The organism is Microcella sp. (genome assembly GCF_046296455.1).
In the GTDB taxonomy this organism is placed as follows: domain Bacteria; phylum Actinomycetota; class Actinomycetes; order Actinomycetales; family Microbacteriaceae; genus Microcella.
The window spans coordinates 54,250-101,405 of the sequence record NZ_JBKBLF010000009.1; the positions used below are offsets into that span (position 1 = coordinate 54,250).

General features: G+C 71.3%; 47 protein-coding genes, 2 tRNA genes and 1 riboswitch (1 of these 50 running past the window's edge). Of the genes, 21 read left to right on the top strand and 28 right to left on the bottom strand.

The window, feature by feature from the left end; translation table 11 throughout:
* A protein-coding gene (locus ACK4HH_RS06495) for a GAF domain-containing protein (RefSeq protein WP_409649754.1) crosses the window boundary here: on the bottom strand, window positions 1–482 show its 5' end (the start). It extends 973 nt beyond the left edge of the window; 482 of the gene's 1,455 nt are visible here — the first part of the coding sequence; it begins with the start codon at window positions 480–482; the stop codon falls past the left edge of the window.
* Window positions 479–1,333 (bottom strand): TerC family protein, encoded by an 855-nt coding sequence (locus tag ACK4HH_RS06500; protein ID WP_409649757.1) that lies wholly within the window; start codon window positions 1,331–1,333, stop codon window positions 479–481. The genes ACK4HH_RS06495 and ACK4HH_RS06500 overlap by 4 nt, the downstream gene beginning before the upstream one ends.
* A gap of 31 nt (window positions 1,334–1,364) precedes the next feature.
* Window positions 1,365–1,475: riboswitch (TPP riboswitch) on the top strand.
* A gap of 59 nt (window positions 1,476–1,534) precedes the next feature.
* Between ACK4HH_RS06500 and ACK4HH_RS06505 the strand changes: the two genes are divergently transcribed.
* From ACK4HH_RS06505 to ACK4HH_RS06515, 3 genes are read left to right on the top strand one after another with little or no spacing between them, the layout of a single operon-like run.
* The gene (locus tag ACK4HH_RS06505; RefSeq protein WP_409649759.1) at window positions 1,535–2,194 is read left to right on the top strand and encodes an ECF transporter S component; all 660 of its coding nucleotides are present in this window, start codon (window positions 1,535–1,537) and stop codon (window positions 2,192–2,194) included.
* Window positions 2,191–4,473 (top strand): ATP-binding cassette domain-containing protein, encoded by a 2,283-nt coding sequence (locus ACK4HH_RS06510; RefSeq protein WP_409649762.1) that lies wholly within the window; start codon window positions 2,191–2,193, stop codon window positions 4,471–4,473. Before ACK4HH_RS06505 ends, ACK4HH_RS06510 begins: the two co-directional genes overlap by 4 nt.
* Window positions 4,460–4,984 (top strand): ATP-binding protein, encoded by a 525-nt coding sequence (locus ACK4HH_RS06515; RefSeq protein WP_409649765.1) that lies wholly within the window; start codon window positions 4,460–4,462, stop codon window positions 4,982–4,984. The genes ACK4HH_RS06510 and ACK4HH_RS06515 overlap by 14 nt, the downstream gene beginning before the upstream one ends.
* On the opposite strand, the gene ACK4HH_RS06520 is transcribed toward ACK4HH_RS06515, so the two are convergent.
* The 7 genes from ACK4HH_RS06520 to orn all read right to left on the bottom strand — a co-directional run bounded on the left by ACK4HH_RS06520 (window position 4,962) and on the right by orn (window position 8,693).
* Window positions 4,962–6,176: a hypothetical protein gene (locus ACK4HH_RS06520; RefSeq protein ID WP_409649768.1), complete on the bottom strand. Its 1,215-nt coding sequence runs from the start codon at window positions 6,174–6,176 to the stop codon at window positions 4,962–4,964. The two genes, ACK4HH_RS06515 and ACK4HH_RS06520, sit on opposite strands and share 23 nt — an antisense overlap.
* A complete protein-coding gene (locus ACK4HH_RS06525; RefSeq protein WP_409649770.1) occupies window positions 6,173–6,550 on the bottom strand; it encodes a metallopeptidase family protein in 378 nt (125 codons plus the stop codon). The genes ACK4HH_RS06520 and ACK4HH_RS06525 overlap by 4 nt, the downstream gene beginning before the upstream one ends.
* On the bottom strand, window positions 6,547–7,071 hold the full coding sequence (locus ACK4HH_RS06530) for a DUF2017 family protein (RefSeq protein ID WP_409649772.1): 525 nt from the start codon (window positions 7,069–7,071) through the stop codon (window positions 6,547–6,549). The genes ACK4HH_RS06525 and ACK4HH_RS06530 overlap by 4 nt, the downstream gene beginning before the upstream one ends.
* An 8-nt stretch (window positions 7,072–7,079) precedes the next feature.
* Window positions 7,080–7,400 carry an ATP-dependent Clp protease adapter ClpS gene (clpS, locus tag ACK4HH_RS06535; RefSeq protein ID WP_409649774.1) on the bottom strand — a complete coding sequence of 107 codons (321 nt, stop codon included), beginning with the start codon at window positions 7,398–7,400 and terminating at the stop codon, window positions 7,080–7,082.
* A gap of 59 nt (window positions 7,401–7,459) precedes the next feature.
* Window positions 7,460–7,870, bottom strand: coding sequence for a hypothetical protein (locus tag ACK4HH_RS06540; protein ID WP_409649777.1), 411 nt, complete (start codon window positions 7,868–7,870; stop codon window positions 7,460–7,462).
* Window positions 7,871–7,958: 88 nt separating this feature from the next.
* Window positions 7,959–8,034, bottom strand: a tRNA-His gene (locus ACK4HH_RS06545).
* A 38-nt stretch (window positions 8,035–8,072) separates the two neighbouring features.
* On the bottom strand, window positions 8,073–8,693 hold the full coding sequence (orn, locus tag ACK4HH_RS06550; protein ID WP_409649779.1) for an oligoribonuclease: 621 nt from the start codon (window positions 8,691–8,693) through the stop codon (window positions 8,073–8,075).
* 57 nt (window positions 8,694–8,750) lie between these two features.
* Here orn and ACK4HH_RS06555 point away from each other — a divergent pair, with 57 nt between their 5' ends.
* A complete protein-coding gene (locus tag ACK4HH_RS06555) occupies window positions 8,751–9,014 on the top strand; it encodes a glutaredoxin family protein (protein WP_409649781.1) in 264 nt (87 codons plus the stop codon).
* On the opposite strand, the gene ACK4HH_RS06560 is transcribed toward ACK4HH_RS06555, so the two are convergent.
* Window positions 9,011–10,450, bottom strand: coding sequence for a rhodanese-like domain-containing protein (locus ACK4HH_RS06560; RefSeq protein ID WP_409649783.1), 1,440 nt, complete (start codon window positions 10,448–10,450; stop codon window positions 9,011–9,013). The genes ACK4HH_RS06555 and ACK4HH_RS06560 overlap by 4 nt on opposite strands.
* 41 nt (window positions 10,451–10,491) lie before the next feature.
* Window positions 10,492–11,706 (bottom strand): PLP-dependent transferase, encoded by a 1,215-nt coding sequence (locus tag ACK4HH_RS06565; RefSeq protein ID WP_409649785.1) that lies wholly within the window; start codon window positions 11,704–11,706, stop codon window positions 10,492–10,494.
* Window positions 11,707–11,757: 51 nt separating this feature from the next.
* Between ACK4HH_RS06565 and ACK4HH_RS06570 the strand changes: the two genes are divergently transcribed.
* From ACK4HH_RS06570 to ACK4HH_RS06580, 3 genes are all read left to right on the top strand, one after another.
* Window positions 11,758–11,830: transfer RNA gene (locus tag ACK4HH_RS06570), tRNA-Arg, on the top strand.
* A 184-nt stretch (window positions 11,831–12,014) separates the two neighbouring features.
* Window positions 12,015–12,512 carry a YqhA family protein gene (locus ACK4HH_RS06575; protein ID WP_409649787.1) on the top strand — a complete coding sequence of 166 codons (498 nt, stop codon included), beginning with the start codon at window positions 12,015–12,017 and terminating at the stop codon, window positions 12,510–12,512.
* A 35-nt stretch (window positions 12,513–12,547) separates the two neighbouring features.
* Window positions 12,548–13,942, top strand: a complete 1,395-nt coding sequence (locus ACK4HH_RS06580) for a pyridoxal phosphate-dependent decarboxylase family protein (protein WP_409649789.1) — start codon at window positions 12,548–12,550, stop codon at window positions 13,940–13,942.
* A gap of 7 nt (window positions 13,943–13,949) precedes the next feature.
* Here ACK4HH_RS06580 and ACK4HH_RS06585 read toward each other — a convergent pair whose 3' ends face one another.
* From ACK4HH_RS06585 to ACK4HH_RS06600, 4 genes are all read right to left on the bottom strand, one after another.
* Window positions 13,950–14,657 (bottom strand): hypothetical protein, encoded by a 708-nt coding sequence (locus ACK4HH_RS06585; RefSeq protein ID WP_409649791.1) that lies wholly within the window; start codon window positions 14,655–14,657, stop codon window positions 13,950–13,952.
* Between the two features lie 33 nt (window positions 14,658–14,690).
* Entirely contained in the window at window positions 14,691–15,665 is a 975-nt protein-coding gene (locus ACK4HH_RS06590) for an EamA family transporter (protein WP_409649794.1), read from the bottom strand.
* Between the two features lie 8 nt (window positions 15,666–15,673).
* Window positions 15,674–16,696, bottom strand: coding sequence for an aldo/keto reductase (locus ACK4HH_RS06595; RefSeq protein ID WP_409649797.1), 1,023 nt, complete (start codon window positions 16,694–16,696; stop codon window positions 15,674–15,676).
* A 102-nt stretch (window positions 16,697–16,798) separates the two neighbouring features.
* Window positions 16,799–17,461 carry a DUF4386 domain-containing protein gene (locus tag ACK4HH_RS06600; protein WP_409649799.1) on the bottom strand — a complete coding sequence of 221 codons (663 nt, stop codon included), beginning with the start codon at window positions 17,459–17,461 and terminating at the stop codon, window positions 16,799–16,801.
* Between the two features lie 82 nt (window positions 17,462–17,543).
* Between ACK4HH_RS06600 and ACK4HH_RS06605 the strand changes: the two genes are divergently transcribed.
* Window positions 17,544–18,293 carry a TetR/AcrR family transcriptional regulator gene (locus ACK4HH_RS06605; RefSeq protein WP_409649801.1) on the top strand — a complete coding sequence of 250 codons (750 nt, stop codon included), beginning with the start codon at window positions 17,544–17,546 and terminating at the stop codon, window positions 18,291–18,293.
* A 186-nt stretch (window positions 18,294–18,479) separates the two neighbouring features.
* On the top strand, window positions 18,480–18,989 hold the full coding sequence (locus tag ACK4HH_RS06610) for a single-stranded DNA-binding protein (RefSeq protein WP_409649804.1): 510 nt from the start codon (window positions 18,480–18,482) through the stop codon (window positions 18,987–18,989).
* A gap of 28 nt (window positions 18,990–19,017) precedes the next feature.
* Here ACK4HH_RS06610 and ACK4HH_RS06615 read toward each other — a convergent pair whose 3' ends face one another.
* The 4 genes from ACK4HH_RS06615 to ACK4HH_RS06630 form a co-directional block, all read right to left on the bottom strand.
* A complete protein-coding gene (locus tag ACK4HH_RS06615) occupies window positions 19,018–19,677 on the bottom strand; it encodes a response regulator (RefSeq protein WP_409649807.1) in 660 nt (219 codons plus the stop codon).
* A complete protein-coding gene (locus ACK4HH_RS06620; RefSeq protein ID WP_409649809.1) occupies window positions 19,674–22,355 on the bottom strand; it encodes a PAS domain S-box protein in 2,682 nt (893 codons plus the stop codon). Before ACK4HH_RS06620 ends, ACK4HH_RS06615 begins: the two co-directional genes overlap by 4 nt.
* Window positions 22,352–22,738 (bottom strand): response regulator transcription factor, encoded by a 387-nt coding sequence (locus ACK4HH_RS06625; RefSeq protein WP_409649811.1) that lies wholly within the window; start codon window positions 22,736–22,738, stop codon window positions 22,352–22,354. Before ACK4HH_RS06625 ends, ACK4HH_RS06620 begins: the two co-directional genes overlap by 4 nt.
* A 63-nt stretch (window positions 22,739–22,801) precedes the next feature.
* Window positions 22,802–24,181 (bottom strand): hypothetical protein, encoded by a 1,380-nt coding sequence (locus ACK4HH_RS06630; RefSeq protein WP_409649814.1) that lies wholly within the window; start codon window positions 24,179–24,181, stop codon window positions 22,802–22,804.
* A gap of 367 nt (window positions 24,182–24,548) precedes the next feature.
* Here ACK4HH_RS06630 and ACK4HH_RS06635 point away from each other — a divergent pair, with 367 nt between their 5' ends.
* The 3 genes from ACK4HH_RS06635 to ACK4HH_RS06645 are packed head-to-tail and all read left to right on the top strand — an operon-like array spanning window position 24,549 to window position 27,207.
* Window positions 24,549–25,034, top strand: coding sequence for a DUF6993 domain-containing protein (locus tag ACK4HH_RS06635; protein ID WP_409649816.1), 486 nt, complete (start codon window positions 24,549–24,551; stop codon window positions 25,032–25,034).
* Window positions 25,035–25,039: 5 nt separating this feature from the next.
* Window positions 25,040–26,722, top strand: coding sequence for an energy-dependent translational throttle protein EttA (gene ettA, locus ACK4HH_RS06640; protein WP_409649819.1), 1,683 nt, complete (start codon window positions 25,040–25,042; stop codon window positions 26,720–26,722).
* 20 nt (window positions 26,723–26,742) lie between these two features.
* On the top strand, window positions 26,743–27,207 hold the full coding sequence (locus ACK4HH_RS06645) for an acyl-CoA thioesterase (RefSeq protein WP_409649822.1): 465 nt from the start codon (window positions 26,743–26,745) through the stop codon (window positions 27,205–27,207).
* Window positions 27,208–27,216: 9 nt separating this feature from the next.
* Here ACK4HH_RS06645 and ACK4HH_RS06650 read toward each other — a convergent pair whose 3' ends face one another.
* On the bottom strand, window positions 27,217–28,089 hold the full coding sequence (locus ACK4HH_RS06650; RefSeq protein WP_409649871.1) for an acyl-CoA thioesterase: 873 nt from the start codon (window positions 28,087–28,089) through the stop codon (window positions 27,217–27,219).
* Between the two features lie 58 nt (window positions 28,090–28,147).
* On the opposite strand from ACK4HH_RS06650, the gene ACK4HH_RS06655 reads away from it, so the two are divergent.
* Complete coding sequence (locus tag ACK4HH_RS06655; protein WP_409649825.1) at window positions 28,148–28,831, top strand: hypothetical protein; 684 nt, start codon at window positions 28,148–28,150, stop codon at window positions 28,829–28,831.
* Here the strand turns inward: ACK4HH_RS06655 and ACK4HH_RS06660 are convergent.
* The 5 genes from ACK4HH_RS06660 to pepN are packed head-to-tail and all read right to left on the bottom strand — an operon-like array spanning window position 28,828 to window position 34,977.
* A complete protein-coding gene (locus ACK4HH_RS06660; RefSeq protein WP_409649827.1) occupies window positions 28,828–30,483 on the bottom strand; it encodes an FAD-binding dehydrogenase in 1,656 nt (551 codons plus the stop codon). The two genes, ACK4HH_RS06655 and ACK4HH_RS06660, sit on opposite strands and share 4 nt — an antisense overlap.
* A gap of 11 nt (window positions 30,484–30,494) precedes the next feature.
* On the bottom strand, window positions 30,495–31,040 hold the full coding sequence (locus ACK4HH_RS06665; protein ID WP_409649830.1) for a hypothetical protein: 546 nt from the start codon (window positions 31,038–31,040) through the stop codon (window positions 30,495–30,497).
* Window positions 31,037–31,429, bottom strand: a complete 393-nt coding sequence (locus ACK4HH_RS06670) for a globin (protein WP_409649833.1) — start codon at window positions 31,427–31,429, stop codon at window positions 31,037–31,039. The genes ACK4HH_RS06665 and ACK4HH_RS06670 overlap by 4 nt, the downstream gene beginning before the upstream one ends.
* Window positions 31,426–32,427: a mechanosensitive ion channel family protein gene (locus ACK4HH_RS06675; RefSeq protein WP_409649836.1), complete on the bottom strand. Its 1,002-nt coding sequence runs from the start codon at window positions 32,425–32,427 to the stop codon at window positions 31,426–31,428. Before ACK4HH_RS06675 ends, ACK4HH_RS06670 begins: the two co-directional genes overlap by 4 nt.
* Window positions 32,428–32,433: 6 nt before the next feature.
* On the bottom strand, window positions 32,434–34,977 hold the full coding sequence (pepN, locus tag ACK4HH_RS06680) for an aminopeptidase N (protein WP_409649838.1): 2,544 nt from the start codon (window positions 34,975–34,977) through the stop codon (window positions 32,434–32,436).
* 137 nt (window positions 34,978–35,114) lie between these two features.
* On the opposite strand from pepN, the gene ACK4HH_RS06685 reads away from it, so the two are divergent.
* Entirely contained in the window at window positions 35,115–35,360 is a 246-nt protein-coding gene (locus ACK4HH_RS06685; protein ID WP_409649840.1) for a hypothetical protein, read from the top strand.
* A gap of 5 nt (window positions 35,361–35,365) precedes the next feature.
* A complete protein-coding gene (locus ACK4HH_RS06690) occupies window positions 35,366–35,638 on the top strand; it encodes a hypothetical protein (RefSeq protein WP_409649874.1) in 273 nt (90 codons plus the stop codon).
* Window positions 35,639–35,792: 154 nt separating this feature from the next.
* On the opposite strand, the gene ACK4HH_RS06695 is transcribed toward ACK4HH_RS06690, so the two are convergent.
* The gene (locus tag ACK4HH_RS06695; protein ID WP_409649877.1) at window positions 35,793–37,682 is read right to left on the bottom strand and encodes an alpha-amylase family protein; all 1,890 of its coding nucleotides are present in this window, start codon (window positions 37,680–37,682) and stop codon (window positions 35,793–35,795) included.
* A gap of 112 nt (window positions 37,683–37,794) precedes the next feature.
* Between ACK4HH_RS06695 and ACK4HH_RS06700 the strand changes: the two genes are divergently transcribed.
* The 6 genes from ACK4HH_RS06700 to ACK4HH_RS06725 are packed head-to-tail and all read left to right on the top strand — an operon-like array spanning window position 37,795 to window position 43,221.
* Complete coding sequence (locus ACK4HH_RS06700; RefSeq protein ID WP_409649843.1) at window positions 37,795–39,216, top strand: NAD(P)/FAD-dependent oxidoreductase; 1,422 nt, start codon at window positions 37,795–37,797, stop codon at window positions 39,214–39,216.
* Window positions 39,213–39,557, top strand: a complete 345-nt coding sequence (locus tag ACK4HH_RS06705) for a cupin domain-containing protein (protein ID WP_409649846.1) — start codon at window positions 39,213–39,215, stop codon at window positions 39,555–39,557. The genes ACK4HH_RS06700 and ACK4HH_RS06705 overlap by 4 nt, the downstream gene beginning before the upstream one ends.
* 47 nt (window positions 39,558–39,604) lie before the next feature.
* Window positions 39,605–40,090 (top strand): ribose-5-phosphate isomerase, encoded by a 486-nt coding sequence (locus tag ACK4HH_RS06710; protein WP_409649848.1) that lies wholly within the window; start codon window positions 39,605–39,607, stop codon window positions 40,088–40,090.
* A 2-nt stretch (window positions 40,091–40,092) separates the two neighbouring features.
* The gene (locus ACK4HH_RS06715) at window positions 40,093–41,115 is read left to right on the top strand and encodes an Fpg/Nei family DNA glycosylase (RefSeq protein ID WP_409649851.1); all 1,023 of its coding nucleotides are present in this window, start codon (window positions 40,093–40,095) and stop codon (window positions 41,113–41,115) included.
* The gene (locus ACK4HH_RS06720; RefSeq protein ID WP_409649853.1) at window positions 41,115–41,750 is read left to right on the top strand and encodes an FMN-binding negative transcriptional regulator; all 636 of its coding nucleotides are present in this window, start codon (window positions 41,115–41,117) and stop codon (window positions 41,748–41,750) included. The genes ACK4HH_RS06715 and ACK4HH_RS06720 overlap by 1 nt, the downstream gene beginning before the upstream one ends.
* Window positions 41,731–43,221 carry an amidohydrolase gene (locus tag ACK4HH_RS06725; RefSeq protein ID WP_409649856.1) on the top strand — a complete coding sequence of 497 codons (1,491 nt, stop codon included), beginning with the start codon at window positions 41,731–41,733 and terminating at the stop codon, window positions 43,219–43,221. Before ACK4HH_RS06720 ends, ACK4HH_RS06725 begins: the two co-directional genes overlap by 20 nt.
* A 56-nt stretch (window positions 43,222–43,277) precedes the next feature.
* Here ACK4HH_RS06725 and ACK4HH_RS06730 read toward each other — a convergent pair whose 3' ends face one another.
* Window positions 43,278–43,763 (bottom strand): Dps family protein, encoded by a 486-nt coding sequence (locus ACK4HH_RS06730; RefSeq protein WP_409649859.1) that lies wholly within the window; start codon window positions 43,761–43,763, stop codon window positions 43,278–43,280.
* An 81-nt stretch (window positions 43,764–43,844) separates the two neighbouring features.
* Window positions 43,845–47,156: SCO7613 C-terminal domain-containing membrane protein (locus ACK4HH_RS06735; protein WP_409649862.1), on the bottom strand; the 3,312-nt coding region annotated here is incomplete at its 5' end.

Consider the following 47,156-nt stretch of genomic DNA (forward strand, 5'->3'; position numbering starts at 1 on the left):
AACGGCCCCTCGCTGTGCTCGGTCAGGTAGAGGTTGCCGAACACGGTGCCATCGACGTGGATCGGCACGCCGAGGAAGGAGTCCATGGGCGGGTGGTGCGCTGGGAAGCCCACCGAGCGCGGATCGTGCGAGAGGTGCTCGAGCCGGATGCTGCGGCCCTCGGTGATGACGGCCCCGAGAATGCCGCGGCCGCTCGGCGGGGGACCGAGCCGCTGCACCTGCTCGTCGGTGAACCCCGCGTGCAGAAACCGCTCGAGCCCGCCGTCGGGCGAGAGCACGCCGAGCGCGCCGTACCGGGCGCCCACGAGCTCGCGCGCCACGCCCACGATGCGCTGCAGGCGCGTCGTGAGGTCGAGGCTCTCGGTCACCGCTTCGGCGGCCGAGATCAGCAGCCCGACGCGCCGGTAGCCCTCATCGAGTCCGGCGGCGCGCTGCATGATGCGCTCGACGAGCGCGTCGACCGACCCGCCGCCGGGGGTCACGGAGCGCCGTCGGGCTGATTCTGGCCGTCGGGTGCCGGGCGGCGGGTGCCACCCAGGTGCACGGGCGTGACATCCTCCGGCGCCTCGTCTTTGACGAGGAAGGGCCGCAGCTCGACGGGCTCGACGCTCTCGTTGCGGCGCTTCGCCTGACGACCGCGGTACACGAGGTTGAGCACCTCGACGATGATCGCGAAGGCGATGGGGCCGTAGATGAGGGCCTTGTCGATCTTGACGTCGAAGCCCTCGGCGATGAGCGTCGTGCCGATGAGCACGAGGAACGCGAGGGCGAGCATCTTGACCGTGGGGTGGCGGTTGACGAAGTCGCTGATGGCCTTGGCCGTGAAGAGCATGAGGGTGATGGCGATGACGACGGCGGCGATCATGATCCACAGCTCGTCGACCATGCCGACGGCGGTGATGACCGAGTCGAGCGAGAAGACGATGTCGATGAGCAGGATCTGCACGATGATGCCCGCGAACGTCACGGACTTGCCCGTGGACTGCTGGTGGCCCTCGGCGCCCTCGAGCTTCTCGTGGATCTCGACGACGGCCTTGTAGACGAGGAAGAGCCCGCCGAGGATGAGGATGAGGTCGCGCCCCGAGAAGCCCATGCCGAAGAGCTCGAACAGGTCGTTGGTGAGGCTGATGATCCAGCTGGCCGCGAACAGCAGCAGGATGCGCATGATCATCGCGAGCGAGAGGCCCAGCACCCGCGCCTTGTTCTGCTGCTCGGGCGGGAGCTTCGCCGCGAGGATCGAGATGAAGATGACGTTGTCGATGCCGAGGATGATCTCGAGCACGAGCAGCGTTGCGAAGGCGATCAGCAGCTCGGGAGAGAAGGCGAATTCCATGCCGCGATCCTAGGTGAACCGGCATACACTTTCCCTCGTACACGGGAGTCCGGTGAACCGGGCTGAGAGGAAGCGCACTCACGCTTCGACCGTCGAACCTGATCCGGATCATGCCGGCGCAGGGAGGACTTCTCGCACCCGTGCCAACCCGATCTGCGGGCACGACGGTCGTGCCCGCGCAGAGCGAAAGGCACGATTCTCATGGTCACGACCGCAGCATCCCCCACCCGCCCCCGTTTCTCGCCGCAGTGGCGCGTCGTCGATATCGTCGTCGCGAGCGTGCTCGGCGTCGCCGGCGGCCTCGTCATGACGCTCTGGAACCTCGTCTACTCGCCCGTCACCGCGCCGCTCGAGGTCGCGCTGCCGGGCCTGCAGGCACTGCTGTACGCCGTCTGGCTGTTTCCCGCGGTGCTCGTGGGCCTCGTCGTGCGCAAGCCCGGCGCTGCGCTCTACGGCGAGCTCGTCGCAGCCTCGGTCTCGGCCCTGCTCGGCGGCGTGTGGGGCTGGACCGCGATCGCCTGGGGCCTCGTGCAGGGCCTCGGCGCCGAGCTCGTCTTCGCCGTGCTGCTGTACCGCGCCTGGGGGCTGCTGCCCGCCATCCTCGCGGGCATGGGGGCCGGGGTGGGCATGTCGATCATGGATCTGACGTTCTACTACGCCGGAACGCGCCCCGAGTTCATGCTCGTCTACGCGGCGAGCGCGATCGTCTCGGGCGCCGTCATCGCGGGCTTCGGCAGCTGGGTGCTCGTGCGCGGGCTCGCGCGCACGGGAGCCCTCTCGCGCTTCGCCGCCGGTCGGGAGGGTGCGACTCCGGTTCCGGCGGCGCCGGTCGCGACCGAGGAGGCACGATCCGAGGCGTGACGACCGCGACGGCGGCGGCGCTCGGAGCGCACGGCTGGAGCTGGACCCCGGCCGGGCGCACCGACCCCGTGCTGGCCGACCTCGAGCTGTCGATCGCACCGGGCGAGCGCGTGCTGCTGCTCGGCGCCTCGGGCAGCGGCAAGTCGACCCTGCTGCAGGCGTGGGCCGGCGTGCTCGGTGGGGCCGACGAGGGCGAGCGGCAGGGGCAGCTGACGGTCGACGACGGTGAGGCCGGTGCGCGACGCGGACGGGTCGGCCTGCTGCTGCAGGATCCGGATGCCCAGCTCGTGCTCGCGCGCGCCCGCGACGACGTCGCCTTCGGGCCCGAGAACCTCGGCGAGCCCGTCGACGAGATCCTGGCCGGGGTGCCGCGCGCCCTCGAGGCCGTCGGCCTCGCGGCGCTCGCCGACGCCGACACCCGACGGCTCTCGGGCGGGCAGCAGCAGCGCCTCGCGCTCGCGGGCGTGCTCGCCATGCGGCCCGCCGCGCTGCTGCTCGACGAACCCACGGCGCAGCTCGACCCGGAGGGCGTGCGCGAGGCCGCCGCGGCCGTCGCCGCGCTCGTCGACGAGCACGGTCTCACGCTCGTCGTCGTCGAGCACCGCGTCGACGTGTGGGCGCCCCTCGTCGACCGCGTCGTCGTTCTCGAGGCCGGGCGGGTCGTGGCCGACGGACCCGTCGCCGACGTGCTCGGCGAGCAGGGGTCGCGGCTCGCGCAGGGGGGCGTGTGGGTTCCCGGGCGCGGGCCCGAGCATCCGGCAGCCCCGACCGCAGCACCGGGCGACGAGCTGCTGCGCGCGACGGGCCTCGCCGTGCGGCCGGCCGGCGGCGAGCCGATCGTCCTGGGCCTCGATCTGGTCGTGCGAGCGGGAGAGGTCGTGGCGCTCACGGGCCCCAACGGCGCCGGCAAGAGCACGCTGCTGCTGACGCTCGCGGGGCTGCTGCACCCCGCGGCCGGCACGATCGACGCGCTCGGGGCGGGCGCGCCCCGCGAGTGGAGCTCGCGCGAGCTGGCCGCGCGGTTCGGCGTCGTGTTCCAGAACCCCGAGCACCAGTTCGTGACCGCGACCGTGCGCGACGAGCTCGCGCTCGGCGGGGTCGACGATGCTCGCGTCGACAGTGCGCGCGTCGACGCGCTGCTCGATCGGCTGCGCCTGCGGCACCTCGCGAGCGCGAGCCCCTTCGCCCTGAGCGGGGGCGAGCAGCGCCGGCTCTCGGTCGCGACCGCGCTCGCCTCGGCGCCCGCCGTGCTGCTGCTCGACGAGCCGAGCTTCGGGCAAGACGCCCGCACGTGGGCCGAGCTCGCCGCTCTGCTCGCGGCGCACCGCGATGCCGGAGGAGCCGTCGTCATGGCCACGCACGATCGCGAGCTCGTGGCGGCGCTCGGCGCGCGCGAGGTCGCGCTCCCTGCTGCGACACCGATCGAGCGACCCGCCGACCGGGCCGACGACGGCGACACGCCCGTTGAGCGACCCGACACGCCCGGTTCCACACCGGTGAGCCCGCATGAGCGAACCGGCCGGGCGCCGCTCGGTGAGCGGATCAACCCGGTCGCGGCCATTGCGGCATCGCTCGTGCCGGCCCTGCTGCTCGTCACGACGCTCGACGTCGTCTCGGCCGCGATCGCCCTCACGCTGCAGTTGCTGCTCCTGCCGCTGCTGGGCATCCCGCTCGGCACCCTGCTGCGCCGCACCGCCCCCGTGCTCATCGCGGCCCCCCTGGCCGCCGCCACGGTCGTGCTCTACGGCCGAGAGTCGGGCACCGTCTACGCCGAGTTCCTGCTCGTGCGCATCAGCGACGGCTCGCTCGAGCTCGCCCTCGCGACGCTGCTGCGCATCCTCGCCATCGGCATCCCCGCGATCGCCCTGTTCGCCCGGCCCGATGCGACGCGGCTGGGGGATGCCCTCGGCCAGAACCTCCGCCTGCCCAGTCGCTTCGTGCTGGGCGGCGTCGCCGCGCTGCGCCTGCTGACCGTGCTGCGCGACGACGCGCGGCTGCTCGAACGGGCGCGACGCGCTCGGGGCATCGGAGACCGCGGCCGGGTGCGGCGCGCACTGGGCCTCGTGTTCGCGCTGCTCGTGCTGTCGATCCGGCGCGGCTCGGCGCTCGCGATCGGCATGGAGGCGCGCGGCGTCGGCGCCCCCGGCCCGCGCACGTGGGTTCGACCGTCGCCGTGGCGCGCATCCGACACCGCGGTCGTCGTCATCGGCATCGCGATCTCGGTCGTCGCCGTGGCGGCGGCGGTGCTGACGGGGGAGTTCACGAGTGTCATCGGCTGAGGCGGCGGCGCCGCGCATCACCCTCATCGACGGACGGTCGGGTGCGGGCAAGACGACCTACGCGGCGGCGCTGGCGGCGCGCACGGGGGCACAGCTGCTGAGCCTCGACGATGTCTACCCGGGGTGGGACGGCCTCGAGGCCGGCGAGGCCCACGTGCTCGAGCACGTGCTGCGCGCGCTCGCCGAGGGCCGCCCGCCGCGCTGGCGGTCGTACAACTGGGTCGACGACCGCCCCGGCTCGTGGCACGAGCTCGACCCCGCGTGCGACTTGATCATCGAGGGATGCGGTGCCATCAGCCCCGCCGCCCGCGCGCTCGCCCACCACGCAGTGTGGGTCGAGCTGGCCGACGACGCCGAGCGGCGCCGTCGCGCGATCGCGCGCGACGGCGAGTCTTTCGCCCGCAACTGGGATCGCTGGGCGGTGCAGGAGCAGGTGCATGCCGCGCGGCACGCGCCCCGTGAGACGGCCGACGAGATCGTCGAGCCGCTCAGCCCGCCCAGCGGCCGATGACCGTGATCGGGTCGGCGAAGCGCCAGGCGATGCCGGGTTCGGTGATGGCGCTCGTCGACTCGAGGCGCACGACCTGCTCGACGCCGCCCGCCTCGACGACGAGGCTGCCCGCATCGGCGCCGCGCACGATGGTCGATCGCGAGGCGGCCTCGAGGCGCACGCCCAGCCCGTCGAGCTCGGTTGAGCTCACCGTGACGGCCTCGGTCGCAACGAGCTCGGTCTCTTGCCCCCAGGCCGAGCGGGCGATCGCGACGACCTCTCCGGCGGCGACGACCTCGACGGGCTGCACGCTCGCCCGCACGCTCTCGATGAGGGTCGTCATCGCGGCCTCGGCCGCGGGGTAGCCGGGCTGACCGAGGCTCGCGATGACGATCGTCTCGTCGCCGGCCTCGATCGCGAGCAGCACGCAGACGCCAGCCGCGTCGGTGTAGGTGCGCGCGAGGCCGATCGTGCCGAGGCCGGTCAGGAAGCCGGCCTCGTCGGCGAACGCCGCACCGCCCTGAGTGGTGCGCGGTCGCCCGTCGAGCAGCTCGGCGAGCACGGGGTTCTCGAGCGCGAGGCGGCCGAGCTGCGCGATCTCGCTCGCCGTCGACAGCGACCCGGGGTCGAGCCCCGTGCCGTCGACGACCGTCGTGCCCGTCAGCCCGGCGTCGTCGAGCCACGCGCGCGCGGCGGTGCGGTATGCCTCGAGGCCGCCGAACACCTCGTCGACGAGCAGCTCGGCCGTGTTGTTGCCCGAGCCGATGAGGGTGGCGGCGAGCAGGTCGCGGCGCGTCCAGGTCTGGCCGAACCGCACCTCGACCGTGCGCGCCCCCGCGGCGTCGAGCTCGCGGTACCGCTCGATGTGCCGCTGGTCGATCGTGATCGCCGCGCCCGGGCTTCCCGGTGCGAGCGGTTCGGCGTCGAGCACGAGGTGGGCGAGCACGACCTTGGCCACGCCCGCGATCGGCCGGGGCTCGTCGCTGCCCGCGGTCACGGTCGAGCCGCTCGCCGCGATGAGCGCCGTCGAGCCGTCGGCGGGCAGTGTCAGCGTCTCGCTCCACGCTCCGTCGACGGCCGACGAGAGCGTCTGCTCGACGTGCAGCCGCGGCACGGGGCTGAGCAGGGCGGCGGCGCCGTAGACCACGCCGAGCACGACCGCGAGCGCCACGAGCCCGCTGAGCAGGCGCCGCACCCGCCGCGCCCCGCTCACGCCCACCCCAGCCGGTGCAGCTCGTCGTCGTCGATTCCGTAGTAGTGCGCGATCTCGTGCACGAGCGTCACGTGGATCTCGTCGCGCAGCGCCTCGAGGTCGCCCTCGGCGGCGGCGAGCAGCGGCTCGCGATAGAGGATGATGCGGTCGGGCAGCTCGCCGAAGCCGTACTGGCCGCGGTCGGTGAGCGCCGTTCCCTCGTAGAGCCCGAGCAGGTCGAGCGACCCGTCGGCGGGGCGATCCTCGGTGACGAAGATCACGTTCTCGAGCCCCTCGACCATCTCGTCGGGCAGCTCGTCGAGCTCGTCGATCACGAGGGCCTCGAAGGCCTCCGGGTCGAGATCGAGCCCGGTGGATGCGCGGTCGTCGGTCACGATGCACCGCCACCGGCGGGCGCGGCATCCGCTTCGCGCGCCTCGAGCAGCTGCACGAGGCCGTCTTGCATCCAGGCGAGCCAGTCGTAGACGTCGCGCAGGCCGGGTTCGCCGAAGGCGCCCTCGTCGCCGTCGACGATGATGCCCATGCGGTCGGCGATGACGAGGCGCAGGTCGCCGATGCCGCGCACCCAGTCGAGGGCGGCATCCATCGTCAGGGGCACCGACCGCGCGACGCCCTCGTCGGCGACGGGGGCCAGCGCGGTCGCGAGGGTGCGGGCGAAGCCGATCTTGCGGTCGACGAGCCCTCGGCGGCTCAACCGCCGCCACTCGTCGGCGAGCTCGGCGTCGTGCCGGTAGGCATCGGGCAGCACGCGCCGCACGGCCGAGTCGTCGTCGATGGGTGACTCGAGCGCCTCGGCGAGCAGCGCCTGCAGCTGATCGGCGAGCGAGACGAGGATGCGTGCTTCGTCGGGCTCGACGAGCACGACACCCACGAGGGCGGCGTCGTCGGTGGGCACGGTGATCCTCATGAGCCCGGCGCCCGTTCGACCGTAGCCCACAGGCCGTACTCGTGCATGGCCTCGGCGTGGCGCTCCATGTGCTCGCGGTTGCCGTGGGCGAGCGTCGCTCGACCCTCGGTGTGCACCTGCATCATCAGCTGCTCGGCGGTCGGGGCATCCACCCCGAAATGCCGGCGGAACACCCACGAGACGTAGCTCATGAGGTTGACGGGGTCGTTCCACACCACGATCGTCCACGGCACCTCGGCGGCGTGCAGCGGGCGCTCGATCACCTGCTCGCGCGTCGCGCCATCGGTGCGCGCACGGGTCGGAGCGATCGAGGTCATGCCCCCATTGTCGCGCGTTGACCGGGAGGACGCTGGCAGGTCGACCGGCGCGGGGCGCCTCAGGCCTCGTCGAGCATGCGCTGCCGCGTGCTCGTGAACTCGTCCTGCGAGATGAGGCCCTGCTCGAGGGCCGACTGCAGCGATGCGAGCCGCGTCGCAAGATCGGGCACCACGCCGTCGGCTGCGGGGCGGCCGGCGATCGCGTCAGAGATGATCGCCCCGGTGACGATCGCCGCGCCGGCCTGCTCGTCGGTCACGGCGAGCAGGCGCTGCTCGTCGGTGAGCCCGAGCTGCTTCGAGGCCGAGTTGACCACCGTCATGCGCCAGATTCCGAAGCCGATGACCGCGAAGAACAGCAGCACGAAGAGACCCACGAACGCCCCGCCGCCCGGCACGAGGTCGACCGGGTTGCCGGGGTCGAGCGGCACGAACGAATCGAGCGCGAGGCCCGCCATCAGGGCATCGGTCATGGCGTACTCCTCATCGGTCCCGCAACGGCAGCGCGGGTGAGGATCACTCTAGACGCGACGGCGCTCTCGAGCGCGACAGATGAGAACTTGGGGTGAGTAACGGGGCTTGAACCCGCGACCTCCTGGACCACAACCAGGCGCTCTGCCAGCTGAGCTATACCCACCATGCTGACCGTCTCGCGACGGCCGACACGACAGTCTATTACAGCCGGGGCGCCCACTTCTGCACGACGTCGGCGGCGGCCGCCTGCGCCTCGTCGGAGCTCGGCCCGGGCTCGGCCACGAAGCCGGCGCGGCGGTAGTACTCGAGCTCGCGGATCGACTCGAGAATGTCGGCGAGGGCGCGGTGGCCGCCGTTCTTCGCGGGGGCGTTGAAGTACACGCGCGGAAACCAGCGGCGCACGAGCTCTTTGATGCTCGAGACGTCGACCGATCGGTAGTGCAGGTGCGCATCGACGCTCGGCATCGACCGCGCGATGAAGGCCCGGTCGGTGCCGATCGTGTTGCCGGCGAGCGGCGCCTGCCCGGCGGTCGGAACGTGCTCGGTGATGTACGCCAGCACCTGCTGCTCGGCATTGGCGAGCGGCACGCCCGCCTCGAGCTCGTCGAGCAGACCGCTCGTGGCGTGCATCTCGCGCACGAACTCGCCCATGTTCGCGAGGCCCGCCTCGGTGGGCGCGATGACGATGCTGAATCCGGGATGCACGGGCTCGAGCTCGTAGTCGGTGATGACGACCGCCACTTCGATGAGGTCGTCGACCGCCAGATCGAGCCCCGTCATCTCGCAGTCGATCCAGACGAGACGGTCGGTCGTTGAACTCACCGGGGCAGTCTACCGGCGCGGGCCGACCGGGCTCGGTCGCCCGCGTACCCTGAAGCCATGCGCCTCGAGCTCTTCACCTCTGCCTTCTGCGACCCGTGCCATCGCGCGCGCGAGGTCGTCGCCGAGGCGCAGCGGCTCGTGCCGGCCCTGCAGGTCGATGAACGGGATGTCGCGGCGCACCAGTCGCGGGCCGCCGAGCTCGGCATCGCGAGCACGCCCACGACGATCATCTACGGCACCGACGGGGCCGAGTTGCTGCGCGCGGAGGGCGTACCGACGCTGCCGCGCCTGCTGACCGCGCTCGCACAGGCCCTGCCCTAGCGGGCGGGGGCTGGCACCGACGCCGCAGCCGTGCAGCGATCGTCGGGGCAGTCGGCCGCGAAGCACCAGTCGACGCCCGACGCGGGCGCAGCATCCACCGCCTCGGCGATCACGGTGACGGCACCGCCGTGGCGCGCCAGCAGCGAGCCGACGAGCCCCGCCCGGTAGCCGCTCGCGCAGTACACCCACACGGGCTCGTCGGCCACGTTCTCGGCGGCATCGATGGTCTGCGCCGGTCGGTGCACGGCGCCGACCACGTGCCCCAGGCGCCACTCGTCGTCGGCGCGCACATCGAGCACGACGGGGGCGTCGCCGCGCTGCTGCCGCTGCGCGAGCGCGGCGAACGGTTCGCTCGCGACGCTCTCGGCCTCGATCTCGTCGGCGATGACGACGCCGCGAAGCTCGTCGAAGCCGATGCGGGCCAGGTCGCGATGAGCGCCCTGCGCGACGTCGGGGGAGTCGGCGACGAGCACGTAGGGCGTGCCGACCGGCAGCTGCCAGCCGGCCCAGCGCGCGACGGCGCCCGTCGCGGGCATCGCGACGCTGCCCGGCAGGTGGCCGCGCTCGAACGCGCTCCACGGCCGCACGTCGATGATGGTGGCGCCCGTCGTCGCGGTCGACGCGGCCTCGTCGGGCGCGAGCTGCGGCGCGCTCGGCGGGTGCCAGGCCTCGGGGCCGTGCACGTTGCGCGGCGCCATCGAGGGGTAGTAGGGCGGGATCGGGCCCGAGCCGTGCACGAACGCCTCGAGGTACTCATCCTCGCTCACGCGGAACACCATGCTCGAGGCCTTCTGATCGCCGACCGTGTCGCCCGTGCTCACCTCGAGCGGGCCCGCGAGGCACGAGCTGCCGAAACCGTGGGTCGGCAGCACCCGCGTGGCGTCGGGCAGCTCGCCGCCCAGGCGCCGGATCGAGCGGTACTGCGAGCGCGTGAGCGGCACGATGTTCTGCTCGCCCATCAGGTCGGTGCGCCCAGCACCGCCGATCAGCCACGAGCCGCCCGTGAACGCGCCCACGGGCTCACCGCGCGCATCCAGCACGACGAGGGTCTGGTGCGCGTCGGTGTGGCCCGGCGTCTCGAGCACGAGCAGGCGGATCGGACCCGCCTCGACCGTCTCGCTGTCGCGCGTCGCACGCGCGGGCATCGAATACGCGGGCCCCGACGGCACGAGGTATTCGCCCCCTGCCCGGCGCGTGAGCGCCCAGCCGCCGCTGAGGTAGTCGTTGTGCAGGTGCGTCTCGGCGACCGCGCCGAGGTGCAGCCCGCGCTGCTCGACGATGTCGGCGAAGCGCTGCACGTCGCGCTCCACATCGATCGCTACCGCCCAGCCCTCCTGCTCGAGCAGGTACGAGCGGTTGCCGATGCTCGGCGTCTCGATCGTGTGCAGCACGATGCCGGGCGCGAGCTCGGTCGCGGTGACGGTGGTGTCGAGCATCAGGCCTCCTGCGGGGTGGTGGGCGCCCCGACGCATCGAACCTAACAAAGCAGCCGGTCGATGTCCTCCGTCAGCAGGGCAGGGTTCTCCGCTCCGACCGAGAACCGCACGAGGTTCGGCTCGAGCCCCATCGCCGCGAGGTCGTCGAGGCTCGCGGCCGCGTGGCTCATGTACGACGGAATCTCGACGAGCGAGTCGACGGATCCGAACGACGGCGCCATGCGTGCCGTGCGCAGGGTGTCGATGCGCTCGGCCAGCTCCTCGCGCGACCGGGTCGGCACGAACGACACGAGCGAGCCGCGAGGGCCGCCGAGCGCGAAGGCGACCGCGTCGGCCTCGTGCGCGTTCGCGAACTCGCCGGGGTAGTGGATGCTCGCCACGAGCCCCTCGTCGGCCCGCTGCGCGAGGTGGCGCAGCACGTGGCGGGCGCCCACCTCCTGCCGATCCAGCCGCGCGTCGAAGGTGCGCAGGCTGCGCACCACGAGGTGGGCGTCGTGCGGCGGCATGATCGTGCCGAGGCGCGAACGGGCCTCCCAGAGCGGCGCGCGCAGGGCATCCCGAACCAGGGCGAGACCGCCGATGACATCGTTGTGGCCGCCGATGTACTTCGTGCACGAGTACACGATCACGTCGACGATCTCGAGCAGGGCCGGCGGCAGATCGCCGAGACCGGCGAGCGTCGCGTCGAGCACCACGACGCCCGTGCGCTGCGGCCCGCGATCGACCCCGCGCAGATCGGTGACGCGCAGGTGCGGGTTGCTGGGCGCCTCGACGAACCACAGCTCGCCGTCGACGGGCTGCCCCGAGAGCGGCGGAGCGACCGCGGCGGTCGGGTAGGTCTCGACCTCGACCGGCGACGTCGCCGCGAGCTGCTGCCCGAGCGCGACCGTCTTGCGGTAGACCTCGTCGGGCAGCCGCAGCCGGTGCAGGCCCGCCCGCACGGCGTCGAGCACCGTCGCGATCGCGCTCATGCCCGAACTGAACGCGAAGGCCCGGAACCCGGGGTGCAGCTGCTCGATGATGCGCTCGAGCTCGACCGTGTTCGTCGAGGCATCGCGCGCGTAGCGCACCGAGTCGAGCTTGGCGGCGTGGTACGCGGCGAGCGACGCCGAGTCGAGAAAGTGGTGCGCCGACGACGGCTGCATGCCCGAGACGAGCGCAAAACCGTGCTCGCCCGGCCCCGACGGAATCGCGGCGGCCAACGCCGCCCTGCTCTGCACGACGGCCAGAGCGTCGCTCACGGTGTACCGGCTCATGCCACGACGCTATCGGGCCGCGCCGAGGCCCTCCGGTAGCCTGGAGGGCGAGCCCCCGTAGCTCAGCGGATAGAGCAGGAGCCTTCTAATCTCTTGGCCGCAGGTTCGATTCCTGCCGGGGGCGCTGTGTTTATTGGCTGCGCCGCCGCTCCTGCGGCGCAGCGTCCGCTTCCGCGGCACGAGCGCGGTCGCGCCGCTGCGCGGTCCCGGCTCGAGCTGCTCGCGGGCCGAGCGCGGTCGCGCCGCTGCGCGGTCCCGGCTCGAGCTGCTCGCGGGCCTCTCCTGCGGCGCGGGGTTAGCATCAGCGCATGCGACGTGTTCTCGGTGCCACACGCTTCGTCGTGGCGATTCCGGCCGTGGCCGCCATCCTTGGCGGAATCCTGCTCATGCTGCAGGGCTCGGTCGCCACGGTCATGGTGATCATCGACACCGTGTGGTTCGGGGCCGACCTCAAGACGACGACGGTCGACGTGCTCACCGCGATCGACGCCATCCTGCTCGGCACCGTGCTGCTCGTCATCGGCTACGGCCTTTACGAGCTCTTCGTCGACGCCGATCTGCCCGTGCCCGCCTGGCTGCGCGTCACCACCCTCGACGACCTGAAGTCGAAGCTCGTCGGCGTCGTCGTCGCGATCATCGCGGTCATCTTCGTCGGGGTGCTCGTCGACGCGAACCGGGCCGCCGACGTCATGTCGTACGGCATCGGCGCCGGCGCGATCGTCGCCGGGCTCGCCCTGTTCTCGTACGCGACGCGCAAAGACCAGACGGACGCCAAGGTCGTACGCACCCGAACGACCGAGGGATAGACTCGCCGCACATCCCCGACACGAAGGAGTGCGGCGTGAGCCAGAAGCGTGCCGTCACCCTGGCCGAGCTGCTACCGCAGCCGATCCAGGGCATCCAGACCCTGAAAGACACCTACGGCGAGTGGGATGTCCATCCGAGCCAACACGTCGACCCCGACCAGGTGCAGGCCGTGCTCGGCGAGCTCGTCGAGCGACTCGATGACAACTTCCCGTACTTCCACCCGCAGTACGCGGGGCAGATGCTCAAGCCGCCGCACCCCGTCGCCGTCGCCGCGTACCTCGCGACGATGCAGCTCAACCCCAACAACCACTCGATCGACGCGAGCCGCGCCACCACGGCCATGGAGCACGAGGTGCTCGACCAGCTCGCCGCCATGTTCGGGTACCCCGCTGATTACATGGGCCACTTGACGTGGAGCGGCACGACCGCCAACCTCGAGGCCCTCTGGGTGAGCCGCGAGATCGCGCCCGGCAAGGCGATCGCCCATTCATCGGATGCGCACTACACGCACTCGCGCATGGGCGAGGTGCTCGGCATCGACACCGTGGGCATTCCGACCGAGGCCGACGGGCGCATGAGCCTCGACGCGCTCGAGCGCGAGCTGGCCACCGGGCGCATCGGTGTCGTCGTCGCGACGCTCGGCACGACGGGACTCGGAGCCGTCGATCCGCTCGCCGACATCATCCCGCTCGCGCGCGCGCACGGCGCCCGCGTGCACGTCGACACCGCCTACGGCGGGTTCTTCGCGATCATCGCCGACGAGCTCGAGCCCGAGACGGCCCGGCACTTCCGGGCGATCGCCCAGGCCGACTCGGTCGTCGTCGACCCGCACAAGCACGGGCTGCAGCCCTACGGCTGCGGCGCGGTGCTGTTCAACGACCAGTCGATCCTGCGGTTCTACCACCACGAGTCGCCGTACACCTACTTCGCGAGCACCGAGCGGCACTTCGGCGAGATCCAGCTCGAGTGCTCACGGGCGGGGGCGAGCGCCGCGGCGCTGTGGGCGACGCTCAAGGTGTTCCCGCTCACGATGCAGGGGCTCGGCGCGATCGTGCTGCCCGGCTACCGGGCCGCGCAGAGCTGGCACGGGCTCATCGCCGAGAGCGACATCCTGCAGCCGTACCAGCGCCCCGAGCTCGACATCATCACGTACCTGCCTCGCGTGCGCACGATGGCCGAGCTCGACCGGGTGAGCCACGCGATCTTCGAGATGGCGGCCGACACGACGCGCCCGCAGCAGACCCACTTGGCCACCTACGTGGTCACCCCTGCTCAGCTGCAGGCGCGCGGCATCGAGCTCGAGCAGGATGCCGAGCGCGCGCGCATCATGCGCAGCGTGCTCATGAAGCCCGAGCACGAACCGCTCATCCCCGAGATGCACCACCACGTCTCGATGTGGTCGCGCCGGGCCTACGCCGCGACGCACTAGTGCAGAGCTAGCCGGCCGAGGCGGGCAGCACGCGCTCGCGCACGGCGCTCGCGGGCATGGGCGTCGTGATGATGAGCGGCATGCTGCCGGTGGCGGTCGCGACCGCGGTCGGCGGGTCGGGCGTCAGCGGCGAGCGCTCGAGGCTCTCGTTGGTGGCGACCCACGAAGCCACGGGCTCATCGGGCGCGGCCGCGGGCTCGGTGCTCGTGACCGCGGGGTCGCCCTCGAACTGCCAGCGTTCGAGGTCGGTGCCGAAGAGCTTCTTGGCTGAACGCGGCTTCTCGCTCCAAGCCACGAGGCGGTCGCGGTAGTCGGCGAGGGTCTGCTGAGCCTGAAACTGAAAACCGGCCGAGTCGCGCTTCATCGCGGCGAGCTCGTGCGCCGCCCACGTGGCCGCGAGGCCCGAGCCGGCGATCGGCAGCAGGCGGATGCGGGTCTCACTCTCGGCGATGAGGTGATCGAGCTGCGCGCGCTCGACGTCGCCGAGCGCGTTCCAGGCTGCCGCCCGGCGGCCGGCGAGCAAGAAGCCGCTGATCGCCGCTGCGAGAGCATCCCGGTGATGCATCGCGATGAGCCGTCGTGTCGAGGCGCGACCGATGAGCCCCGCGATCGCCCCCGCGACCACGATCGCCACGGCCGGGATGATGGCGCCCGACAGCACCCGCCACCCCTCGTCAGATGCCAGCCATTGCAGAAAACTGTTCCCCCAGTCCATGCGGGGCAGACTACCCCCGAACGGGGGGTAGGGCTACTCTTTCGAGGATTTCTCTGGCGTGGCGACCGTGATGATGGGTCCGGTCGCGAGCGCGAGGTCGGCGTCGACGACCTTTCCGACGCGCGCGGTCTGGGCCAGGATGATGCCCGCGAGCACGATCGCGGCGCCGATGATCTGCACGGCGTCGAGGGTCTCGCCGAGCCACAGCCAGGCAACCGCGAAGGCGAAGATGACCTCGCTCGAGGCCACGATTCCCGCGGCGGTCGCGGGCAGGTGGCGCAGCGCCGCGAGGCTCAGCAGGAACGGCGCGAACGAGCCGAGCAGCACGTTCCAGGCGAGCGGCAGGGCCATGGGCACCTCGACGACGCCCGCCGCGCCGCCGATGTCGACGGGGGTGCTGAGGATGCTCGGTGAGAGCTCCCACCACCCGCTCACGAAGCTCCAGAACACCGCGGCGATCGTCATCGTCCAGAACGACACGGCGAGCGGCGAGATGCGCGCCACCTGGCGCTCGCCGACGAGGAAGTAGACGGCGAGGCAGACGGCGGCCGCGAGCGCCAGCACGACGCCGAGAACGTCGAGCGTGCTCGCCCACACTTGCGCGACTACGGCGAGCCCGACGAGCACGAAGCCGATCGCCACCCACAGGCGAGCCTTCACGGGCTCTTTGAGCCAGAAGTAGGCTACGAGCGCCACCATGAGAACGGCCGTGTACTCGAGCAGCAGGGCGATACCGACGGGCAGGATGAGCACGGCCGCCGCGTAGGTCGCCTGCAGCAGGGCCACACCGACGACGCCGAGCACGATCATCACCGGCCACTGGCTGCGTGGCAGGTGGAAGGCGCGGCGGTCGATGACGAGCAGCACGAGCCCGGCGATGACCGCGGTGCCGACGAGGCGAAACTCGGTGACCTGCGCGGGGGTCAGCCCGGCCTCCATCGTCACCTTGGTCACGCTGCCGTTGGCCCCGAAGAGCACGGCGGCGAGCAGGGCGTACAGGTAACCCATGAGCGCCGCTACTGCTTGGCGCCGGTGCCGTGCACCGCGTGGGGCTCGATCGCGGCGATCTCGTCGGCCGTGAGGGCGGGCGCGTCGAGCGCGTCGAGGCTGTTGTCGAGCTGGCGCACGCTGCTCGCGCCGATGAGCGCGCTCGTCACCTGCGGGTGCCGCAGCACCCACAGCAGCGCGAGCTGGGCGAGCGACTGGCCGCGCCCCTCGGCGATCTCGTTGAGCGCCCGCGCGCGCTCGAGGTAGGCGTCGTCGATGTTGTCCTCGCTGATCCAGCGGCCCTCAGAGGCGCGCGAGCCCGCGGGCACGCCGTCGAGGTAGCGGTTCGTGAGCAGGCCCTGCGCGAGGGGAGAGAAGACGATGCTGCCCAGCTCGAGCTCGGCGAGGGCATCCAGCAGGCCGTTCTCCATGCGCCGATCGAACATGTTGTAGCGGGGCTGGTGGATGAGCAGCGAGATGCCCATCTCGCCGAGGATGCGGTGCGCCTCGCGCGTCTGCTGCGCGTCGTAGTTCGAGATGCCCGCGTAGAGCGCCTTGCCGCTCGTGACGGCCGTGGCGAGCGCGCCCATGGTCTCCTCCAGCGGCGTCTCGGGGTCGGGCCGGTGGCTGTAGAAGATGTCGACGTAGTCGAGGCGCATGCGCCCCAGGCTCGCGTCGAGCGAGCTCAGCAGGTTCTTGCGCGAGCCCCACTCGCCGTAGGGCCCGGGCCACATGTAATAGCCCGCCTTCGTCGAGATGATGAGCTCGTCGCGGTAGCGCGCGAAGTCCTGGTGCAGGATCGTGCCGAAGTTCTGCTCGGCGCTGCCCGCGGGCGGCCCGTAGTTGTTCGCGAGGTCGAAGTGGGTGACTCCGCGGTCGAAGGCGCGGCGCAGAATCGCGCGCTGGGTCTCGATCGGGCGGTCGTCGCCGAAGTTGTTCCAGAGGCCGAGCGAGATGCGCGGGAGGCGAAGGCCGCTGCGCCCGACCCGCGGGTACTCGATGAGGTCGTATCGATTCGAGGCGGCGAGGTACGCGTCATTGGTGTCGGCCATAGGTCAAGCGTACGACCGCCGCACGGGGCCGGTGTGCACGGTCGGGCGAGGGCCTCGGGGCGCCGTTCGGCGGTGCCCGCGAGGCCCCCGCGGGGCGACATGTCAGCGCCGTGCGGCGACCGCCTCAGCTGCCGCAGTGCTCGCGGCCTCGGGCACGCGCACGCCCTTGACGATGAGCCACAGACCGAGCGAGAGCTCCCACAGCGCGATCGGCACAGCGGCCATCGAGCCCACGATGCCGGTCTGCTCCCAGGCGCCGAGCACGACCCCGTACGACGAGAGCAGCAGCAGCGGCGCGCCGATGAGCCCGATGATCGGGATGACGCGGGGCACGAGGCGGCCGCGCAGCATGATCGTGCCGAGCAAGAAGGCGTTGATCGACGACATGAAGGCCGGCCCGAGCAGGAACGCGGCGTCGTGCAGCGCCACGAGCGCGGGAGCGGTGGGGGAGGCCCCGCCCACCTCGATGAGGGCGAGCACGGCGAGCACGCCCGAGAGGATGACGCCGGCCTCGATGACGCGCGAGGTGACGAAGCCGACGGCGAGCGTCTCGCTCACCCTGCGAGCGATGGGCAGGATCGCGACGGCCGTGCCGACGCACGTGAAGGCGAGGGTGATCTCGAGCACGAGCCCCCACGCGGCGAGCCCGGGCTCGGCCTCGCCCGCGAGCAGCGGGGTCTTGAGCGCGAGCGCGGGGAACGAGGTGATGAAGGTGCCGAGGTAGAAGATGCCCGCCCAGAGGGCGAGGCGGCGGTCGGTGGTCATGGTGTCCTTTCGGGATGTTCGGCGCAACTGGTGTACGGCGTACACCTTGGCCGATCGTCACTGTAGGCGTACGCTGTACACCATGTCAAGCGCCGATCGTCCTGCCGCTGCCCCGGTCGGCGCGCGCCGCCGCGCCGAGCGCTCCGGCCCGCCCCTGACCCGCGCCCAGGTGCTCGCCGCGGGCGTCGCGCTCGCCAACCGCGAGGGGCTCGCCGCCGTGAGCATGCGGCACCTCTCGGCCCAGCTGGGAGTCGTGCCCATGGCCCTCTACAAGCACGTCGCCGACAAGCACGATCTCGTCGCCGGCATGATCGACCTCGTCGTCGAGGGCTACGCCGTGCCCCCGCCGGCGCTCGAGTGGCGCGAGCGCGTGCGGGCGCGCGTGCTGTCGGCGCGGGATGCCCTGCTCGAGCATCCCTGGCTGCGACCCGCGATCGAAGCCGCGACGCAGCGCACCCCGGCGGTGCTCGCGCACATGGATGCTGTGGCCGGCGATCTCGCCGCGGGCGGACTCTCGTACGACCTCGTGCACTACGCCATGCACGCTCTCGGACACCGCATCTGGGGGTTCAGCCCCGAGGCGTTCTCGAGCCCCGCCGGCCCCACGCCGCCGCCGCTCGCGTCGACGCCCCCGACGGCGTCGTCGCCCGAGCAGCAGGCGGTGATGGCGGCGCTCGCGCAGCAGTACCCGCACATCGCCGCGATCGCCATCGACACGGTCGCGCGCAATCCGCAGGGCGCGTGCGATGAGCAGGGCGAGTTCGAGTTCACCCTCGACCTGCTGCTCGAGGCGGTGCAGCGCTTGCACGCCGCGCAGTGGGTCTCGCGCTAGCCGCGGTCGCTCGCTCCTCCCCATCGACGTCGCTTTGCGCGACGCGCACCGATCGCGCGCTCGCCCGCCGCCGCGCGTGCGTCATCCCGCATCCTCGGGTCGGGCGCCGGCGTTCTCCGGCACGAACCGCCGGCGCCCACCCCGGCACCGGATCCGGTGCCGTCACCGACCCGTCAGGAGCACCCCATGACCGACCTCATCACCCTCACCGGCCTCGTCGCCACGCAGCCCCGGCACATCGTCACGAGCGAAGGCCTCACGATCACCTCGTTCCGGCTGGCGTCGAACCAGCGGCGTTTCGACCGCACCCAGAACGCGTGGGTCGACGGCGACACCAACTGGTACACGATCACGGCGTTCCGCCAGCTCGGCACGCACGTCGCCTCCTCGGTCGAGAAGGGTCAGCGCGTCATCGTCACCGGGCGCGTGCGCATTCGCGACTGGGAGAGCGGCGAGAAGTCGGGCACGACGATCGAGATCGACGCCGAAGCCATCGGGCACGACCTCAGCTGGGGTCGCGCCACCTTCACGCGCAGCGTCATCGCGGCGAAGGGCGAGCCCGTCGCGGCCGATGCTGCTCCCGACGCCTTCGAGCAGCCGAGCGGCGCGAGCGAGGCCGAGCCCGAGCCGATCGCGGCCGGGGCCGAGCGGGGCGAACCGGCGCTCGCCGGCAGCGGGGCATCCACCCCGTTCTGAGACGGCCGTCGCGCTGCGGCGCGGTGCGCTATCGAACGCGGATCCCCCCGCGCTGCCACATCGTGACGGCAGCGACGCGGGGGTTCGCGTTCTCACCCGTGTCGAGGCCGAGGGCCACGAACAGCCGGTTGAGCATGGTCTCGACCGCACGCACGGTCGTGCCTCGGGCCTCGGCGAGCGCTCGGGTCGACGCGCCCTCGGCGAGCATGCGCAGCACCTCGGCCTGCGCCGCGGTCACGGTCGGTACGCCGTCGTCGGCCCGCACGTCGTCGTCGAGCTCGATCTCCTCGGACTGTCCGCGAATCGCGCGGTGCACGGCCTCGGCGAGGTCGTCGATGCGGCCGAGCTGCGATTTGACGAGGTACACCGCCCCGGGCGGGATCTTCTCGGGGTTCGCGACGGCGAGCTCGGGCGAGCGATGCGAGGTCAGAACGACGAGCCCCACCCACGGAAACTCCTGGGCCACCTGCTGCAGCAACTCAGACCCCGTCTCGACCGTGCCGAAGTTCAAGTCGCTCACGACGGCGTGCGGGTCAACGGCGCGCACGGCCTCGAGCGCTTGCGACACCGATGTGGCCGCCGTCACCGAGAAGCCCTTCGCCTCGAGTCCACCGCTCACCAGAGAGAGGGTGAAGGCGTCGTCGTCGGCGATCACCACGCGCAACTGGCGCGCCTCGGCGTCGGTCATGAGCCCTCCTGATCGGTCGAACGGTGCTCGAGCAGGGTATCTCTCACGGTCGTCAGCAGCAGGCTCGTTGTGTAGGGCTTGGCGATGAAGCGCGCGATGCCCATGCCCACCGACCGCTCGCCCGAGCCACCCGAGTTGAGCCCGCTCGCAGCGATGATCGGGATGCTCGGGTGGTGCTCTTCGAGGTAGGCGCTCGTCGCCGCGCCATCCATGACAGGCATCATCATGTCGGTGAGCACCAGGTCGACGCGCTCCCCGCCGTGCTCGATGATGTCGATCGCTTCGCGCCCGTTCGCGGCGGTGAGGGTGCGGTACCCGTGCACCTCGAGCGTGCGGCTCGTGACCGTGCGGATGGTCTCTTCGTCGTCGATGACGAGCACGAGCTCGCCCTCACCGCGGGGCATGGCCGAGCGCGACGCGGGGGCCGCGGGTTGCCCCGCCGCGCCATCGGCGGCGACCGGCAGCCCCATGATGAACCGCGTGCCGTGCTCGGGCTCGCTGTAGACCTGCATGAAGCCGCCATGGCTGCGCATGATGCTGAGCGAGGTCGCGAGGCCGAGACCCGTTCCCCTTCCCGGAGACTTCGTGGTGAAGAAGGGTTCGAAGATCTTCGCCGCGACCTCTGCGGGCATGCCGTGCCCGTCGTCCTCCACGGCGATCGCGATGTACGAACCGGCAGCCGCGGCGTGGCTGACCGACGTGTACTCGTCGACGATGTCGAGCACCTCGGCCGAGATGCGCAGCCGTCCGCTCGTGCCCATCGCATCCTTCGCGTTCGTCACGAGGTTGATGAGCACCTGCAGCAGCTGGGTCGGGTCGCCGATCGTGCCCGGCAACGGCGCCACTCGGTCGACGTCGAGGGTGACGCCGCGCGGCAGCGCGTCGCGCGCGAAGGCCAGCAGGTCGTCGAGCAGGCGGTCGACGTCGACCGCGATGCGACGCCCCTCGACCCCCCGCGCGAACGACAGCACCTGCCGCACCATCTCGGCGCCGCGCTTGACGGCGGTCTCCATCGACGCGAGCATCTCGGCGCGCTCAGGGTCGGTCTCGTCACTTTCGAGCAGCTGCACCGACATGAGGATCGGTGTGAGCACATTGTTGAGGTCGTGCGCGATCCCGCCTGCGAGGGTGCCGAGGCTCTCGAGGCGCTGCGCGCGCTGGCGGGCCTCCTGCTCGGCTCGGTACTCGGTGATATCGGTGTTGATCGCGAAGATCGCGCGCGGGGCCCCATCGTCGTCGGTGAGCAGCTGCCACCGGCAGTCGACGACCACCGATCGCCCGTTCTTGTCACGCTGCTCGACCTCGTCAGCGAAATAGCCGTCACGCAGCACCTGCTCGGTCGCGTGTTCGAGCACACCCAAGTCGGCGTAGATGAGGTCGCCGACCCACTGGCCCTCCGCCTCGGCCGCTGTCCAGCCGTACAGGCGCGTCGCCGCGGCGTTCCAGTACTGCACCCGGTTGTCGAGGTCGCGCACGATCATCGCATCGCTCGCGCTGTCGAGCAGGGCGGCCTGCTGCGCGATCTTGCGCTGCGATGCGAGGGCCTCGGCCCGAATCGCCTCTTCGTCGGTGACATCGCGAAAGTACACGGCGACGCCCCGCTCGGTGGGGTACGCCGTGCTCTCGAACCAGCGGCCGAAGGGAACGAACAGGGCGCGGTGCACGACCCGCTCTCTGCTCTGGATCGCCTGCTCGAATGAGGAGCGGAATCCTGCGTCTGCGGCGGCGGGGAAGAGCTGCCAGATGACCGCTCCGACCATCGCGTCGACCGTCGATCGCGACATCTCCGCCCCGCGCTCGTTGACGTAGGTGATGGTCCACTCGTGGTCGAGGAAGAAGATGCCGTCGGTGATCGCGTTGAGCGTTCCGGCGAGGCGTGCTTCGAGCTCGCGCTCGCGCTCGCGTGCCGACACGGTGTCAGAGATGTCGCAGATCGCCCCGCGCGCCGCGATGACAACCCCCTGCGCGTCGACCACCGCCTCGCCGACCGTGCGGATCGTGAGGCGCTCGCCGCTCGTCGTGATCATCGTGCTCTCGATGTCGAACGAGTCGCCGGTGGCGAGGCACCGCTCGAGCTCGCCCGCGACCCGCTCGCGCTCGTCGTCGGGGTGCAGGGCCCACGCCGCCGCCGTGAGGTCGGGAGTGTCGTCGGGGAGGCCGAGCATCGTGCGCGCATCCTTCGAGAGCGAGACCTGCCGCGTCGACGCGTCGACCGACCAGCCCCCGAACCGCGCGAGTCGCCCCGCGAGGCGCAGCAGGTCTTCACCCTGCCGGGCCTCGGCGTCGTCACGGTCGGACGCGGTGATGTCGACGGCCGTTCCGAGCACCGCGACGACCTCGCCGTCAAGGCGGATCGGCACCTGGGTCACCTCGGCGACGAAAGGCTCGCCGTCCGAGCGCGTGCCGGAGCCCCGATAGCGCGCGGCCGTGCCCGACCGCGCGCTGCGGAACGCCTCAAGGATGCGCTCCGGATCGGTCGATCGCGCTGAGAGCTCGAAGCGGTGCCCGATCAGCGTGCACTCGTCGACCCGCAGTGCTGCGCACAGCGTCTCGTTGGCCATGAGGAACACGCCCTCGCGGTCGAGCACGAAGATCGAGTCGGGGCTGTCGTGGGCCGTGATGCGCAGGACGCGCACGACGTCGTCGAGCGTCAGAACCGCGGCCGTCGACTCGCTCATTGGCTGCCGGCCGCTCCGGTGAGCAGGCGCTGCACGCGCGCGAGCAGGTCGTCCAGGTCGATGGGCTTGCGGGCGAAGTCGCACGCGGGCCCCGTGAGGTCGTCGGGAGGGGCCGCCTCGCCGCTCAGCACGAGCACGGGCAAGTCGGGCAGGCGGTCGCGCAACGACCCGAGGGTCTCGTGCACGGTGCCGCCCGGCATATTGATGTCGAGCACGACCAGATCGGGGGTGTGCGTCGCTGCGGCATCGAGCACCTCGACGGCGTCACGCGCTTCGACGACCGCGTACCCGGCACGGGTGAGCGCCAGCCGCAAGACCCCGCGCACGAGCGCGTCGTCATCGGCGATCAGCACTGATGCCGTCGACCCTTCGGGCGTGGTCATGCCAGAAGTGTAGGCCTGCCGGTTCGCCCGGCACAGGGCCGGGAGCCCCCGAATGGTCCCCCTTTAGGGGGACGCCGGCTGACCGACGCCGGCGGCGATCTGGCTGAGATCGCGCGAGACGGCGCGCAAGTGGTCGAGCACCGAGTCGGCGAGAAACTGCGACTGCTGCGCGTCGGTGTCGCCCGATGCGTGAAAGTTGAGCGCCATGATGCACGCGGCGATGCGCCCTTGCACGGGCCCGTGCATGAGCTCAGACAAGCGGTGCCGCTCGCCCTCGATCACGTGGGCATTGTGCTGCCGCAGCCGCTCGAGCTCGTCGAGCCGGGCGGCGAGGCGCTCGTCGGCCTCGACGTTGGCGTCGGCGAGCACGAGCGTCGAGAGGTACGTCGCACTCGCGATCGTCAGCCCGATTGCGAGCAGCGGAACGAGCAGCAGGCCGTGCCAGGTGATGGGGTCGATGCCGCTGTTGAGCATAAGGTAGGTCGCGACGAAGATTCCGAGCAGCGCGGCGATCGCCGTCGTGCGCTGGCCGTTCGCCTCGAGTGCCTCGGGCCGCACGGCAGCGACCGTCGCGGGCACGACGCCCATGACCACAGCGGCGGCGGTCGTCGAGACCACCACCTCGATCGCGGCGAGCGGGCCGAAGAGCCGCCACGCGTCGAAGACGACGAGCACGATCGTGGCGAGGCCCACCAGGGCGGCGGTCTGCCAGGGGCGACGCGGGGGTACCTCGAGGGCGCGGCGCAGGGTCGCCCGCGGGGGCGGCACCGGCGTCGCCGAGGAGTGCGCCGAGTCGAGCAGGTCGCTCGCATCGTCGTGCAGTTGCGAGAGCCGCATGCTGAGCTCGGCGACCGATGCGCGATCGAGTGCCGCCCGATTGGCCTCGAGGCTGTCCTCCAGGTCGTCGAGTGCGGGCAGGATCGACTCGGCGATCGCGTGCCGCAGCTGCTGCTGCACCTCGGCGGCGCTCGAGCCGGGGTGCGGCCGCTCGCGATCGAGCTCGAACTCGGCGACGTCGAGCGCCCCGAGCAGCAGCCGTCGGCGCTCGAACTGGGCGATCGCGTAGACGAGCGGCGGCACCCACACGATGCTCACGACGCTCCAGACGAGCGTGCGCGTCACGAACTCGGGGTCGACCCCCGCCACCTGCTCGGCGATCGCGCCGGCGACGATGCCGCGCAGCCCCGCGCCGAGCGCCCAGATCGCGAGGATGGTCGGTACGGGGACGATCGTGTGCACGCGTCGCGCGATGGCGCCGCCGACCATGATGACGAGACCCGTCACGATGTGCTGGGCGAGCGCCGAGACGAGCGGCCACCACCACTCGGGAAACGGTGTGACGGTCTCGCGCAGCAGCACGATCAGCGTGCTCGGAGGCAGAAAGGCGACGAGCAGCATCCAATGCGCTGCCCAGGGGCCGCCGAGGGCCTCACGAACTGTCATCGCCGGGTCGCCGCCTCTGCCTCTGCCGAGCGGGCGCTGCAGCCCGGGAACGGTCTTCATTGTCGCTTAACCGACGACGGTCGTTCCTGGTCCCACCCGAAGAGACCTGGAACGACCGTTCATCTCAGTCGCTCAGAATCGACCCGAACGATTCTGAACTCCCGGATCTGTCGCGAGCCCCCGGTGATCCCCCGATCACCACTCGCCGTGTTCCGTGTCTGAATCATGCTCCGGCCTCATGCGGCGTGCAACCGCCCGCCCGGCCGCATGTTCGCATAGCGAACGGGCCCGGGGCGGGGTGCGGCGCACCTAGAATCGACGCGGGGTCGCGAACGGCGGCCGAGAGAGGGCGGTCGACGTGCGGATGGTGAGCAGAGCATCCGTCGCCCCCCGACGACGAGCGCTCGTCGTCGTCGCGCCCCTCATCGCGATCGCGGTGCTGACCGGATGCGCGCCGACGGCGCCGCTACCGGTGCCCACCGCGGGCCCCGTCGAGACCGCTCAGCCGAGCCCCACCCCGACCCCCGACCCCCAGCTGGTCGAGGGGGGTACGGCCGGGCAGAACCGCCCCTACTTCGAGTTCGTGCTGCGCGCCCTGCTCGACGAGTCGCCGCAGGCGCCGACCTCGGCCCTCGTGGGCGCGCTCGTCGACGCCGGTTTCGACAAGTCCGCCATGCAGGCGACGGTCACGACGACCCCCACGGGCGCGCGTGCCGACTCGATCCTGGTGTCGGTGCGCATCGGCGATCAGTGCCTCATCGGGCAGGCGGCGAACGGCGGTCTGGCCACCGAGCTGACCGATGTGCTCGGCTCGGGGGCGTGCCTCGTGGGCCGCACCGCCTCTCTAGACTGAGGGGCATGGCAGAGTTCATCTACACCATGGTCCGCGCCCGCAAGGCGGTCGGCGACAAGCTCATCCTCGATGACGTCACGATGTCGTTCTTCCCCGGCGCGAAGATCGGTATGGTCGGCCCGAACGGCGCCGGCAAGTCGACGATCATCAAGATCATGGCGGGCCTCGACACGCCCTCGAACGGCGAGGCGCGGCTGAGCCCCGGCTACACCGTCGGCATCCTCATGCAGGAGCCCGAGCTCGACGAGACGAAGACGGTGCTCGAGAACGTGCAAGATGGCGTGCGCGAGCTCGCCGACAAGCTGCACCGCTTTAACGAGATCTCGCTCGCGATGGCCGACCCCGACGCCGACTTCGACGCCCTGCTGGCCGAGATGGGCAGGCTGCAGGAAGAGCTCGACGCGCAGAACGGCTGGGACCTCGACTCGCAGCTGGAGCAGGCGATGGATGCCCTGCGGTGCCCGCCCGGAGACGAGATGGTGACCCACCTCTCAGGCGGTGAGAAGCGCCGCGTGGCGCTGTGCAAGCTGCTGCTCGAGAAGCCCGACCTGCTGCTGCTCGACGAGCCCACCAACCACCTCGACGCCGAGAGCGTGCTGTGGCTCGAGCAGCACCTGCAGAAGTACCCCGGCGCCGTCATCGCCATCACGCACGACCGGTATTTTCTCGACCACGTCGCCGAGTGGATCGCCGAGGTCGACCGCGGTCGCCTCTACCCCTACGAGGGCAACTACTCGACCTACCTCGAGAAGAAGGCCGCCCGGCTCGAGGTGCAGGGCAAGAAAGACGCGAAGCTCGCCAAGCGCCTCGAGAGCGAGCTCGAGTGGGTGCGCTCGAACGCGAAGGGCCGTCAGGCCAAGTCGAAGGCCCGTCTCGCGCGCTACGAAGAGATGGCGTCAGAGGCCGAGAAGACGCGCAAGCTCGACTTCGAAGAGATCGTCATTCCCGTCGGCCCGCGCCTGGGCTCGCAGGTGATCGAGGCGACGAAGCTCAAGAAGGGCTTCGGCGATCGCGTGCTCATCGACGGCCTGTCGTTCACGCTGCCGCGCAACGGCATCGTCGGCATCATCGGCCCCAACGGCGTCGGCAAGACGACCCTCTTCAAGACCATCGTGGGGCTCGAAGAGCTCGACGCCGGCACGCTCAAGATCGGCGAGACGGTCGACATCTCGTACGTCGACCAGAGCCGCGGCGGCATCGACCCCAACAAGACGCTGTGGGAGGTCGTGAGCGACGGCCTCGACTACATCCAGGTCGGCAAGACCGAGATCCCCTCGCGGGCCTACGTCTCGCAGTTCGGCTTCAAGGGCCCCGATCAGCAGAAGAAGGCCGGCGTGCTCTCGGGTGGTGAGCGCAACCGCCTCAACCTCGCGCTCACCCTCAAGCAGGGCGGCAACCTGCTGCTGCTCGACGAGCCCACCAACGACCTCGACGTCGAGACGCTCGGCAGCCTCGAGAACGCGCTGCTCGAGTACCCCGGCTGTGCCGTGGTCATCACGCACGACCGGTGGTTCCTCGACCGCATCGCCACGCATATTCTCGCCTACGAGGGCACCGAGGCGAACCCCTCCTACTGGCACTGGTTCGAGGGCAACTTCGAGGCCTACGAGGCGAACAAGATCGAGCGCCTCGGCCCGGAGGCGGCCAAGCCGCACCGCTCGGCGTACCGCAAGCTCACGCGCGACTGAGCCGCGGTGGCGAGCGCCTGATGACCCGGTTGCACGTCGCGATACCCCTGCGGTGGAGCGACCTCGATGCCTACGCGCACGTCAACAACGCGCGCATGTTCACGCTGCTCGAAGAGGCGCGCATCGCGGCGTTCTGGGGCGGCGGTGCGAACGGGGTGCCGACCGCGGTGCTGTCGACGGGGCCGGGCGCCGACTCGATCACGCTCATCGCCGGGCAGCAGATCGAGTACCGCGCGCAGATCCCCTTCCATCGCGAACCGCTCGATGTCGAGCTGTGGATCGGCAAGCTCGGGGGCGCGAGCCTGCAGGTCTGCTACGAGGTCTACAGCCCTGCCGGGCATGAGCCGCGCACGCTCTACGTGCGCGCCGCCACGACGATCGTGCTCGCCGACCGCGCGTCAGGGGCGCCCCGTCGCATCGACGACGACGAGCGCGCGGCGTGGCTGCCGTTCATCGAGGACCCGCTGGTCTTTCGGCAGCAGTAGCAGCGGCCGTCACGCCTCGGGGATGCGCACCATTCCTTCTTGCGCGACGCTCGCGACGAGCATGCCGTCGCGCGTGAAGATGCGCCCCTGCGAGAGCCCCCGGCCGCCTTGCGCGGTGGAGGATTCCTGCACGTACAGCAGCCAGTCGTCGACGCGCGCGAAGCGGTGCCACCACATCGCGTGGTCGAGGCTCGCCATCTTGAGCCCCGGCGTCGCCCACGTCGCCCCGTGGCGGCGCAGGATAGGCTCGAGAATGGTGTAGTCGCTCGCGTAGGCGAGCGCCGCGCGGTGCAGGTTCTCGTCGTCGGGCAGCGGCGACGTCGTGCGGAACCAGACCGCCTGGTGCGCCACTGCCTCGGGCCCGGGCGCGAAGTAGATGGGGTCGTCGACGTGCCGCAGGTCGAAGGGCCGGCTGTGCGCCCAGTACTGCGCCACGGGGTGGTCGATCGGGCCGAGGATCTCGCGGGCGCTCGGCAGCTCGTCGGGGTCGGGGATTCCGGACGGCATCGTCGCCTGGTGCTCGAGGCCGGGGTCGACGTCTTGAAAGCTCGCGATCATCGAGAGGATCGGCTCGCCGTTCTGGTAGGCCTGCGTGCGCCGCGTCGAGAACGAGCGGCCGTCGTGGATGCGGTCGACCGAGAAGGTGATCGCCTGCTCGTCGTCGCCGGGCCGCAAGAAGTACCCGTGCATCGAGTGGATGAACCGGTCGGCCTCGACCGTCCGCATCGCCGCGAGCACCGCCTGCGCGGCGACCTGGCCGCCAAAGACGCGCCGCTGCGGGGTCCAGAGGCTCGGCGCCGTGAAGATGTCTTCGCGCGTGCGGGCCTCGGTGTCGGTGAGCGTCAAGGCGGCCAGCATGTCGGCAACAGGGTTGCCGACCATGGGCTCAGTGGCAACGGGGTCACGAGGCGTATCGGTCACCCGCGTAGTCTAGAGAGCGATGAACGCGTCGTTCACCCTCTCCTCCCTCCCCGCCGCGCACGACCTCTCGGTGCTGCTCGGGCGCGCCCTGCGCCTCGACGAGGCCGGGGCCGTGCGGCTGATTGCCGACAGCGGCGTGCTCGCCGTGTATGTCGCCGTCATCACGCCGAAGGGCCTGCTCGACCGGGGGCCCACCGTGCTCGGGTTGCGCACGCTCGCACTGGCCGAGGGTTCGTTCGACGCCGTGGTGCCCATCCGGTCGCTGCAGGCGAGGGTGGATGCCGCGCTCGCGGCCGTCGCGCCGGGCGCCGAGCCGGCGACCCCGGTCGCGATCGGACTGCCGACCGCCGTGAGCACCATCGTGTGGGCGGGCATCTCGCCCCCGCGCGGAGGCTGGCAGCGCATGTCGCCGCTTGTGCCGACCGGTTTCGCGGCCGCGGCCCGCGCGGGCATCGACGAGGTCGCCACGGCGATTCCGGCGGGCACGGGCGAGCAGATCGTGCACCGCGTGCGCAGCGAGGTGTGGGGCCGCCCGCTGCCCGAGGCGGAGCACCTGCCGGCCGGCACGGCCTTCGCGCTCGAGAGCCTCGGGTTTCTCGGTGACGACCTCGTGCAGCAGTTCGCGACCGGCCCGTGGATTCGCCTGAGCACCGCGCGCGGGCACGTGCTCGTCAAGCAGAGCGCTTGGTCGCTGGGCGGTTAGCCGCGCGCGATCGCGCGGCCCGCGCGCAGGCCCGTGTGCAGGCACCCGCCGAGAAAGGTGCCCTCAAGCGAGCGGTAGCCGTGCACGCCCCCACCGCCGAAGCCGGCGGCCTCGCCGATGGCGTACAGCCCCTCGATCGGCGAGCCCGACGCATCGAGCGCGCGGCTGTCGAGGTCGGTCTGGATGCCGCCGAGGCTCTTGCGGGTCAGCACGTGCAGCCGCACGGCGATGAGCGGGCCGTGCTTCGGGTCGGTCAACCGGTGCGGCGGCGCGACGCGGATGAGTTTGTCGCCCCGGTACTTCCGTGCGCCGCGGATGGCGGTGAGTTGGGCGTCTTTGCCGAACTCGTTGTCGAGCATGCGGTCGCGCGCGGCGATCTCGTCGCGCACGCGGGCGACGTCGAGCGGGGCATCCGGTTCGAGCGCCGCCATTCGCGCGACGAGTTCGTCAACCGAGTTGGCGACGATGAAGTCGGCACCGTCGCGCTTGAAGCGCTCGACGGGTTCGGTCGCCCCCTTGCCGAGCCGCTGGCGCAGCAGCTCGCGCACGCTGCGGCCCGTGATGTCGGGGTTCTGCTCGCTGCCGCTGAGCGCGAACTCCTTCTCGATGATCGACTGCGTCGTCACGAACCAGCTGTGGTCGTGGCCCGTCGTGCGCAGGTGGGCGAGCGTGCCGAGCGTGTCGAAGCCGGGGAAGAGCGGCGTGGGCAGGCGGCGGCCGGTCGCGTCGAGCCACAGGCTCGAGGGGCCGGGCAGGATGCGGATGCCGTGCTTCGCCCACACCGGCGAGTGGTTCTGGATGCCCTCGACGTAGTGCCACATGCGGTCGCCGTTGATCAGGCGCGCGTTCGCAGCCTCGGCGATGCCGAGCCCGCGGCCGTCGACGTGCGCGGGCACGCCGCTCACCATGTGCTGCGGGGGAGTGCCGAGCCGCTCGGGCCAGGCGGCCCGCACGAGGTCGTGGTTGCCGCCGATGCCGCCCGTGGCCATGACGACCGCGCTCGCCTCGAGGGCGAACTCGCCGACCTCGTCGCGGGTCGACGGCGCGCCCCGCTGCGCGTCGTCGGGGGCGAGGATGCTGCCACTGACGCCGACCACCCGCCCGTCGGTGACGGTCAGGGCGTCGACCCGGTGACGGAAGAGCAGGGTGACGAGGCCGGCATCCACCCCGCGGCGCACCGTGGCGATGAAGGGCTCGAGAATCGCCGGGCCCGTGCCCCACACGATGTGGAAGCGCGGCACCGAGTTGCCGTGCCGCGTCGCTGTGTCGCCGCCGCGCTCGGCCCAGCCGACGACCGGGAACAGCCCGATGCCCTTCTGCTTCAGCCACGCGCGCTTCTCACCCGCGGCCCACTCGAGGTACGCATCCGCCCAGACCCGCGCCTGATCGTCTTCGGGCCGGTCGAACCCGGCGGTGCCCGCCCAGTCCTGCCGAGCAAGATCGATCGAATCGTGGATGCCCATCCGCCGCTGCTCGGGGCTGTCGACGAGGAACAGCCCGCCGAACGACCACCACGCCTGACCGCCGAACGTGGCCTCGGGCTCTTGGTCGACGATCGTGATGCGCTTGCCCGCGTCGACCAGTTCGGCGGCGGCGACGAGCCCGGCAAGGCCCGCCCCGACGATGATGGCGTCGCACTCCGTTGTGCTCACCGGTGCACCGCCTAGCTAAGGGGGATGGTCGAGATGACCGAGACTGCCTGCTGCACGATCGATACCGCCACCGCGATGCCGACGACGAAGCCCCCGACGATGATGCCGATCGTGGCCCACATCACCGAGAGCCCGGTGCCGGTGCGCCGGTGCGCGACGACGGCACGGCCGATCGTGTAGACGGCGAAACTGACGGCGAAGGTCAAAAAGATCCAGGCCCAGTGGAAGGGCTGCGGCACGCCGCGGCGCTGCAGCTCGCGCCAGTCGAGGTAGGCGAACCAGATCATCAGGCCCACCCCCGCCCAGCCGAGCACGAAGAGCGCGATGTAGGCGGGCGAGAACAGCAGAGCGCTGGCGCTGAGGCCGGTCGGGTCAGCGATGCTCGCCTCGATGTACGACGTCCAGTCGATGAAGAAGATCGGCAGGGTCTGCACGATCGGGATGACCAGGATCGCCCAGATCCACGGCGTGCTGGGGTCGGTGCCCGGCGGGGCCTTCAGCTCGGCGGCCGGGGTGGCGCGCGAGTACGGGTCGGGCTGGGCTGCGGGGTCGGTCATGGGGTCTCCTCGAACGTGTTGACCATGGCGAAGGCGGCGCGCTCCAGATAATCCCACAGCGTGGCCTCGAGCAGCGGAGGGAGCGCGAGGCTGAGCACGGCGGCGCGCATATGGCCCAGCCAGCGGTCGCGGGCATCCGGATTCACGTGGAAGGGGTTGTGGCGCATGCGCAGTCGGGGGTGCCCGCGCTGCTCGCTGTACGTGCCGGGGCCGCCCCAGTACTGCTCGAGGAAGGCCGTGAGGCGCCAGATGGCGCCCTCCATGTCCTCCTCCGGGTACATGGGCTTGAGCACCGGGTCGGCCGCGACGCCCTCGTAGAACCGGCGCACGAGTCGCTCGAAGGTCTCGTGCCCGCCTACCTGCTCGTAGAACGTCGGCGCCTCGGTCACAGGTCGCTGTCTTCCGGCGGCGTGACGGGTCGGCGGCTGCCGCGCGTGGCCTCGCGGGCGTCGATGCCGTCCATGACGATGCGGTTGAGCGAGGGCACGGCGACGCCGAGCCCGTCGAGCGCAAGCTTGAGCCGAAGCCGCAGGGCGCGTGCGATGTCGAACTGGTCGGCGGTGCGCACCTTCATGACGAGGCGGATGACCAGGGCCTCGGCCGAGATCGACTCGATGCCCCAGATCTCGGGCGGTTCGAGCACCTTGCGCTTGTACTCGGGTTCGGCGGCCATGGCGTTCGCCGTGGCGAGCATGACCTCTTGCACCTCGTCGACGTTCGAGGTGTAGGGCGCCGGCAGATCGATGATGACGCGAGCCCAGCCCTGCGACTTGTTGCCGACGTTGATGATCTCGCCGTTGCGCACGTACCAGAGCACCCCGCCCACGTCGCGCACCTGCGTGACGCGCACCCCGACGATCTCGACCACGCCCCCCACCGGCCCCTGCGTCGACTGCAGCTCGACGATGTCGCCAACCCCGAGCTGGTCTTCGAAGACCATGAAGAGGCCGTTGAGCATGTCTTTGACGACGTTCTGGGCACCGAAGCCGAGTGCGGCACCCAGGATGCCCGCCGAGGCGATGAGCGCCGTGACCGAGAAGTTCAGCTCACCGAGCACGAGCACGAACGCCACGGCCACGATCGACCACGTGACGAGGTTGTTGAGCACCGTGCCCATCGTGCGCGTTCGCTGCACGACGCGCACGGCGTGCAGCGGCGAGGCGCTCAGCTCGACCGTGTCGTCGACGTTCTGCGCCTTCTTCACTCCCGACACGACTCGGTCGACGACCCGGCGGATGATGACGACCAGCACCCACCGCAGCACGACCGCGCCGACGATGACGCCGACGATGCGGAACGGCGCCTCGTAGGTGGTCAAGAAGTCGGTGATGCCGCGCCACGCGGCCTCCCAGTCCACGCCCGTGCCTTCGCCCGTGCTCGCCGTCATCGCGGTCTACACCCGGTCGCGCGCCTGCGCCGCGAGCGCACGCTCGACGCCCGCGAGGTTCTCGGTGACGAGGCGCCGCAGCGCGGGGGCGGCGTCGGCATTGGCGTCGAGCCACGCGCGCGTGGCATCCACCAGCTCCTGCGAGGCCAGCGGTGCCGGGTACAGACCCAGCACGATGTACTCGGCGATCGCGTGGGTGCGGCTCGACCACACCTCGGTGAGCGCGTCGAAGTACGGCTGCACGAGCTCCTCGAGCGAGGCCGGGTCGTTGACGTGCGTGTAGCCCATCGTCGTCATGCGCACGACGACGTTCGGCAGCTCGTCGCGCGCGACGAGCGAGTCGAAGGCCGCGCGCTTGTCGTCGGCGCTCGGCAGGGCGGCGGCGCTGCGGGCGGCGGCTTGCTGGCCGTTCGAGGTGTTATCGCGCTCGAGCGCCGCCTCGATCTCGCTGCGGGATGCTGCGCCGTTGAGCGCCAGGCCCTCGAGCAGTTCCCACTCGAGGTCGGTGTCGATCTCGACTCCGGGCAGCGTGATCGAGCCGTCGCGCAGGCCGCGCAGCGTCTCGACGTGCGCGGGCGTGCTCGCCACGTTGGCGAAGAACTTGACGAACTGGAACTGGCTGTCGCTGCCGGCCTCGGCGCTCTGCGCGAGCGACCACAGGGCGTCGCCGATCTCGGCGATGATGCCCGGGCGCGCGGTGGGCTCGACGTACATGCGGGCCACGGTCAACAGCTGCATGAGCGTCGTGCGCACGGTCGTCGACTCGGTCTCGGTCGCGATGTTGCCGAGCACGAGCCGCACGTAGTCACGCGGCGCGGTCTCGGCGTCGCGCGTCGAGTCCCACGCCGAGCCCCACACGAGCGAGCGGGCGAGGGGGTTCTCGATCTTCGACAGGTGCTCGATGGCCACGGCGAGCGAGTCGTCGTCGAGGCGGATCTTCGCGTAGGCGAGGTCGTCGTCGTTGAGGAGGATGAGCGACGGCCGATCCATACCGACCAGCTCGGGCACGTCGGTGCGGGTGCCGTCGACGTCGAGCTCGAGGCGGTGGGTGCGCGTGAGCGCACCATCCACCAGGTCGTAGAAGCCGACGGCCATGCGGTGCGGGCGGATCGTCGGGTAGTCGGGGTGCGCGCTCTGCAGCACGGCGAAGCTCGTGATGACGCCGGCCTCGTCGACCGTCAGCTCGGGGCGCAACGTGTTGACGCCCGCGGTCTCGAGCCACAGCTGCGACCACGTCGACAGCTCGCGCCCGCTCGTGGCCTCGAGCTCGCTCAGCAGGTCGGTGAGCTCGGTGTTGCCCCAGGCGTGCTTCTGAAAGTACTGGCCGACGCCGGCGAAGAACGCGTCTTGGCCCACCCACGCGACGAGCTGCTTGAGCACGCTGCCGCCCTTGGCGTACGTGATGCCGTCGAAGTTGACCTGCACGTCTTCGAGGTCGTTGATGGTCGCGACGACCGGGTGGGTGCTCGGCAGCTGGTCTTGGCGGTAGGCCCAGCTCTTCTCCATGGCCTGAAAGGTCGTCCAGGCCTCGTGCCACTCGGTGGCCTCGGCCGTGGCGATCGTCGATGCCCACTCGGCGAACGACTCGTTGAGCCAGAGGTCGTTCCACCACTTCATGGTGACGAGGTCGCCGAACCACATGTGGGCGAGCTCATGCAGGATCGTGACGACGCGGCGCTCCTTGACCGCGTCGGTCACCTTGCTGCGGAACACGTAGACCTCGGTGAAGGTCACGGCGCCCGCGTTCTCCATGGCCCCGGCGTTGAACTCGGGCACGAAGAGCTGGTCGTACTTCTCGAAGGGGTAGGCGACGCCGAACTTCGATTCGAAGTACTCGAAGCCCTTGCGCGTGATGTCGAAGATGTAGTCGGCGTCGAGGAACTCGAAGAGGCTCGCGCGCGCGTAGATGCCGATCGGGATGCTGCGGCCGTCGCTGCTCGTCAGCTCGCTGTGCACGCTCTGGTAGGGGCCCGCGATGATCGCGGTGATGTAGCTCGAGATGCGCTTGGTCGGCGCGAAGACGGTCATGGCGGCGTCGCCGTTCTCGGTGCGCGACTCGACGGGGGAGTTGGAGACGACGACCCAGCTGGCGGGGGCGGTCACGGTGAAGCGGAACGTCGCCTTCAGGTCGGGCTGCTCGAAGACCGCGAACACGCGACGGCTGTCGGGCACCTCGAACTGCGAGTAGAGGTAGACCTCGCCATCGACGGGGTCGACGAAGCGGTGCAGACCCTCGCCTGAGTTCGTGTACTCGTGGTCGGCCACGACCGTGAGCACGTTGTGCTCGGCAAGCCCATCGAGCTGGATGCGCGTGCCGTCGGGCCCCGCGGCCGCGTCGAGCTCGACGCCGTTGAGCGTGACGCTGTGCACCGTGCGCGTGATCGCGTCGATGAACGTGCTCGCGCCCGCGGTGGCCGAGAAGGTGACGGTCGACGTCGACCGGAACACCTCGTCACCCGTGGTCAGGTCGAGCGAGATGTCGTAGCTCTCGGTCGAGACGAGGGCCGAGCGCTGCTGCGCTTCGATACGGGTCAGGTTCTCAGCGGGCACAGCGGCAGCCTCCTTGGGGCGCGGTACGAGGGATGCGCGGCTCGTGGCCGCGCCCCTTCAGCCTAGACGCGCTCCGTTGCGCGAGCCGATCCGGAGCATTGTTTGCCAACTTAACTTGTGACAAGTAGACTTGCGAAGTGGAGCCGGGCCCGATCATCCTCGACAGTGCCCACCGGCACGGGGTCACGGAGGAGGCGATGCTCCACGCACTTCGATTTCCTATCCGACACTTCGTGCAAGACGATGCGATGACGATGTTCATTGGCCCTGACGAGACCGGCACGCTGGTCGAAGTCGGTGTCGTCGAATGGCATGGCGTCATCGCCATCGCCATCGCCATCGCTCATGCGATGCGGCCAGCACGAGCCAAGTATGTGAGGTGAACACCATGGCCCCCCGCTCAATCGATGAGATCACCGCTCGTGCCGACGAGTTCGCTGACATGTTCGAGGCATACGACCCGAAACCCAGCGACCACGACGCACCTGTGCCGCCCGTGATGGCCGTCAAGCTCGCAGCATGGCGCAGGGACACTGCCGAGCGCGAACTCGCTGACGCGGTGCGTGCGGCGCGCGAACAGCGCCTGTCGTGGCGTGAGGTGGGTAACGCGATCGGCACGAGCGGCGAAGCCGCACGCCAGCGATACGGTGCCACCGCGTAATCGCGTGTCCGCATTAGCAATCTCTCAACGCATGAACGAGGGACGGTCCGAGCTCTGCTCGCGTCCCGACCGTGGCGCTGTGGTGACGGGTCTCGAACGTCATTGTCGAGGCTGAGGGCTGACGCGCGAGCGGGATCTCAGGTGGTCGACGTGGTCAGCCGCGCAGCCAGACCACGCCATGGGCGGGCAGGGTGAGGTCGGCGCGCAGGTCGTGGCGGGCATCCGTCAGCAGGTCGGTCATCGTGGCGGGCAGGCCCGAGAGGGTGATCGCGGCTATGGACTGCGGCTCGTCGGCGACGTTGGCGAAGCACACGACGGGGCCGCGCGGGCCCGGCCGCTGGTAGCCCAGCACGTGCGGGTTCTTGGTGTCGAAGCCGATGAGGGTGCCGCCGCTGAACTCCGGGGTCGCGCGGCGCACCGCGATGAGGTGCTGCAGGCCTGCGTAGATGCGGCCGGCATCGGTCGCGGCGTCGGTGCGCTGCGCGTAGCGCTCGGCGGGGTAGGTCGGCCGGTGCGCCCAGCGGCTGTCGTCGCCGTGCCCGGGCTCGTCGGCCCAGTGCGGGTCGTTGAGCTGGCCGACCTCGTCGCCGAGGTACAGCAGGGGGATTCCGCCGGTCGAGAGCACGATCGAGTGGGCGAGCAGGATGCGGCCAATCGCTCCGGCATCGCCCGCCTCGAGGCCCGCGAGCGAGGCGGTCGTGCCCGAGATGCGGCAGTCGCCCGTCTTCGGGTTGTCTTGGAAGGGGATGCCGCGCGCGAAGCTGCCCGCAAAGCGGTTGACGAAGAAGCTGTTCAAGAACCGCCGGTGCTCGAAGCCGTCGATGCCGAGCTCGGCGGCGTCTTCGTCGGCGAAGGTCCAGCCGATGTCGTCGTGGCTGCGCACGTAGTTGACCCACGCGGTGCCCTCGGGCAGATTGTGGCGGCGGTCGAGGGCCTGCTGCAGCAGCCGGGCATCCCGCGTGGCCAGCGAGTTCCAGATGAGGGCCATCTGTAGCGGGTTGTAGCTGATGCGGCACTCGTCGACCGAGATGTACTCGACGACCTGGTCGGGGTGCACGATCGCCTCGCTCTTGAACATGACGGCGGGCGCCGCGATGCGCAGGGTGGCCGTGAAGGCCTGGATGAGCAGGTGCGCTTCGGGCAGGTTCTCGCAGCTCGTGCCGAGCTGCTTCCAGATGAACGCCACGGCGTCCATGCGCAGGATGTCGACGCCCTGGTTGGCGAGGAAGAGCATCTCGCCCGCCATCGCGCGCAGCACGGCGGGGTTGGAGTAGTTGAGATCCCACTGGAAGGTGTGGAAGGTCGCCCAGATCCACCGCTCGGCCTCCTCCGGGCTCGGCACGGTGCCGTCGCGGCGCGGGAAGGGTACGAAGCCACCCGGGTGGTCGTCGGGGAAGATCTCGCGCACCGTCGTCTCGAAGGCGTCGGGCTGCTCACGACCGTCGAAGACCCAGTAGTAGTTCTCGAACTCCCGCTCGCCCGCGATGGCGCGCTGCGCCCACTCGTGCTCGTTTGAGGTGTGGTTGAAGATGAAGTCGAGCACGAGCACGATGCCGTTCGCGCGCAGCTCGGCGGCGAGGCTCTGCAGCTGCGCCATGTCGCCGAGGGCCGGATTCACCGCGCGGTAGCTCGACACCGCGTAGCCGCCGTCGCTGTTCTCCTCCGGCGCCGCGAACAGCGGCATGAGGTGCAGGTAGGTCAGGCCCAGTTCTCTGAAATACGGGATGCGCGCACGCACGCCGTCGAGGTTCGTCGCGTAGCGGTCGACGTAGCAGACGCCCCCGAGCATCTGGTTCGACTGGAACCAGTCGGGGTCGGCGAGGCGCGCGTCGTCGAGCGCCCGCAGTTCGGCGGGGCGCTGCTGCCACGAGGTTGCGAGCAGGTCGACGAGCGCGGCGAGCTCGGTGTCGAGGTGCAGGCCAGCCCCGTAGATGCGCGTGAGCAGGCTCGTCAGGCGGGGCACCTCGGCCTCGACGCGAGCCGCGAAGCGCGCCCACTCGGCGGGGTCGGTCTCGGGGCGGCGCGCTTGGTCGAGCGCGTGCATCCACTGTTCGGTGCGTCGTTGGTCCGTCTGCGGCACGGTCGCCAGTCTAGGTCGACGTCGCCGCACGCGACTCAGTATTGTCCAGGTGGATAACTCGTGAGACGATGAGCGCATGCACACGACCGTCTTCGAGCGCAGCCGCCCCGACGCCCGCCTGATCGCCGAGAGCCTCGCGGGCTCGCGGCTGCAGCCGTTCTGGCTCGACGACCTGCCCGAGCGGCCCATCCGCCCTGTGCTGACCGGCCGCGAGACGGCCGACCTCGCCGTCGTCGGCGGCGGCTACACGGGCCTCTGGACGGCGCTGCTCGCGAAGCAGCGCGACCCCGACGCTCGCGTCGTGCTGCTCGAAGGCAAGCGCATCGGCTGGGCGGCGAGCGGCCGCAATGGCGGCTTCGTCGAAGCCACGCTCACGCACGGCGCCAAGAACGGCGAAACGCGGTTCGCCGATGAGCTCGAGACCCTTGACCGCCTCGGCATGCAGAACCTCGACGAGATCGATGCCACGGTCGAGGCCGAGGGCTGGCAGGTCGACTTCGAGCGCGTCGGCTCCATCGCCGTCGCGACGGAGCAGTACCAGGTGGCCGAGCTCGAAGCCGCGCACGACGGCGAGCACGAGCTGTTCTTCGACGCCGCCGCGATGCGCGCGCAGATCGCGTCACCCACCTACGAGGGCGGGCTGTGGTCGAAGCGGGATACCGCGCTCGTGCATCCTGGCAAGCTCGCGATCGCCCTCATGCGCGCGTGCCTCGATGCCGGTGTCGAGATCTTCGAGGCGAGCCCGGTCAGCGACCTGAGCGCCGAGAGCGACGCCGTCACGCTGAGCGTGCGCGGGGGCGGCACCCTGCGGGCCGCGCGCGTGGCGCTCGCCACCAATGCGTTCCCCTCCCTGCTCAAGCGCTACCGCCTGCACACGGTGCCGGTCTACGACTACGTGCTCATGACCGAACCGTTGACGGATGCCCAGCTCGCCTCGATCGGGTGGCAGGGCCGGCAGGGCGTAGCCGACAGCGCCAACCAGTTTCACTACTACCGCCTCAGTGCCGACAACCGCATCCTGTGGGGTGGATACGACGCGATCTACCACTTCGGCGGGCGCATCCGCCCCGAGTACGACGATCGCCGCGAGTCGTTCGAGACCCTCGCGAGCCACTTCTTCACGACTTTTCCGCAGCTCGAGGGCGTGCGGTTCAGCCACCGATGGGCGGGCGTCATCGACACGTGCAGCCGCTTCTGCGCCTTCCACGCCACGGCCCACCAGGGCCGCGTCGCCTACTCGGCGGGCTTCACGGGGCTCGGCGTCGCCGCCACGCGCTTCGCGGCCAACGTCATGCTCGACCAGCTCGCAGGCGAGACCACCGAGCGCACCTCGCTCGACATGGTGCGCAGCATGCCGCTGCCCTTCCCGCCCGAGCCGGCGACCTACCCGGCGGTGCAGTCGGTGCGGTGGGCGCTCGACCGCGCCGATCACAATTCGGGCACGAGAAACCTCTTCTTGCGCACGCTCGACAAGGTGGGTCTAGGGTTCGACTCGTGACCCTTCCCCTCGACGCAGCCACGGTGCTGCAGGCCCTCGAGCTCGAGCTCGAGCACGAGCCCGTCGACGACGAGCAGGTCGTCGAGGGCACGCCCACGACGGGTATCGCGGCCCTCACCGAGCTCGACGACTGGGAGGTCGGGGTGTGGGAGATCACGCCCGGCACCGTCACCGACGTCGAGGTCGACGAAGTGTTCATCGTGCTGCGCGGCCACGCCATCCTGCGCCGCGGTGACGGCACCGAGGTCGAGCTGCGCGCGGGCTCGGTCGGTCGGCTCGACGACGGCGAAGAGACCGAGTGGCGGGTGCTCGAAACCCTGCGAAAGATCTACATCGCCTGACCACCCCACGGCCTCAGCCGCCCGCGGGGCCCTCGTAGAATCGACCCATGCGCATCCACGTGGCGACCGATCACGCCGGCCTCGAATTCAGTCAGACGGTGCGCGAGCACGTCGCGGCGCAGGGCCACGAGGTTCACGATCACGGGCCGCAGCACTACGACGCGCTCGACGACTACCCGAGCTTCTGCATTAATGCGGCCCGCGCCGTCGCGCGTGATCAGGCGGCGGGTGTCGAGGCGCTCGGCATCGTCTTCGGCGGATCGGGCAATGGCGAGCAGATCGCGGCGAACAAGGTGCAGGGCATCCGCGCCGCCCTGGTCTGGAGCGAGGCGACCGCTCAGCTCGCCCGCGAGCACAACGACGCCAACGTCATCGCGATCGGGGCGCGCCAGCACACGGTCGACGAGGCGCTGCGGTTCATCGACCTCTTCATCACCACGCCGTATCCCGGCGACGAGCGGCACGCGCGCCGCATCGCCCAGCTCGCCGAGTACGAGACCACCGGCGCGATCGCCGGGCACGAGATCGTCTAGCGGTGCCTGAGGGCCACTCCGTCCATCGCATCGCGCGGCAGTTCGCGCGGCACTTCGTCGGCGAGCCCGTGCGCGTCAGCTCGCCGCAGGGCCGCTTCGCCGACGGTGCGGCCCTCATCGACGGCCGCACCATGACCGACTCGAAGGCCGTCGGCAAGCAGATGTTCCTCGAGTTCGACGCCGCGCTCTGGCTGCGCGTGCACCTCGGCATCTACGGTGCCTGGGACTTCAGTGGCTCGATCACTCAGGACGCGACGCAGCGCTCGGCGCGCGGCCGCATGGGCCAGACGAACATGACCGGCACCGACCCCGATGCGGCACCGGATGCTCGCACGACGGTCGTCGGCGGGCATGAGGCATCCCTCTCCTCCATCGGGGCTCCCCGCCGCACGCGCCTGCGCATGGCCGAGGCCGAGAAAGAGAGCGTCATCGATGATGCGGCGCTCGCCGCCTTCCCGCCCGAGCCCGTGGGCCAGGTGCGCGTGCGCCTGCTGACCGAGCGCGCCGTCGCCGACCTGCGCGGGCCGACGGCGTGCGAGGTGCTCGACGCGCAGGGGGTGCAGCGCGTCATCGACGCGCTCGGCCCCGACCCGCTCGTCGACGACGCCGACGCGGGCGAAGAGCGCATGCTCGCGCGCATCCGGGGCCGCCGCGTTCCCATCGGCCTGTTGCTCATGGACCAGTCGGTCGTGAGCGGCATCGGCAACGTCTACCGTGCCGAGATGCTGTTCCGCGCGCGCCTTGATCCGCACGTGACGGGGGCCGCGCTGCCCGACGACGTCATCCGCGACCTGTGGCGCGACTGGCGCTATCTGCTCGGCGTGGGGGTCGAGACGGGCCAGATGCTCACGATGGACGGCCTCGACGAGGAGGGCCAGCGCGCGGCCCTTCGCAACCGTGCCGATCGGCACTGGGTCTACAAGCGCGAGGGCCTGCCGTGCCGCATCTGCCGCACGACCATCGCCCTCGAGATCGCCGCGGGGCGCAAGCTCTACTGGTGCCCGAGCTGCCAGGCAGGAGTCTGATGCGCCACACGCCGCACTTCCTGATGACCGATCCCGACGAGGTGCGTCGGCTCATTCGCGAGAACCCGTGGATGACGATCGTGTCGAACCCGCCCGGCAGCGGCATCGTCGCCTCGCACTACGCCTTCCTGCTCGACGAGGCGGCGTCGACGGGCGACGAGATCGTGCTCATCGGGCACGTCGGCCGGCCCGACGAGCGGGCGCACGACCTCGGTGCGCACGAGGTGCTGCTCATCGTGCAGGGCGCGCACGGCTACATCTCGCCGAGCTGGTACGCCGAGGGCGACATCATCCCCACCTGGAACCACGTGACCGCGCACCTGTGGGGCACCCCCGAGATTCTCAGCGACGCCGAGAACCTCGAGGCGCTCTCGGCGCTCACCGATCACTTCGAACGGCACGTCGTCAACCCCCGCGGGCTGCACCTCGACCCGGAGTATTCTCGACGCGTAGCCCTCGGCACGGTCGGCGTGCGCGTGCGGGTGACGCGGTTCGACGCCCGCGCGAAGCTCAGCCAGAACAAGCCGCCCGAGGTCGTCGAGCGCATCGTCGCCGAGCTCGAGGGCGATGGGCCCTACAACCACCCCGGTCTGGCCCGCGAGATGAGGAGACACCATGACGCGCGCGATTCGTAATGCGCGACCGCTCGGCGGCCACGACCCGATCGACCTGCTCGTCGACGGCGGGCGCATCGTCGGAATCCTGCCCGCGGGTATCGAGGCCGCGGCACCCGACGACCTCGACCTCGAGGGCCGATTCGTCATGCCCGGGCTGTGGGACGAGCACGTGCACCTCACCCAGTGGGCGCAGCACCGCCGCCGCATCGACCTCGCCCCCGCCGAGAGCGCCGCCGAGGCGGCCGCCATCGTGCGTTCGGCGCTCGCGCGCGGCGAGGCCGCCGACGCGGTCGTCGTCGGCGTCGGATTTCGCGACGGACTGTGGCCGGATGCGCCCAGCGCCGCCCTGCTCGACTCCGTCGCGCCCGACCGACCCATCGTGCTCATCAGCGCCGACGTGCACTGCGTGTGGCTCAACAGCGCCGCGCTCGTGCACTTCGGCGTCGACCAGGTCTCCGGGGCCGACGGCGACGGCGTGCTGCGCGAAGACGCGGCGTTCGCCATCACGGCGCGTCTCGACAGCGCGCCCGATGACGAGCTCGACCGCTGGGTGGCCGAGGCGGCCGCCGAGGCTGCGGCGCGGGGTGTCGTCGGCGTAGTCGACCTCGAGATGCGCTGGAACCGCGACGACTGGGCACGCCGCGTCGCCGCGGGCTTCGACGCCCTCCGCGTCGAGTTCGGCGTCTACCCCCAGCACCTCGACCGCGCGATCGAGCTCGGGCTGCGCTCGGGCCAGCCGCTCGCCGGCACCGTGAGCGTCGGCCCCCTCAAGGTCATCACCGATGGCTCACTCAACACGCGCACCGCCTACTGCTGCGACCCGTATCCGGATGCTCCCGCCGAGGCCTACGGCCGCCTCAACGTTCCCCCCTGCGAGCTGCACCCGCTGCTCGCCCGGGGCAGCGAGGCGGGCTTCGAGCTCGCCGTGCACGCGATCGGTGACGGCGCCAACCGTCTGGCTCTCGACGTGTTCGCCAAGCTGGGGCGCGGGGGACGCATCGAGCACGCGCAGCTCGTGCACGACAGCGACTTCGCCCGCTTCGCGGCGCTCGGCGTGACGGCGAGCGTGCAGCCCGAGCATGCCGTCGACGACCGCGACGTGGCCGAGCGGTACTGGCCGGGTCGCACGCGTCGCGCGTTCGCCCTGCGGTCGTTCCTCAAGGCCGGTGCGCGCATCGTGCTCGGCTCTGACGCGCCCGTCGCGCCGCTCGACCCGTGGGTCGCGATCGCGGCGGCGACGAGCCGCACACGCGACGGCCGCCCGGCCTTCCACGCCGAGCAGTCGATCACGGTCGTCGAGGCGCTCGCGGCCTCGACCCGCACGCTCGTGGCGGTCGGCGAGCCCGCCGACCTCGTCGCTCTCGATGTCGACCCGCTCGCGGTCGACCCCGAGGCGCTGCGCACGATGCCGGTCGCGCTCACGATGCTCGGGGGTCGCGTGACGCACGCCGATGCCGCGCTGCGCGCGCGGGCGGCGCTGCAGGTCTAGCTCGGCGCCGCCCGCGGGCGGGCCCGAGCGCTCACCGGGCGCCGCCCCTGCGGCGGCTACGCCGCGATGTGGGCGAAGAGGAACCAGCGGTCCTTCTCGAGCGCGGCGGTGATCGCGATCGCGAGGTCCTGGCTCACGGGGTCGATCTCGTCGAGCTCGTCGATGGCCGAGCGCAGCGTGACGAGCGTCGCGTCGATGCCGGCGATGACCTCGGCGACGAGCGCATCCGTCGATTGGAAGCCCTCTCTCACGGCGGGCACCGTCGTGGTGGCGCCGATCGTGGCGACGCGCGCGTCGAGCGGCTGCCCGAGGGTGACGATGCGCTCGGCCGCGAGATCGCTGAACTCGCGAGCGTGGTCGACGAGCGCGTCGAGCAGTTCGTGCACGGGCATGAAGTTGACGCCGCGCACGTGCCAGTGCGCCTGCTTGCCTTCGACGGCGAGCGCCATGAGGTCGATCACGACGGGCGTGAGGTGCGCGGCGACGCCTTTCGTGAGCTCGGCAGTCTTGGCACCCTTGGGGGCGGCGGTGACGGTGGCCATGGGGATCGTCCTTCCTTCGTGGGGATGAGGTCCGTCCACCGTAGAACAGCCGTTCTGCCGCCCGCTGGGGGTTGACAGGGCTCAGCGCAGCTGGGCGATGCGCGTCGCGGTGTCGCGAACGTTCTGCCCCCGGCGCTCGAAGCGTGCGGCGATCACGATGATGAGCACGCCGGCCAGACCGAGCCACAGCCACCACTCGACCGAACGACCGACGAGGTCGAGCAGCGGCCAGCTCTGCACGAGCAGGTGCACGAGCAGCACGGTGCCACCGATCACGAAGGGCGCCTGCAGGCGTCGCCACAGGCCGCCGGCGAAGACGGATGCTGCGGCGACGCCGAGCGCGACGGCCCGCCACAGCGGCTCTCCCGCGGCGTCGATCGCCAGCAGCGAGGGCACGAGCAGCACTGCCATGCCGGGCCCGAGCCATGGCCAACTGCGCGCAGCGGGCACAGCGTCGAGATGCATCGTGCCGATCGCGATCGCGGCGAGCGCGAGGGGCAGGCTCACGAGCTCCACCGGCTCGACGGCGCCGGTGAGACCGAGCGCGCCGGCGCTGAGGGCGGCCGTGCCGAGGGCGGCGATCGTCGCGATGTCGCGCAGCCGGCCCTCGGCCAGCACGCGGGCGGCGACGGCGACGGCGCTCGGCACGAGCACGACGAGCGCAGCGCGCAGCAGGGCGGCGCCTGTCAGCGCGCTGCCGTTCGCGGTGAGGAGCAGGTCGAGGGCGTGCGCGAGGGCGAGCAGCCCGAGTGCCGTGAGACCGGTCCCGACGAGGGCGCCGCTCATGCCCGGAAGCCGCTCGTCGATGCGCCGCTCGGCCAGCAGGGGCACGATGGCGAGCGCGACAGCGACGAGCGCGACGACGATGCCCCGCGCATCCGTGCCGTCGGCGCTCTGCGCGGCCGAGGGCACCAGCGCCACGAGCAGTGCTGCCGACGTGAGGGGCGCGGCCGTGCGCGAGGGAGCCGCGCCGCGGCGACGACCGAGCAGGGCGCCCGCGGCGACGATGAGCAGCATCGCGCCGGCGAGCGGCAGCACGTAGGGCTCGGAGCCCCTCTCGCCGGCGTCGGCGAGGCGCATCCACAGCGCGATCGTGGCGAGCCCGAGCGCCACCCAGCCGACGAAGCGGCGGGGCGAGGTCGAGCCGATGAGGCCGTCGCGGCTGATCGCCGTGACGAGCGCGAGCACCGCGAGCATGAGCACGGTGATCGCGACGAGCTCGGGTCGGGCCGAGCGAACCGCGGCATCGGCGACGAGCACGAGCCCGGCGAGGGCGGCCGCCCCATCGCTCGCGACGCGATCGAGACCGGGCTCGGCCAGGGTCGATCGCCACGAGCGGGCGCGCGCGTCGAGCGCGCGGTCGCCCACGGGCGCAGCGGTGAGCAGCGCGACGACGGCGACGACAGCGAGCGATCCCACGGCGATGGTCGCTACGAGAGCCGGATCGAGGCCCGTGCCGTCGACGCCGAGCACGATGCCGCGGGCCACCACGAGCGGCAGCAGAGCGCGGGCGACGAGTCGCTCGCCCCGCGGCGCGCGCACCGCGACGAGGGCGAGTGCGCCGGCGAGCAGGGCGAGCGTGAGCGCTTCGTCGAGGGCGGGCAGGCTCACGGTCGTGCTCGCGAGCCCGGCCGCACCGAGCGCGACGATGCCGACGACCCGCTGCTCGAGCACGGCGAGGCGACCTAGCTGGCTCGTCACGATGATGACGGCGGCACCCCCGACGACGAGGCTGCCGGGGCTCAGCTGCAGTGCGGGCAGGGCGCGCTCGAGATCGCCCGCGAGCTCGGGCATCGACCCCAGCACGAGCGCCGCGCCGAGTGCGACGAACGCGGCCCGAAGCGCGGTGATGCTCGTCGACGGGCGGGCGAGGGCGATGGTCAGCAGCGCGATCACGAGCCCGACGACCCAGCCGCGCGGCACGGCCCACCCCGTGACGAAGGCGCCGAGGGCCGCACCGGTGGCGAGCGGGATGCACAGGGCGATGAGCGCGCGGCGGGCATCCCGAGCGGTGACGCGCTCGGCGACGATCAGGCCCGCCGCCGCACCGAGCGCGAGCACGGCGAACACCGCCATGACGGCCCACCACGCGGGCAGCAGCGGCACCGCCGCGACGAGCACGATCGCGGCGATGAGGGTGAGCGCCCGAGCGCGGCGCACGAGCACGCCGAGCGCCGCCCAGCTCGCGGCGATGAGGCCGAGGCACAGCGCGAGGGCGGCGAGGGCGGCGACCGTGGCGGGGTCGCCCGAGGCCACGGGGTCACCGATGCCGAGCGGGATCACCTCGAGACCCTGCGTGCCCGCCTCGACGAAGGCGGCACTCGCGACGATCGCGGCGAGTCCTGCTGCGATGGCGGTGAGCGCCGTGGCGGTGACGGTCGCCGCCGCGAGGGTCGTTCGCCAGGGCGACCCCGCGGCCGAGCGCCGCCAGCCCTGCTCGGCGAGGATTGCGATGACGACCGCGGCGATGAGGGGGGCGCTGACGATCACGCGATCCTGCTCAAACCGCGCGGCCGAGACGACGGCGCCGACGACGGCCGCGAGCGCGGCACCCCCGCCGATCGCGCTCAGCACGAGCGTCGTGCCCGCGCGCGGCGCCGCTGCGCGCACCGAGCGAGCGAGCGTCACGACGTGCAGCAGCGCGGCGGCGGCCAGCACGAGCCCCGCGATGACGGGGGAGTACCGGGCACCGGGGTCGAGCTCGACGAGCAGGGGAAGCGCGACGGTCGCGCCCGCGGCGCCGATGATGAGGGCGACCGCGCGCGCGGCGCTGCGGGCGACGGGTCGCGCGTTCGGCACGATGATCCACGATGCGGCAGCCACGATGAGCGCGGCGAGCGCGGCCGCGGTCTCGGGCGCGGCACCGATCGCGGGCAGCAGCTCGCGCACGGCGTGCAGCGTCACGAGGGCGGCACCGACGGGCAGCAGCCCGGCCCCGGCGACGCCGGGCGTCGCCAGCCGGGTGGTGCGCGACCACAGCGCGGCCGTCGCGCCGACGATCAGCAGGGCGGTACCCCAGTACAGCGCTTCGGGCGTCGAACCGAGCCCCGCGGGGTCGTTGAGCCGCAGCGCCCACGCGTCGAGCACGAGCATGACGGTGCCGAGCGCCGCGATGCCTTCGGCGGTCGAGCCGAGCCCGCGGCGCGCGAGCACGCCCGCGGCGACCATGGTGGCGAGCGTGCCGCCGATGATGATCGCCATGCGCACGGTGCTGCCGTAGGTGACGAAGGCGTAGACGAGGCCGAAGACGGCGAACACCGAGAGCAGGCTGATGCCGACGACGATGAGGGCGATCTGGATGCCCGAGCGCCGCGGCCCGGCCACTGCGGTCGGCGCGGCCGGGGCGACGGGCAGCGCGGCCGGGGTGCTCGCGGGCGGCGCGGCGACGGCGGA

Excerpts from the sequence above, each read along its gene's own strand:
- ACK4HH_RS06500 (WP_409649757.1), bottom strand. The coding sequence starts at position 1,333 with ATGGAATTCGCCTTCTCTCCCGAGCTGCTGATCGCCTTCGCAACGCTG.
- ACK4HH_RS06505 (WP_409649759.1), top strand. The coding sequence starts at position 1,535 with ATGGTCACGACCGCAGCATCCCCCACCCGCCCCCGTTTCTCGCCGCAG.
- clpS (WP_409649774.1), bottom strand. The coding sequence starts at position 7,400 with ATGACCTCGATCGCTCCGACCCGTGCGCGCACCGATGGCGCGACGCGC.
- ACK4HH_RS06540 (WP_409649777.1), bottom strand. The coding sequence starts at position 7,870 with ATGACCGATGCCCTGATGGCGGGCCTCGCGCTCGATTCGTTCGTGCCG.
- ACK4HH_RS06555 (WP_409649781.1), top strand. The coding sequence starts at position 8,751 with ATGCGCCTCGAGCTCTTCACCTCTGCCTTCTGCGACCCGTGCCATCGC.
- ACK4HH_RS06560 (WP_409649783.1), bottom strand. The coding sequence starts at position 10,450 with ATGCTCGACACCACCGTCACCGCGACCGAGCTCGCGCCCGGCATCGTG.
- ACK4HH_RS06565 (WP_409649785.1), bottom strand. The coding sequence starts at position 11,706 with ATGAGCCGGTACACCGTGAGCGACGCTCTGGCCGTCGTGCAGAGCAGG.
- ACK4HH_RS06575 (WP_409649787.1), top strand. The coding sequence starts at position 12,015 with ATGCGACGTGTTCTCGGTGCCACACGCTTCGTCGTGGCGATTCCGGCC.
- ACK4HH_RS06585 (WP_409649791.1), bottom strand. The coding sequence starts at position 14,657 with ATGGACTGGGGGAACAGTTTTCTGCAATGGCTGGCATCTGACGAGGGG.
- ACK4HH_RS06590 (WP_409649794.1), bottom strand. The coding sequence starts at position 15,665 with ATGGGTTACCTGTACGCCCTGCTCGCCGCCGTGCTCTTCGGGGCCAAC.
- ACK4HH_RS06595 (WP_409649797.1), bottom strand. The coding sequence starts at position 16,696 with ATGGCCGACACCAATGACGCGTACCTCGCCGCCTCGAATCGATACGAC.
- ACK4HH_RS06600 (WP_409649799.1), bottom strand. The coding sequence starts at position 17,461 with ATGACCACCGACCGCCGCCTCGCCCTCTGGGCGGGCATCTTCTACCTC.
- ACK4HH_RS06605 (WP_409649801.1), top strand. The coding sequence starts at position 17,544 with ATGTCAAGCGCCGATCGTCCTGCCGCTGCCCCGGTCGGCGCGCGCCGC.
- ACK4HH_RS06610 (WP_409649804.1), top strand. The coding sequence starts at position 18,480 with ATGACCGACCTCATCACCCTCACCGGCCTCGTCGCCACGCAGCCCCGG.
- ACK4HH_RS06615 (WP_409649807.1), bottom strand. The coding sequence starts at position 19,677 with ATGACCGACGCCGAGGCGCGCCAGTTGCGCGTGGTGATCGCCGACGAC.
- ACK4HH_RS06620 (WP_409649809.1), bottom strand. The coding sequence starts at position 22,355 with ATGAGCGAGTCGACGGCCGCGGTTCTGACGCTCGACGACGTCGTGCGC.
- ACK4HH_RS06625 (WP_409649811.1), bottom strand. The coding sequence starts at position 22,738 with ATGACCACGCCCGAAGGGTCGACGGCATCAGTGCTGATCGCCGATGAC.
- ACK4HH_RS06630 (WP_409649814.1), bottom strand. The coding sequence starts at position 24,181 with ATGACAGTTCGTGAGGCCCTCGGCGGCCCCTGGGCAGCGCATTGGATG.
- ettA (WP_409649819.1), top strand. The coding sequence starts at position 25,040 with ATGGCAGAGTTCATCTACACCATGGTCCGCGCCCGCAAGGCGGTCGGC.
- ACK4HH_RS06645 (WP_409649822.1), top strand. The coding sequence starts at position 26,743 with ATGACCCGGTTGCACGTCGCGATACCCCTGCGGTGGAGCGACCTCGAT.
- ACK4HH_RS06650 (WP_409649871.1), bottom strand. The coding sequence starts at position 28,089 with ATGGTCGGCAACCCTGTTGCCGACATGCTGGCCGCCTTGACGCTCACC.
- ACK4HH_RS06655 (WP_409649825.1), top strand. The coding sequence starts at position 28,148 with ATGAACGCGTCGTTCACCCTCTCCTCCCTCCCCGCCGCGCACGACCTC.
- ACK4HH_RS06665 (WP_409649830.1), bottom strand. The coding sequence starts at position 31,040 with ATGACCGACCCCGCAGCCCAGCCCGACCCGTACTCGCGCGCCACCCCG.
- ACK4HH_RS06675 (WP_409649836.1), bottom strand. The coding sequence starts at position 32,427 with ATGACGGCGAGCACGGGCGAAGGCACGGGCGTGGACTGGGAGGCCGCG.
- ACK4HH_RS06690 (WP_409649874.1), top strand. The coding sequence starts at position 35,366 with ATGGCCCCCCGCTCAATCGATGAGATCACCGCTCGTGCCGACGAGTTC.
- ACK4HH_RS06695 (WP_409649877.1), bottom strand. The coding sequence starts at position 37,682 with ATGCACGCGCTCGACCAAGCGCGCCGCCCCGAGACCGACCCCGCCGAG.
- ACK4HH_RS06700 (WP_409649843.1), top strand. The coding sequence starts at position 37,795 with ATGCACACGACCGTCTTCGAGCGCAGCCGCCCCGACGCCCGCCTGATC.
- ACK4HH_RS06710 (WP_409649848.1), top strand. The coding sequence starts at position 39,605 with ATGCGCATCCACGTGGCGACCGATCACGCCGGCCTCGAATTCAGTCAG.
- ACK4HH_RS06720 (WP_409649853.1), top strand. The coding sequence starts at position 41,115 with ATGCGCCACACGCCGCACTTCCTGATGACCGATCCCGACGAGGTGCGT.
- ACK4HH_RS06725 (WP_409649856.1), top strand. The coding sequence starts at position 41,731 with ATGACGCGCGCGATTCGTAATGCGCGACCGCTCGGCGGCCACGACCCG.
- ACK4HH_RS06730 (WP_409649859.1), bottom strand. The coding sequence starts at position 43,763 with ATGGCCACCGTCACCGCCGCCCCCAAGGGTGCCAAGACTGCCGAGCTC.